Origin of the sequence: Vreelandella massiliensis, from assembly GCF_900155385.1 — a bacterium.
Classification (GTDB): domain Bacteria; phylum Pseudomonadota; class Gammaproteobacteria; order Pseudomonadales; family Halomonadaceae; genus Vreelandella; species Vreelandella massiliensis.
Window position 1 is genome coordinate 1,099,956 of record NZ_LT699745.1, and the last position, 57,671, is coordinate 1,157,626.

The window sequence follows — 57,671 nt, forward strand, 5'->3', positions numbered from 1 at the left end:
CCTCAGGTTGGGTGAGCGGATAATGCGGCCAGCAGACGGTTTGATAGCACCTATCAGCGTCTTGACCAGGGTGGACTTGCCGGAGCCGTTGGGGCCAATCAGGGTCATAATCCGCCCAGGCCACAGCACCAGGTTGATATTGTCCAGAACAGGCTGTTGGCCAAACCGAACGGCCAGCTGCTCGGTTGCCAGCAAGGCAGGACCTGTTGCGGATAGACGCGAAAACATAACAGACTCCGAGTTGATTTATTGTTATGTTATAACATATTTTTTGTGGGTGCCAAGCGTTAACCGACACAGCCAAACGAAACAGTCAAACGAAACAGCTTTAAAGGATACATTTAATGAATAAACCGCTTACCCGTATGGCATTGCCGTTCATTTTGGGGTTTCCATTGGCTGCTTTGGCCGATGTGCCGAATGTTGCCGTGGATATTCCGCCGGTGCATTCGCTGGTCAGCAAGGTGATGGGGGAGTTGGGAGAGCCTGAGCTGTTCATGCAGCAGGGGGCGTCGCCCCATGGGTACTCGCTGCGCCCTTCGGAAGCAAAAACGCTGGATGACGCTGAGCTTGTTATCTGGGTCAGCAATGATCTGACGCCATGGCTTTCAGGCCCGTTGGCATCCCTGGCGTCAGATGCCGAGCATCTGGAGCTGATGACCCTGGACGAGACCCAGGTGCTGAACTACCGCGACCGGTCGGTAGCGCTTATGGAAGCGCACGACGACCACGATCATCATAATCATCACGACCACGGTGATCACGACCACCACGACCATCATCATGAGGAGGCAGATCCCCACGGCTGGTTGGACCCGGGAAATGCGCGCCTCTGGCTGGACGCCATTGCCCGTCGTTTAAGCGTAATGGATCCGGAAAATGCCGAGGCCTACCAGAGTAACGCCACCCAGGCTAAAGCCGAGTTGCTGGAATTGCAGATGACGCTGGAAGAGCAGTTTGCTGAGCAGCCAGCGCCGCGTTTTGTGGTCTTTCACGATGCCTACCAGTACTTTGAACAGCGTTTTGATGTGCCGTCGGAAGGCGCGATTTCGCTGGGCGATGCCTCTGACCCCAGCCCGGCGCGTATTGAAGCCCTTCAGCAGCATGTGCGCGAAAATGCTATCCAGTGCGTGTTCAGTGAGCCGCAGTTCAACTCCGCGATGGTGGACAATGTTTTCGGTGATACGCCTGCCGTGATGGGGGTGATTGACCCTCTGGGCGTTGAGTTGCCGCTTGGCCCAACCTTGTACGATCAGTTACTGCGCCAACTGGCTGACGCGCTTGAGCAATGCAGCGCTCAGCAAGAGTAAAATCATCGTTGCCACCAAGCAGTAAGAACGAAACAGAGCGGCACTTAACGGTGCCGCTCTGTGGCTTTGTTGCATCCAGGCATCAAGCGCAGGAGTGATCAGTGATCATGCCCGGCGTGGCCGCCAAAGGTGGCGTTGAACTGCAGCATGCCTACCCAGCTTTCCTCTTCACTGGCGTAGTCTTCCTGGGTGACCTGGGCGCGCAGGAACATAGTGTCGCGCAGGCGCCAGGTGACCTGGCCGCTGTGGCGCCAGCTAACGTCCTCCGAGACGATGGCGGTGGGGTGGGTGCCCATCACGCGATTGCTCATCCCCAGCGCTTCTGTGCGCAGACCCATTTCCCAGCGTGGCGCGATGCCATAGGTGGTTTCCAGGTAAGCGCCGTCCTGCTGCTCGGTATAGGCGTCCCGTGAATGAAAGTGGTGGTCATGCTCAACGTGTTCGCGCAGGTTCCGCTGGGTATAAAAATACTCACCGCCCAGCTGCCAATCGCCCTGTATGCCCGGCTGGCCGCCATCGCGCTGATAGCGTGCATCCAGCCCGGCGAACCAATTGTCGCCTTCGGCGCTGTGAGCATGGTGGCCGTGATCATCCACGCGCACAAACTGGCGGTTATAACCTGCCGATGCGCCCAAGTTCAGCGTCTTTCCTGAGCCGATATCAGGTTGGAACTTGGCAAATAGCGTGCTGACGCGCGGGCCGCTTTCGCGCGCTTCGTAACCGCCTTCACTGAACTGGCTAAACCCTTCACCTTCGCCCTGGAATAGCTCGGTACCGACCTGAAGGTTAGCGACTGGCGCCCAGGTAAGTTGCATACCGGTATCCAGCAGGCCATGTTCGCCGAGAATATGCTGGTTGACCAACGGGCGTTCGACAAAGTCCCAGGTATGTGGGTGGCGGCTGTTGATATCACCCACGTCGGACAGGAATTTACCGGCTTTAAGCATCAGGTTGGCAGGTAGCTGCTGGGTGCTCAAGTAGGCTTCTTCCAGGGTGACGTCGTCTTCGCTTAGAGAAATCACGGCGGTACCGTTCAAGTAGGGGGTACTCCCTTGCACAACCACTTCCGAGTGGCCCAGGTTAAAGCCATCATCCAGCGCGTGGGCGTGGCCTTCATGGCCATGATCATCGTGTCCGTGATCAGCGTGCCCACCGTGACCAAAACCGGCAGGGGCGTGCTGTTCACCGGAAAAGCGGTTGTGGTAAATCCCTTCCAGCGTCAGTGAAATATCCAAGTTGAACGCCTGTGCTTTGGGGCCGTTTTCAGCATGCTCAGGTGCAGGGTCGTGGCTGCTGTGATCATGTTGGCCATGATCATGACCTGTGTGGTCATGTTGGTGCTCAGCGGCCCAGGCAGGGGTAGCCATCAGTACGGCAGCAGCGATGGGAGCGAGCGTTAACAAACGGCGAGACATGTAAGAACTCCTGAAGGTGCGTTTTAAAGAAATAGCTAATGAATGAGAGCGCAATAAGTTATGTGATAACATAACAATTATCAAGAGGATCGCTGTACGTGAGTAAACCCCGGTAAGTAAGCCGATAGTTATACCAGGTGCATGCGGTGCAACATCCACTCCACTATTCTTCCGTCTGAAAGACTGGGAGCGATGCATACTGGCATTATCGAGCACCACGACGGCGAAGGTATTGGGGCTTTTGGGCCCACAAACTGGTCAAATGCTTCGATGACCGTCCCGGACGTTACCGGTTCTGTGGTGTGGTAGGCCTGCCCCCACTACCTCGAAAAGCTCCCCATAGGGGTGCAGCTTGGGGCGATGACGAGGCCAGTGACGCGCCAAGCGGGCACGGTAGCCCGCCAAGCTGGCATCGTAGCCCTTGATGGGGGCAGCCGTGTGGCGAGCGAGCTCCTGCGACACGGTACTTGGTACTTGGCCCAGATGAGTGGCAATGGCGCGGATCGAGTGTGTGGCTCGCATCATCATGATGGCGGCTCGGTCTTCAGCGGAGAGGTGGCGATAGCTGTGAGTCATGGCAACACCGTACCTGATGGGTCAGGTGTTGCACTTGGTCATTGCGACCGCCAGGTTAAAAGCTCTCGTTTTATTGTAACAATTGTTGACATTGGTCGGCATTCGAGTGTCTTCGCTTGCGCTATCATAAAGTTCAAATGTTCATTAACGAAGGCGGTGTTAGGCCTCACGTTGCAGGAAAATGTTTACTGATACAGGTGATTGAGCACGATTAATAACACAGCAATAGCGTTCGGCTGATTTTTTCAACATGCACGGGCTTTACACTAAGCTCGAGATGAACCGTACCGGCTTTCTCGGAGACCCGTTTGTTTGAGTCAGGCAGCTTTATTAGCCTGACCCTGGTGCTCATAATACAGGGCTTCTCTCTCTGCCGGTGGCATGTTGCCAATCGGCTCCAATATCCGCCGATGATTGAACCAGTCAACCCACTCTAACGTAGCAAACTCAACCGCTTCTAGATGCCGCCATGGTCCGCGTCGGCGAATCACTTCGGTCTTAAAAAGGCCGATGACTGTTTCAGCCATTGCGTTATCGTACGAATCGCCCACGCTTCCGACTGAAGGCTCAATGCCGGCATCTAACAAGCGCTCTGTGTACCGAATCGACACATATTGCACTCCCCTATCGCTATGGTGAACAAGGTCACTTTCAGGCCGTTGAGGACGCTCATGGAGTGCCTGTTCAAGCGCATCCAACACCATATCAGTTCGGGGTGTACTGGATACTCGCCAACCAATGATTCGGCGAGCAAAAGCATCAATGACGAAGGCAACATAAACAAAGCCCTGCCATGTCGCCACGTACGTAAAATCGGATACCCACAGGGCGTTTGGCTGAGCCGGCTGAAACTGCCGCTTGACCAAATCCGCCGGACAGGCTTTGTGGGGATCGGAAACGGTCGTACGGATCGGCTTACCCCGTATCACGCCGCGCAGCCCCAACTGGCGCATCAGGCGAGCGATAGTGCAGCGAGCTGCCGAAATACCTTCTCGGTGCAGTTGACGCCAGACTTTGCGGATGCCGTAGACGCCAAAGTTCTCGTCCCACACGCGCTGGATTTCGGCCCGTAGCCAGCGTTCACGTTGGTGACGGGGAGGCGCTCGGTCGGGCTCACGTAGGCGAGCTTGGTGTTCATAGTACGTTGACGGGGCGATCGGCAGGACACGGCAGATCGGCTCGACCCCGTATAGCGCTCGATGATCATCGATAAAGTTGATCATCACTTGCTTCGGCGGTCGAGCTCCGCCTGGGCAAAATACGCAGACGCCTTTCGCAGTATCTCGTTGGCCTGCTTCAACTCTCGATTTTCGCGTTCTAGCGCCTTAATTCGATCACGCTCAGAGGTCGTAGTGCCTTCTCGACGACCGGCGTCACGCTCCGCCTGGCGGACCCAGCTGCGCAGTGTTTCAGGATTACAGCCGATTTTAGGCGCAATGGCACCGATAGCGGCCCACTGGGAGGGATAATCAGCTTCATGGTCGAAGACCATGCGTACCGCCCGCTGGCGGACTTCAGGGGAATATCGATTTGATTTACTCATAGCTCCATCCTCTCAAGGTTTGGAGCCTCCGGGAATCCCGGAACGGTTCACCGCTTACCGCTGAAGCATTTCAGCACTGGTACGCTCAACGTATGCAAAAGACCCACAAGCATTCAAGCCATACAGTGCCACATGTGGTATCAGTATTACGTCGAGGCTTTCATCATCGAGAGCACAGCGTACGCATGCTGATGACACTGATGGCGGGTATGGCGCATGAGTCCAACAACTTACTTAGTACCATTATTGGGCTATCGGAGCTAAATCAGGCGCTGCTCACACCACCCCATCCAGTGCTGGATAACTGCCAACAGATTTATCAAGCCGGCACTCGTTTTGCGAATTTAATCGACGACATGACGCAAAGCGTGGGATATTTTTCTGTCACATTGGAGCCCACCGACCCAGCCCGTCTCGCACAACTGGTGTTAGACATGAAGCGTCCTCATTGGCCAGAGGGTATCGTACCAAAGTTGGATATTGAGCAAGCGCCGATAAAGGCGTTGCTTGACCCGGTATTTGTTCAACGTGCACTGGTTCACATGATTGATAATGCCTTATATGCCATGGCTAATGTTTTACAACCAGAGCTAATCGTCCGCGTAACAAAAGGGTTTAACAAAAAGGGGCTTTCCTGTGTATTGCTAAGCGTTCAAGACAACGGGAGCGGTATTGATGCCAATAGTTTACCGCATGTTTTTGACGCGTTCTTTACTACTAAACCGCCTGGGAGTGGCCGTGGGATTGGTATGACGGCCATCGATGTATGTGCCTTTCAGCATGGCGGGGATGTGTTGTTATCCAGCGAGCCTGGCCATGGTACTTATATCGCGTTACGCCTACCGCTTGTCAGTAGTTCGGTTAACTTAGCAAATGAGGTTGCATTGCCTATAGTGGCACCAGATTACTTTTCTACTGCTGATACTAGCCGATAGCCGTATTGATATACGCTTTTCAATCGTAGCTCAAAGGTGCCGTCTAAGGTTAACTTCTTGCGTAGGCGGCTAACATGCGTATCCACAGTGCGCGTGGTGAGGCTAGCATTAACCCCCCAGACTGTCTCAAGCAAATGTTCGCGGGAAAATAGCCGGCCGATATGGGTAAAAAATAGCGCAGCAAGTTGGTACTCGCGTGGTGTCAAAGTGATGGCCTTACCATTTAGCGTAATGCTTTGTATTGTTTGGTCGATAGCATAAGCCCCCAAAGTGACTGTGTCTGGCTGTGCTGCACGGGTAATACCGGCACGCCGAGCGAGTGCTGTTAGTCGGGCGCGCAGTTCAGCGGGGTAGATGGGTTTGGTAAGAAAGTCATCGGCACCACTCTCCAATGCCATGACGACGTCATTCTCACCTTGACTTGCGGTAATAAATAAAATGGGCCCTGACCATCCGTAATCGTAGCGTAACTGCTGCACTAACTGCATGCCGTCCGCGTCGGGTAGGTACCAGTCAATGATCAACAGGTCGAAGCTGTGTTTTTGCAAGGCTTTGAGTAGTCCGCTAGCACGCTCAAACGTATCAAGTGTCACCGAGCGCGCGAGACTCTCGTTAAGCGAGTGGGCAAGAAAACGCTGCTGAATTGGGTCATCTTCGAGTACGCCGATGTGCATAAGCTGAACCACCATCCTTGAGATGCAGGCATGTTAGCGAAACTTTCCAGCCTCGACAAAGCTTCGCTCAAGGATAATGTTCACAATCTATGACATTTGCCCACTGCGGGGTGCGCTAGCATGGAGCGAAACATCTCTCAGGTTGCAGGAGGGTAGCTTGTGATGCCTATATCGCTCAGCAATGTTCGTCACAGCCACGCTTGGATTAATGCCATCGTGCTAAAGAAACTAACACAGCGATACGGCCGCGATGGTCTAGAGCTTTGTTGGGGGAGTTACTTGGCGCGTCTCAGCGCTCGACAGCTCAAGTTGTCGAACTATGCCATCATTGAAAACCGAGCTCTGCTGCTGCGAGAGGCGCAAGCGCTTCAGGAGGAATCAATACACCTCGGTTGTTATGGGTTGGCGCACTACGCCGAGCAATTGATTGAGGAGGCCGCGTATGCCTCTTTTGTGATACTTGAGCGGCGCATCGCACAGATGCCAGCGCTTATTGCGCGTACTCGCTGTGAGTTCCGGCAATCTAATGCGAGGCTTTATTCAGCGGTTGCGACGACAGGCGCTAGCTGTGCTGCTCCAGCCTTAATGGCATCATCAAGCGCTTGAGCTTGCTCTGAAGTGACGGAATTGCCTTTTTTTAACGTATTGTCCACTTCTGCAGCGGTTTGTTCGATTCGATGGGCGCCAACAGAGCTGGCTGAACCCTTCAGGGTATGCACTTGGCGCGCAACCTTGTCGTCAGGTGCTGCCAGTAAAGCGGCAAGCTCAGAGAACTCGCCGGATAACTGTTCGTGAAACATAGCTAACACTTCGATGTAGAGTTCTTTATCGTTGTCGGCGTAAGCAAGGCCGGTGGAGATATCGAAGTCAGTCAGGTTGTTCAGTAGTGATTCCATTAGTGTATTCCTGCCGAGCGTTTTGGCTGTCATAACATTCAATAATGACGGACGAATAGGAAGCGTGTCTAGAGCCCGTTGATGATTCCAGCTGTGCGCATAGTGCTGTGTATGTCGACAGTTACTTGTTTTGAGTCGTTGACCTTTTATTTCCAGCCACGAATTTTTCATAGCTTTGAAAGCTGCCGCTTTTTTTCGCCAAGAGGTACCAATGACGTTTATGTGTCGACTGCTGATTGTTGATGATGATCCGACGATTCGCTTACTCGTTTCTTCCGGCCTTAAGCGTAAAGGTTATGAAGTATTTCAAGCTGCTGATGCCGAACAGGCGCTGGTAGTTTTTCGGGATCATTCCCCGGACCTCGCGTTGATCGATGTCACCATGCCGGGGCGCAACGGCTTTGAGTTGGTGCAGTCAATCCGTCGAGGCGAGGCAGGCCTTGCATGTCAACAGGTTCCGCTTTTGATGCTAACAGGCTCGGATGACGTAACCTCGATTAATCAGGCGTTTGAGTCAGGCGCAACGGATTTTATTACCAAACCCATCAACCTGCCGCTGCTGGCTGAGCGCATCAAGTATGCGCTGCGTGGGGCACAGCGCGAAAAGGCGCTGCGCGACACACAGCTAGAACAAGCGAGTGCCTGTAAATTAGCCCGTTTGGGCTTTTGGCAGCTCAACTTTACCGATGACCACCTTAGCTGGTCAGCCGGTGCTCACGATGTCCTGCAGTGGCCGGCTTTACCTGAAAGCGGTGAGCAACTGCTTACGCTACTGTCTCCCAAAGACCGGCTACGGTTACAAGCCTCACTTAGTGATGCCGAAGCTTCTGGTGAGGGGATCAATTTAGAGGTGACAGTCGGTAGTGGAGTGCTGGCGCGTAAACTGCGGCTGCAAAGCGGCGGAAAAAGTGAAGATAATCATTTGATCGGCGCTTTTCAGGATGTAACAGCACTGCGTGCCTTTGAAGATAAAGCCATTTATCTTGCCGAATATGATGAGCTTACCAATCTGCCCAAGCGACGCCTGTTTTTAAACTTACTTGATGAACAGATAAATAGTGCCCCCGAATCGCCGTGGATGATGCTGACACTTGATGTCAGTCGGCTACACCGCATTAACGATGTGCTTGGCATCCAGGCGGGCGACCAGGTGTTAACGCTATTTGCTCAGCGACTGAAGCAGAGTACTCCTGAGAGTGCGCTAGTGTGCCGTTTGGAAGCGGATACGTTCGGTGTTGCCGTACCACAGACGAGTGCAAAAGAGATTGGAGTGCACTACGAGGACTGGATAAGGCCTTTAGCACGCCATTATGTTGTCAGCAACTCAGAGGTTTTTGTTGACTTCACTGCAGGGGGAAGCCTCTATCCGCAGGATGGGCACAATGGTGAAGAGCTTTTGCGTACGGCATTGTTAGCGCAGCGTTTTTCACGTTACCAAGCAGTCGCACAGCGGTTAGTGTTGTTTGATGAGGTGGATGTTTATGCCGACGAAGAGGTGCTAAGTCTTGAAACTGATCTGCGCAAAGCGTTAGCACGCGATGAATTCTTTTTGGTCTATCAGCCGCAGCAACGGCTTAGCAGTGGTGGGTTTGATGGCGTAGAAGCGTTGCTTCGCTGGCGTCATCCAGAGCGAGGTGTCGTATCACCAGCTCAATTCATCCCTTTGCTCGAAGAGAGCGGCATGATCGTTGAAGTCGGTGACTGGGTGATTAAAGAAGCGTGCCGCCAGCTTGCCGAGTGGCAACATGAAGGGCTTGATTTGTGCATGGGGGTAAATCTTTCGGCCCTGCAGTTTGAGCAGCCAGGATTAGCCAAGCAAATTGCTGAGCATGTCGCTGATCACAAACTAAAACCGTACCACCTAGAGCTGGAAATTACAGAAAGCACAGCGATGAGCAATCCTTCAGCAACACTTGCCATTCTGCACGAACTAAAAGGATTGGGTTTCCGCTTAGCTATTGACGACTTTGGCACAGGACACTCTTCCTATGAGTACTTGTTGCGCTTTCCGTTGAATACACTGAAGATTGATCGAAGCTTTATTACTGGTGTTGCTGATTCTCGCCCCAGCCGCGCGATCGTTCGTTCACTCACCGCGCTTAGTCAAGGCTTAGGTTTAAAGACCATCGCTGAAGGTGTGGAAACTCAGCGGCAGCGTGATTACCTTGATGCGCTGGATGTCGATGAAATACAAGGCTTCTTGCTAGCCAGGCCAATGGAGCCATCCGCATGTTTGGCATTTTTATGTACAACGGCCAATGCAGCGCTCCATGAGGGCATGTGTTAGTCAGAGGGCGCTATATATCAAAGCTACCATGGCAGCGGGGGCATCATGCAGTTTGAATTTGAGCCAACTGGGACTCCTGAAGCGTTCGGCACCGCCTTACATTCGCTTGCCGCGCAGGAAACAATAAAAACAGTGCTGGTCTTTGCGTGCGACGAGAATGGTTGGAAGTCAGGGGATATTGATGTTTGGATAACAGACGCTAAGGTGCCCGTTGTGGGTGGGCTTTTCCCTCAGATTGCTTTCCAGGGTAAAAACTATGCGCATGGTACATTGCTGATCGGTTTGTACTGTTCCGCTGATGTAGGCGTCGTGAGGGAATTGAGCGATGCAGACACTGATTTTGAGTCAATACTGGAAACATGGGCAGATCATTGGCCGCTGGAGGACCATCAGCGCACACACTGTGTACTGGTTGATGGGTTAGCTTCGCGCATCAGCGCGCTGGTGGAGAGCTTATTTTTCACCTTTGGCCTTGAGCATAACTTTATTGGCGGTGGCGCTGGATCGCTTAGCTTTGAGCAGCGTCCTTGCCTCATCACGCCGCAAGGGCTTTTGCAGGATGCTGCACTGGTGATTTCGTTACCTATTGCCAGCTATATCGGTGTGACTCATGGCTGGTCGCCGATAAGTGATAGCGCCATCATTACCCAAAGCGAACGCAACGTTATCAAGAGCATCGATTGGCAGCCGGCAGCGCAGGTATATCGTGAGTGGATTCACGCCTATAGTGGCGACATCATTACTCCTGATAATTTTTTTTCCATTGCCAAGTCTTATCCGCTGGGTATTGTCAAACTCGGTACCGAGGTGGTTGTGCGCGACCCGTTAGCCATCACTCCAGAAGGAGAACTCGTGTGTGTTGGAGAAGTGCCCGAGGGGTGTGCAATGAGGCTTTTACACGGCAATCCGCAAGCGCTGATTGAAGCGGCAATCAGTGCTCGAGAGCAAGCGCTGGAAGCGGCGCCTTCGGCAAAAGCCGGCTGTCAACGGCTGCTGATTGACTGTATATCCCGTGTCTTATTTTTAGGTGATGACTTGTCTCACGAGCTTGAGGCTGTCAGCGATGGCATGCCGGTTTTCGGCGCTTTCACGCTAGGCGAAATCGCCAACAGCGGCAGTGATTACCTGGAGTTTTATAACAAAACAACGGTGCTCGGCATTCTGGATAGCTGATTCAAACCGCATTTCACTCAAGACTTCAAAGAAGCGATACGTACGTGGAAAAACGGTCGGAAACTGACACCCTCTACGAAATCTCGCTGTCGATAGGACAGAGCCTGAGCCTGGAGTCCATGCTGACTCAGAGCATTGCGACTATGGTGCGTACGCTCAACTGCATCAGTGCCTGTGTGTTACAGCAGTTCGAGAGCGATGATGGACATGCAGGCATCGCCACCAAGGTACGTTGGGAGCGCTCACTGTGCATGCCGCGGAGGCTTTTCAAGCAGCCAGACCATGTGGCTTTTGTTGAATCGCTTGAGCTGCCCGATAACTCTCAGGCGCTTGCATCGCTACATGCCCGTCTTCCGCGACGCGTGTTATGTGATGACGGTGAACGCTACGTTTTTTCACTGCCTCGTTTTGGCATTTTGTTGTTGCGCAGGAAAGGCGAAGGATTTTCTCACAGTTTGATGATGTCCTTGGCTAAACTGATGGAAAAGTTGGCCAATGCGGCGCGTGCCTGTCTGTACGAAGACGAATTAAAAGAGAAAGTGCAACAAGCTGAGTCGGCCAACTTAGCTAAGAGCCGGTTTTTGGCCAATATGAGCCACGAAATCCGCACGCCGATGAACGGCGTGATGGGAATGCTAGATTTAGTCCTTGAGACACCATTAAGTAAGGAGCAGGAAGAGTACTTGAATTTAGCGCGTGTAAGCGCCGACAGCTTATTAGAAATTATTAATTTATTGCTAGACATCTCCAAGATCGAAGCCAATAAACTTGACCTCCGCCTGGAGGGTATCGATTTTTATCAGTTTATTGGTCAAGTACTCAAAGCACAGGCGCCACGAGCACTCACTAAAGAAATACGCCTTAGTTATCGGCTAGATGAAAACTTGCCACGCTATATCGCTATTGATCCGCTTAGGTTGCAACAAGTGTTGACCAATTTAATTGGCAACGCGTTGAAGTTTACGGAAATGGGTAGAGTGCACCTTGAGGTATCCCAGCTAGAACCGCCCATGTATGAACCTTACCATGAGAAGGTGTGGCTCTCGTTCAAAGTGACCGATACCGGAATCGGCATCCCCGAAGCACAAATAGATCGTATCTTTGAGGCGTTTGAGCAGGTCGACAGCACCACTAATCGCCGGTTTGAAGGCACCGGCTTAGGGCTCGCCATTACGCGCCAGTTGGTGGAACTCATGGGAGGCCGGATTTGGGCAAGCAGCCGCCTGGATCATGGGACTTGCATGACATTTCACATTCCAGTGCCGCTAGCTGAACCTGTTCAGGCTATCGAAGCGCAACGTCTAAAGCCAAGCCAGCACCGCGTGCTTTTGGTCGAGGACGAGCAAGTTGATCGTGACGTCTTCCGTGCAATGATGAAGGTGCTTGACGTACCTTTTGAATTAAGCACCAGTGGACCAGAGACGCTGTTCCGTCTGCGTTATCCGCGTGATACTCAAGACAGCTTTGACCTGGTGTTGATCGACGTACGCATGCCAGGTATGAGCGGGTATGAATTGGCGGAAAAGCTGATCAATGAGCAACTGATAGCGCCAAAGAATATTCGTATCGTCACGTCGTCAGCACTGTCAGGTGATACCCAGCGCTGCCAAGCGCTTGGCATTCCAGGCTATATCACTAAGCCGCTAGCCCTTGGAGACCTACAGCAGCTCTTACTTGAACAGCAGGCACCGTTATCCGCGCTAAATTCAGTGCAAGACGAGACCAAGCTTGATGCGCCGCAAAATTCACTTTCGATCTTATTGGCAGAAGATAATAAGATCAATCAAAAGCTAACGCTACAAATGCTCAATAAAATAGGTGCCCACTGTGAGGTAGCCCCTAACGGTGAAGAGGCGGTGGCTAAGTTTCAGCAGCAACGCTTTGATATTGTCTTAATGGACATGATGATGCCCTTGATGGACGGCATTCAGGCCACACACGCGATTCGCCGCTATGAAGCTGATCAAGGCCTACTGCCAACACCTATTATTGCCTTAACTGCCAATGCGATGAAAGGTGATCGTGAACGGTATCTCAGCGAGGGGATGCAAGGTTACGTCGCTAAACCCGTTAAGGCAAAAAAGCTGACCGGTGAAATTGCACGTGTTTATGAGCATGTTGCCACGCAACGTTCCACGCAGTTTAAGAGAGAGGGGGGATTAGAATATGTCAGCGTGCATACCTCTTTACAGCCTAAGGCTGACATGATGACGCTGGATGACTTTCTTGCCATGGCCGATATGCCCACTGCCAACATGAAGGAAGCCCCTTCGAGCCCTGCGGAGACTGTGGTGTCTACTGAAACCGGTGCTGCTTTTGACTGGCAGGCCACTGTATTGCGGCTTGGTGGTGACGCGCAGCGTGTAGTACCGCTGCTGCAGCTTTTAGCCGACGAGCTTTCCTTTCATCGTCAGCGCCTGCACCATGCTTTGCTTAATCCCCACGCGCCGGACGATATTATCGAGCACATGCGCAAACTTGAACCATTAATCGGTACCCTTCAGGCCGAGAGCGCCCGGCAAGGCGTGATTGAGCTGCAACAAGCAGCAGAGCGTGCGGTTCCGCTGATGCAATTACAGCGGCTGATGCGCACGCTGCTGGAAGTGTTGACAACACTGGAGCAAGAGCTGCGTCTGGAACTTGAGGAGCATTAATACGGATAGCTTAATCCCAGCTTTTGCAATTGTTTGCATTTCATGTTTCTGGTCTGCGTTATCTTTGCAGAGCTTATAAAAGACCTCTTCTAATCTTTAGACACCCATAAATGAGTGTCTAAACCCAATGTAGGACAATATTTCATGTCGATGATGGCGACCCCTTTTCGCTCTTGGTTATCCTTTAGCCAGTCGGTGTTATTTATAGTCAGCCTTACTGGCGCTTCCGCGAGTTTTGCCCTAGAGCCCCCCAAAGACCGCGTTATACTGACGGTTAGTGGTGATATTGGCGAAACCAATGCGGAAGATAAAGCCGCTTTTGACTATCCCATGTTAGAGGCTCTCGGTAGCCATACCATTGTGACGAGTACTCCATGGCATGATCAGCAGATGACCTTTGAAGGTCCCCTGGCACGTGACCTTTTGGAAGCACTGGATGCTGAAGGCGAGAGTGTGCGAGCTGTTGCCTTAAATGATTATGAGGTAACAATCCCAACGGAAGACTTTTACACCTATGACGTGATACTGGCGACACATGCCAATGGAAGCCGAATGAGCGTGCGAGAGCACGGGCCTATCTTTGTCATCTATCCCTACGATCAGCACACCGAACTGAATCAGGAAACGATTTATGCCCGCTCGGCCTGGCAAGTCAATCGTCTGATTGTCGACTGAACGAGGCGAGTTACCTGTAGGAAGTGGTGTTGCCCATGGCGCTTCATTTTACGTTACCGGCTTTTGTCCGCAGAAACCCACTGTCGGTAATTGGTATCAGCGTACTTTTTTGTGCGTCGCTTGCGTTGGGTAGCATCGCCCTTTTTAAGCATCAGTCCGTAGATAAACGGCTTTTTGAGGATGCTGTTTGGGCTACCTATCAACTCGACCGTGAAGTGCGCGATGTACGTATTGCGTTGCTAGAAGCGTCTCCCGAAGCGCTTGAATCACTGAAAATGGCCTATGACATTCTCTACAGTCGCCTGAGAGTGGTTGAGCGCGGTCAAGTCGCGCAACTAATACACCGCGTTCAAGTGCGTGAGTACGATGTTGATCAAGTGTTGGCAGACATTCGCGCACTGGATGAGCCGCTTATGTCACTTGATGCAGCATCGCTACCGGAGCAGCGCCCCAGCTTGAACAGCAAGCTAAAAGAGATCCAGCACGCGACCGGGCAGATTGCCACTGAGGTAAACCACTTCTTCTCGCGGCAGCGTCAAGCGGATAGAGAAAGCCTGGATACGTTGATCCGGGCGACGCTATTTTTGGTCACTCTCACCATGTTGGCAGGTGTGTTGCTGTTACTTCAGCTCAGGCGTCAGCGTAAGGCGCTAGAACACCGGCAGGAGAAGCTAAGAGACACAAACGAAAAGTTGGACGCTGCTCGACGTGAAGCAGAAAGTGCAAGCCAGGCGAAATCTGACTTTATGGCGGTTATGAGTCATGAAATTCGCACACCCCTTAACGGCATCGTAGGGATTACGGATTTACTAGAAAATGAAGTGATATCCAGTGTTACGGGTCGTGAGTACTTAAGTGCTCTGCGCGATAGCACTCATGCCCTGTCAACCGTGATTAACGATATTCTCGATTACTCGCGCATTGCAGCAGGCAAACTTTCGCTTGCTCCTCAGCCATTTGACCTGGGGTTGTTACTTGATTCGCTATGCCGTAATTATTCTCTGCGCGCCAAGGGAACCGCCATTGCGTTTGCCTGTCATCGCCCCCCATTAGGCGTTGTGTTTGCCGACCCGAACCGCTTGCGCCAAGTGCTGATGAATTTGCTCAATAATGCATTCAAATTTACCGATAGTGGAAGCATAACGCTTGAAGTCACGCAAAACCACGCGGATGAAACGTCAATCAGCCTGCTCTTTAGCGTTGAAGATACTGGCTGCGGCATGAGTCAATCGCAACAGAAAAAATTATTTCAGCCATTTTCACAAGTGGATACATCGCTGTCGCGTCAACGAGAAGGTACTGGTCTGGGCCTTGTGATTTGTCAGCAATTGATCGAGGCAATGGGGGGAACTATCCAGCTAGAAAGTACGCTTGATTGCGGCAGTCGTTTCTATTTTTCCCTTTCGCTACTACGCTCCCAACTGCCTGAAGGTGAGCAAGATTTACCGGAAGTGTCAGTGGTGAGTGCCCGCGTGTTAGTAGTGGAAGATAACGCCATTAACCAAATGCTGATACGCAAGCAGCTTAGTAAGCTCGGGCACCAAGTCGATATTGTTGAAAATGGCCAGCAAGCGTTAGACAAAGTGGATCAGTCATCTTTTGATGTGATCTTAATGGATATGCAAATGCCCGTCATGGATGGCTTGGCGGCTACTAAAGCGTTGCGTAGACGAGGGGATTCCACTCCTATCCTCGCCTTAACGGCTAATGCAATGCCAGAGGATCGCCAACGCTGTCTAGATGCCGGTATGCAAGAGGTGATTACAAAGCCTGTGCATGCTTCCACATTGGAGCGCCAGCTTAATCATTATGTTGTCTTGGGAGCCAATGGATGAGCTGTAAAAATTCCATGAAAGCTGAGCACTTCATGGAGGCAGTGCCGCATGCGTTGGTGGGTCTGACGCGACAAGGAGAGTGCTGTTTTATTAATGCTAAGGCGCGTTCGCTTTTAGGTGAAGCCGCATCGCCGCAATGCCTCTCAGGTTTGTTAGAAGTGCTCCCTGGTGCATTATCTTCGGCATTAGGCTCGTTGTGGCAAACTTATTTGATGGACCTCACATCCGAGCAGTCGAGCAATTGTTCCATAGTGGCGGCAGTACAAGGCAAGCATTATCAGCTGCACCTGATACCGGTCGACGATAATGCCCTCGTTGGCGGTGTGCTTTTAACCATCGAAGACATTACTCAAGAAGTTCATAAAGAGATACAGCTAGATGTGTTTCGCCAGGGAGTAGGGAACTATCGTGAGTTACACCAAAATGATGCGCGCTGGGACTTTATGTTGGAGGCGTTAAAACGCCTAACCAATAGCCAGTATGCGCTTATCGGCGAGACGGTGACCCAAAAAAACAGCGCGCTATACAGCTTGCGCGTCCACGCGGTTTCTGATTTGTCTTGGAATGAATCCTCACGCCAGCTGATGCAACGTTTGCGTTCCGGTGAAATGACATTGTCGAATCCAGATAGCATTCTTGGACGGGTGTTTGCGTATGGCGAAACGGTTTTGACTGATGACCTTGCGGGACATCCTCATAAAACGGGATTTCCACCGGGACATCCCGAGATATTTAATTTTCTCGGGGTGCCTATCTATGATGGGGAGCGTCTAGTGGGAATGTTTGGCGTCGCTAATGCGCCACAGGGTTATCATATAGGAATGGCACGCGAACTTGCCCCTTTTACCACGACGTGCGCGCTATTGATCAACCTTTACCGCGATAGCAAAACTCGTGAAAAAGTGCTGAAACGTTATGCCGTTGCTAAGGATAAGGCGCAAGCGGCTAATCGCGCCAAAAATGATTTTCTTTCCTCTATGAGCCATGAGTTGCGTACGCCATTAAACGCGATTTTAGGCTATGTTCAGCTGTTGAATGATGTTTCTGATTTACCATTGGAAACCCAATTATATATTAAACATATCGATGATAGCGGTAACCATCTTTTAGCGTTAATCGGTGATCTGCTCGACTTTGCCAATATTGAAGCGGAGTTGTTACCCGCGGATCTCAAGCCTGTGGCTTTGCAGCCCATACTGGATAGGTTGTGTCATCAGGTTCAAGGCTTGGCGTCCAAACACGCTATTACGTTAAAGCCCTGGGATAGTCGGGGGTATTATGTAATGGCCGATGCTGAGCGTGTTCAGAGAGTGCTCTTTCAGTTGGTAAGCAATGCCATTAAGTATCAGCCTCAGGGGGGGAGCGTCGACATCATTATTGAAAAAGTGGCGCAACAAGTTGCTATTCATGTGATGGATGAAGGTATTGGCATAGATCCCGCCTACCATGCGGACGTATTTACGCCGTTTAATCGGCTGGAGGCGAGCAAGGGTACAATAGAGGGTACAGGAGTAGGGCTGAGCCTAGCGCTGAAACTGGCGAAAAGCCTCGGTGGCACCGTGACACTTAAGAGTGAACCCAGTCAAAGCAGTACAAGACATCATGCTGGAAAGCACGTTGGCGCCGATTTCACGCTTTGGCTGCAATACGCAAAAAGGCCTATTAAAAGTCACGCAGACCATTCTGGTACACAAGAAATACCGCTTAAAAAAGAAGCTGAGTACAACGGTGCTAGAGTGCTTTATATCGAAGATAACAGGATCAACCAGCGTTTAATGGAGCGCGCCTTTTCTAAATGGCATTTGCTCTCATTGGATATTGCCGAAAGCGCCGAACAAGGGCTCGAGAAGCTTAGTCAGTCTTCCTACGATTTGGTGTTAATGGACATTAGCCTCCCCGGTATGGACGGCTATGCCGCACTGAAGAAAATACGTGCTACTCCAACGTTAGCCTCTTTGCCTGTTATTGCCGTGACGGCACACGCTAGCGATACGGAGATACACCGTGGCAGAGAAGCTGGGTTCGACGACTATGTAACAAAGCCGGTGAAACTGAATCTGCTCAAGCAGATGATACATACCTATTTAAATTAGTCGAATTGGAGTTGGCTGTACGCTTTGTGTGGCTAACCGTGTGTAATAAGAGGTAAGTGTGCCCGAAAAAATGGCTTTATCCACTAGTTACGGCATTGCGTTGCAACCGATTTGCAATGCTCAGTTTGTGCATGTTGCTGATGAACTCCTATATCGCGCGCGTTCTGGGGCTGACTCTGTTCAAATTGATGACCCTCTTTTAGCCACAGCGCGGGCATGCACTACCGCTTTTTATGAAGTGGGGCTTAGGTCGCTGGTAGGGGAGCGGCGGCTTTTTTTTAATGCCACCGCTGAGTGGGTAAAAAACCCCAATATTATGCCGTTGCCTAATGCTCAGCTGGTCGCTGAAGTGCCAGCAACGCTTTTAGCCGAGCCAGATATTCGCCAACAGCTCGCCGAGCTGCGCGAGCAGGGGTATCGAATCTGTGTGGACGATGCCACGCTAGATGCACATGCCGACGACATACTTGAAATGGCCGATTTTTTAAAGGTGGATGTCCGGCGTCGCGACGCGTGGTCTTGGCCTATGCGGTATCAGCATCAGGCGCTAACCCTCATTGCCACCTTTGTTGAAAATCGCGACCAGTTAGCGCATGCGAAAGAGTCTGGGTACGCGTTATTTCAAGGGTTTGTCTTTGCACCACCCAACCATATTCAGTCGCCAAATAAACACCGTTCAAGTAATTCGGCAGTAGAGATGCAACTGCTTGCCGAGTTAGCCCTTAATGACCTGTCTCCCGAGCGACTGGAAAGTTTGCTAGTCCAGCACCCTCATTTGTGCCAGCTCATATTTAAACAACTTAACTCAGCCGCTCACGCCAACCTGGTACGCACGGTTAGTAGTTTACGCGAGGCCGTTCAACTGCTTGGCACGCGCCGGTTAACAGCCCTTGCAGCAGCGCTTTCGCTATCGCGCAACGATCCAGTACAAGCAGTTCAGTTACGTGCGGTAGTGATCAGGGCGGCGCTGTGTCGCAACATCGCAAGCCATCTCAAAGATGTGAATGAAAGTACGGCCTTCACGTTGGGGTTGCTTTCCTTGATTGGCCAGATTGAGGGTGAGCCCATGGAGTCGCTGCTCGCCTCGGTGCCCCTTGAAGATGGTGTAAAAAAGGCACTGCTTCATCGAGAAGGCGGTTTAGGGCGATTACTTAACCTAGTGGAGCGGTTTGAGAACGGGGTGCTTACCCAGGTCAGTGCAGGTGTGCTCGGTTTTCTCAATGATGATTATTTAAAAGCCGTCGCCTGGGCGGATGCGTTAATCAATGCGGCACCTACCACGAATAAACCCCATGGCAACAATGCCAATAGATAGAAACTCTCATCGCCCTGCAAGCCTCTTGTGACGTTGCTGGAAATCGTCACAAAGGTTTGCAATCTCATTTTAATTGCCACGCTACACTGCCTTGTAAATACCAAATGTCACCCATTGGACGGTGGCGTATCCACTGATTCAAGGTCAGCTTTAAGCAAGAGGTAGCACGTTAATGGCATTAAAAAAGAGCACTTCTCGTACTTCTTATACACAGCCTGCCAGCGAAGAGGGCGCATCACGCTCAGTGGAGCAGCAGCGTCGTCGTGCGCGCACGTTGGCAAAACAGCAGCAAGCATCCGAGCGTGTGGCCAGTGCGGCGCAACAGCTCGCTGCAGGTATCACTGAGTCGGGGCGTGCGCGTGATCAGCTCAACGATGCTGTGCAGGAAATTGCTTCAGGTGCCGAGGAGGCTTCATCGGCAAGTCAGGAGAGTTTGTTTGCTGTTAAAAGCATTGCTGAGCAGGTGAATGCACAAGCCGCAGCGGCTACCGAAGTGCGGAAACTTGCTGAGCAAGCCAACGATCGCGCCGATGGCGCTAGTGACAAAATTCGTGCCCTTGTTGAGAGTCTGCGTGCAACGGCTACCCGCCAGGATAACTCCCTGAAGTTAATGCAGCGCTTAGAAGAGCAGGCAGGAGAGATCAACGAAGCGGCACGGCAAGTGATGCGTATTGCTGACCAGACCAATTTGCTGGCCTTGAATGCCGCTATCGAAGCGGGACGTGCCGGGCGTCACGGCAAGGGGTTTGCAGTGGTGGCGGACACAGTGCGCACGCTGGCGGAAGGCGCAGAACGCAGCGCCACTGAAATAACTGAGCTGGTCGACAGTATTCGCCACAAGAGCGATGAGGCAGGTGGTGCTGTTAAACGCTCCGCTGAGGCAGCGCTTGAGCAGATCAAAAACGGTGAAGCCATTGAGCAGGGCTTCGACGCCATCCTCAATGAGGTGCGTAACGTAACGCGCGGTGCACGTGATGTCAGTAACAGCGTCGATGAGATTAAAAAAGCCGTAGACGATTTGCAGCAAGGGTCGGAAAACGTCGCTTCGGCGGCTGACCAGCAAGCCGCTGCCGCAGAAGAGGTCGTCAACTCACTTGGCGAGCAGGGGAGAGCCTTGCGTGGTGCTGAAGATGCGGCCAATGAGCTTGAAGAGGTCTCCGACGAACTTCGTAGTAGTACGGATATTGCCAAAAGTGCCGAAAGCGTGGCCTCTTCTGCCGAAGAACTCGCAGCGTCAGTTGAAGAGCTTAACCGCGGCGCACGCGAAGTAGATACCGCATTAAAAGAAATTTTGAGCGGCGCCGAACAGGGGGCATCAGCCGCAGAGCAAGGGTTGGCCGCTATCAGTCAAGTCGAAACCGCGGTGCATCAGAGTGATAAACGCGCAACGCAAGCCACCACTAGCATCAAAGAGATTGGCGAGAAGCTCAATGAGAACCATGCCAATGTCCATACCATGGTGGCCACGATTCGCGAGGATCTCCATGCCTCGCGAAATAACCTGAAAAATGTGCGTGATGTGCAGCGGTTAAATCGTCAGATCGACAAAATTGCCAACGCCATTGCCAATATCGCTATTAAGACGGGCATGTTGGCCGTAAATGGCGCTGTCGAAGCCGCACGGGCTGGTGAGTATGGCAAGGGCTTTGCCGTTGTATCGGGTGACATTCAGAATCTTGCCGATGATGCCTCCACTAACGTTGAGCAAGTGCAAGATCTCGTTCGGCGTATTCAGGATCAGGCGGACGCCGTTGCCGGCGATTTGGACACTTCGTTGGTTACAGTAGAAGCGGATGTCGCGCGTACTGAGCAGGTGCTGACGGATATCGATGAATTGACAAAGCTGCGTAATCAGCTCAACGACGGTGCCGAGCGCGTGCAGGAGTCTGCCGGCGAAATCAGCGTAGCCGTGACGCAAAGCAAGAAAGGGATGGAGCAGATTGCGACCGCTGCCGAGCAGTCCGCTTCGAGTGTTCGGGAGGCTTCAACTGCTGCCGATCAGCAGGCGCAAGGGATAGAAGAGCTTGCTGCTGCCGTAGAAGAGATCGCCTCGATCGCCGATGAAATGCAAAGTAGCTGATGCATAACGAGCCAGGAGGCGATATGAACGCAACGCTTCAAACGGATACCGACAGTGATGATGGCGGGTTGCTGCAAGTAGTGAGTTTTGCCCTCGGTCAGGAAACGTTTGCTCTGCCGATGACCCAAGTACTGGAAATCATGCGCTATCCAGAGCCGGTAAAAGTGCCCATGACGCCGCCCTCTCTGCTTGGTTTGGCGGGGCTGCGCGGCAGTGTGTCACCTATCGTGGATTTGCGAGCTCTAATAGGAATAGGTCAGAGCACGATTAATGATGCGAGCCGCGTACTGTTACTGGATATGGGACAAAGCGTGGGTATGGTGGTTGACCATGTCGACCGTGTCATGACCCTGGACAGTGCATGCATTGAACCAGCAGTCGAGATCAGTAGCGTTGATACCGAACTGCTCAGAGGTGTTTATCGGCTAGAGGATAACCAGCAGCGCCTGCTTCAGCTCCTCGACCTTAATGCTTTGATGGCACGCGAATTTGCCGGCGACTCCGAAGATGGCAGTGCTGGGATGCTGGCTAGCATTGGTACGGCCGCTAATCAGTCCGTCGTGGAAGATCAAGAAAATGACGAACTAACGCAACTGGTGAGTCTTGAAGTAGATCATCAGGAGTACGCGTTTCGTCTTGGCGACGTGCAAGAAATTTTGCGCTATCCCGATCGCATTAGTCGCACGCCTAAGGCTCCGGCACACGTGATTGGGTTGATGACCCGGCGAGGAAAAACCTTTCCACTTTTCTCCATGCGTGCTTGGTTGGCGTTGCCTCCTTCGCCGGCGGATAGCGAACAAGTGGTCGTCGTATTACGCCGTGGTCAAGTGCGTTTAGCGTTAGCGGTAGATCAGGTCAAAGAAGTCGTGCGGCTCGACGAAAAACATCTTGAGCCGGTACCCGATGTACTGGCTCGAGACCCCAGCATGCAGGATGTGGCGGCTATTTGCCGTTTAGACGAGGGACGCCGTCTGCTCAGTTTGTTGGCTACTGATCCTCTTTTTGTCACCGCTAATACGTTAGCGCTTGTCGACCCCCAGGCTGAGAAAAGCCCGCAAGAGCAAGATGCTGCCATGACCGATGCAACCAATGAAGAGCAAAATGACGAATGCCAGCTAGTGGTCTTCACGCTTGATGAGCAGCAATACGGCATTTCTATCGAGCAGGTGCAAGAGATCACCCGGCTGCCTGAGCGCTTTTATCATGTTCCCAAAAGTCCTGATTTCATCGAAGGCATGATGAATTTGCGCGGCACGGTGTTGCCGGTGGTGGATATGCGAACCCGCTTCGGTGTGGCCGGTATTGAGCACAATGAACGGCAACGTATCTTGGTGCTTAACCTAGCCGGTATCACAACCGGATTTGTCGTGGATACCGTCAGTGAGGTACGTCGTCTGCAACGTCACACGATTGAACCGGCGCCGCGCTTGTCGGCTGCGCAGCAAAAATTGCTCGGCGAAGTGGTTCGCACACCTGACAACCAGCTGATTCAGCTGCTTGATGTTAATGCGCTGATGAGCCACGACGAGCAGCAAGCGCTAGTCGAAAGCGCAGATGTAAATGAAAGCACGTTGTCAACGGCAAATCAGTGACCTTTTAGGAATAGCGCCATGTCATTAAAGGTTTTGATTGTCGATGACTCGGCACTGATGCGCCGTCAGCTTAAGCAGATGCTGGAAAGAGCAGGCGACATCGTGAGCGAAGTTGCGCGTGATGGGCAGGATGCCCTTGTGCGTTTGGAAGCTTTCGATCCAGACGTCATCACACTCGACATCAATATGCCGGTAATGGATGGCCTGGCTTGCTTAAGCCATATTATGGCCGAGTCTCCACGTCCGGTCATTATGGTTTCTTCGCTCACTGAAAAAGGCGCTTTGGCGACCTTTGAGGCGTTGGAGCTTGGCGCGTTCGATTATGTCAATAAACCTGGCGGCACCGTCTCGCTTAATTTGCGTGATGTCGAGCAGGAGTTGCAGCAAAAAGTGCGTGCTGCGGCTAATCAGCGTCAGTCAATGGCGACCAAGGTACAAAAGCGCCGTTTACACGACGCCAAGGTAACACGCCAGCCGCGTCAGTCGCTAAGAAGCCGAGTTGGAAGCCGCTATAAATTGGTTGTGGTGGGCGTCTCAACCGGCGGCCCAAGCACGTTAGAAAGTATTCTGCGTGAGTTGCCGGCGGGCTTTCCCGTGCCGATTGTGGTCGCGCAGCACATGCCCGCCCACTTCACAAAACCTTTTGCTGAACGGCTTGACCGTCAGTGTGCGCTAAAAGTGACAGAAGTGCGTGGACCGGCACTGCTGGAACCTGGCCACGTTTATATTGCACGTGGCGACGCTGATGCCCGGATCGTAAAGCGCGCCGGCAATATACGCATGATCAGTATTCCTGCCTCAGATACCCACCTTTGGCACCCGAGTATTAGCCGATTGGTGACGTCAGCCCGTGAAGTCTATCAAGACCGCGAACTTATCTGTGTGCAACTCACTGGCATGGGGGATGACGGTGCCGCTGAGATGGCCAGTGCACACCAGCACGGTGCATTAACCATTGCCGAAAGCGAAGCGAGTGCCGTGGTCTTTGGTATGCCGCGAGCACTTATCGAACAGCAAGGAGCAGGCATGGTGCTTGAAAGCGAAAAAATTGCCGCGCAGCTGGTGGAGTGGGCAAGCCGCTAGTCAGGTACCAAAAGTGGCGCGTTATGCTTATAAATTTACCCAAAATTGCTACTGACATAAGCGATCGATTAATGCCGGGAGGCTAACCATGGCACTTAAACGTCCTGATACCGATCATGCCTTGCCGGCACAAGAAAGGCGCCAGCAGGAGCGCGACAGTGCCACTCTTTTGGCAGAACTAAAGATAGAGCAGGCGCCCATTCGGCGCTGGGCAGCACGCGATCTAGGGCGCCATCCCGAAGCTGCAGAGGCTTTGCTGGTAGCGTTGAATGACGAGCCTGATGCAAGCGTACGTGAAGCGCTGTTCTGCAGCCTAGAGGAAATTGCTCATCACGATCCGAGCAGTGAAGTAAGCATGATGATCACGCGTGGACTGCTTACGTTTTTGCGCTCTGACAGTGCGTTATTGCGCAATGAGGCAATCGATGTGTTGCAGACGCTACCTGAGTCGGTAGCGCCACATTTAGATGCCTTATTAAACGACGAGGATGCGGATGTGCGTATCTTGGCGCTAGATATTCTTCGCGCGCTGCCTCATCCCAATTCGCCAGTGTGGGTGACTCAGGTCTTGGCCCGTGAAACGCACCCTAACGTGCTCGGGGCGGCGGTAGACCGAGCTACTGAACTGGGTACTAGCGACATGTTGCCAGCGCTCAAGGTGCTGCAAGCACAGCCAGATTTACCCAGCTATCTGCGTTTTGCGATCAAGATCGCGCTAGAGCGCATTGAGGACGATGAGCCACAAGGAAGCCAAGCATGGTAGGTGCTGAAAGCCAAGTCGGAGAGACGTTGATTACAAGTGCTGAGTTTGCCCGCTTTCGCGACTACTTCTATCGTCGCACGGGGCTCTACTTTGAGGACAGCAAGCGCTATTTCGTCGATAAACGCTTACTAGAACGCATGCGTGTCACCGGCCACGACAGCTTTCGTAGCTACTTTACCTTCGTTCGCTTTGAGGCCAAGGGAGAGGAGTTTCAGCACCTCGTCAACGCCATGACGGTGAACGAAACCTACTTTATGCGCGAGAAGTATCAATTCGACTGCTTGGTTAGCGAGGTGCTTAACGAGCGGCTTGCCGCACGGCGCTCAGGGGAAACGCTAAAGATTTGGTCAATCCCCTCAAGCACCGGTGAAGAGCCTTATTCTATTGCCCTTATGTTGCTTGAACACTGGCCGGCTATTGCCGATGTCGATGTCGAGATTGTGGCATCTGATATTGATACGCGTGTGCTGACCAAAGCCCAGGCAGGTATTTATAACCAACGCTCGCTCATGCATGTGAGCGAGCGTGTGCGCAGGCGTTATTTTACATCTTTGGAAGGGCAGCGTTGGCAGCTTAACGCCGACATTCGCGATGCCATTGCCTTTAGTCAGGTTAATCTCTCGGACTTGGAACAGACCCGCAGCTATCGCGATTTTGATGTGATTTTTTGCCGTAATTTGTTGATTTACTTTAATGATGCGGCCCGTCGGCGTGCTGCTGAAGTGTTCTTCGATGCCTTAGCGCCGGGCGGCTTCATCTTTTTGGGGCATTCGGAGTCAATGAGCCGTATCTCATCGCTGTTTACCGTGCGCAAGTTTACGCAGGCGCTGGCCTATCAAAAGCCCGACAACAGCCATTCCCTGACCCCGCAGGGTGTTTCGACATCTCAAGGTCTGTTTAAACGTTAAGGAGAGCCGGGTGAAAACCGTATTGATTGTTGATGACGCCGTCACGGTACGCCTGTATCACCGTGAGTTAATGGAGGCGCTGGGGCATCGCGTGATAGAAGCCGAAAATGGCGTGGAAGGATTGGAGCGTATGGCGGATGCGGCGGTCGACCTCATGCTAGTGGATATCAACATGCCCAAAATGGATGGTTACCGCTTTGTGCAAGCGGTGCGCAGTGATGCTCGTCTCGGTAGCGTGCCGATTATCATGATCAGCACCGAAGCGCAGTACCACGACCGTGCGCGAGCCTTTAGCGCGGGAGCTAATCTGTATGTCATCAAACCCACCGAGCCCGAATATCTACAGCAGTTGGTAACACTTTTGTTAGGTACGCCCGACGCTGTGGTGAGCGTAGGAGACCATGCATGAACCCGCTGCTCCAATCATTTATCAACGAGGCGCGCGATAATCTCGAAGTCGCTAGCCGCTGCTTGCTGGCGCTGGAACAGTCGCCCAACGAGGATGCTCTGCTCGACGAGCTATTTCGCGCCATGCATACCATCAAAGGGGCGTCTGGGCTGTTCGATAACCTGACAGAATTTAGCCGTCTATTGCATGTGATTGAGGATGGCCTGGATCAAGTGCGCAGTCATACATTGCCGCTTACGCCCGAGCTCACCGATGTCATCTTTGATGCGCTTGATGTGATCACCCAGTGGCTCGATAGCGTGGAAGCCACCGAATCCCTTCCGGAAAGTGCCCCCGCGCAGCTTAACGAGCAACTTGCGGCGTTAAACCAAGCCATGCAGCAGACAACGGTGACAGCGGTTGAAGAGGCAATGCCCAGCGACGTGGTGTCTAACGACATGTCGATAGACGCCAATACCTCCGTCACCGAGGCACCAGAATGGGTGCAAGCCCTACCCGATAACACACGTCGCTCGCTGGTTAAGGCAAGTCTTGAGGCCCCAGATGCTACCTTGATGGCTGTGGTGTTCACGCCACCCGAGGAGTGTTTTTTCCAGGGCCACGATCCGCTACAAAATGTTAAAACACTGCCAGGTCTGCAGGTGATGCAAATTGCTCCCCGCCAGCAGTGGCCCATGCTGGAAATACTTGACCCCTACCAGTGCGTGCTCAATTTCTCACTGGTGGCACTCGCGCAAGAAGATGAAGTTCATCACCACTTTCGTTACCTAACCGAGTCGGTGAGCGTGGAACCCTTAGCGGTTGAAGCATTGATTCGGCCCTCAGGGGAGTGGGAAGAGGATGCGCTCATCGCACCGTTTATCGATGAGGCGCTACCGCTTGCCGAAGCAGGTGATTGGGCGTCGCTGCGAAAGCGATTGACACCGCTAGAGCAGCTCAGTGGTGAAACCCTTTATGCGCATAGTGTGGTGCACTGGTTAGCGTTGGCGCTACGTTTCGATTCACCTCCCCAAACAGTTATTTTAGGATTAATCGATGCGTTACGAGAAGGCCACTATCAACCTCGTGCGCCCCTGCTTGCATCGGCTGACGCGCTATCGACTAACTCTCTACAGCCAGTGGAGGCCCCTCTTCCAAACGTGGCGAAGCCCGAGAATGGGCAAGGGCTGATTCATGAGGTATTAGCGCAGCAAATAGAAGTACTGGACGCGCCCATCAGTGCCGAGCTTTTTGCGCCTCGTTTTGATGCGGTGGCCCATGTGGTGCGCCAGTTAGTGGCCCAGCTTGGCGATGCCAACGAAGGATTAGAAGAAGCGATTACGCGGTCGCGTGAACAACAAAATGGTGCGCTTTTACAGCAGTGGCTGACTGCATATCTCGCAAGGCAGGCGCCCGAAGCTGCTCCCTCTCCCACGCCGGCTTCGCTTGCGCCATCTGACGTGACCGATATAGCAACACCGGCGGAACATGCCAAGCGAGTGGAAAAAAACGACAAAGCGCCGGCAAGCGGCCAAACCATCCGTGTGGAACAGCAACGTATCGATGAACTGATGACGCTGGCAGGCGAACTCGTCGTGGCTAAAAATGCGTTGCCATTTTTAGCCAAAAGCGCCAACGAAGGCATGTCCAGTGCAAACATTGCCAAAGAGCTCACTAGCCACTACGCCAACATCGATCGCATTGCTGATCGTATGCAGCAGGCGGTGATGGGGGCTCGCATGGTGCCACTTTCGGTGGTATTCCAGCGCTTTCCACGCCTTGTGCGAGACATGACCCGCAAGCTTGATAAGCAAGCTGAATTGGTGCTAGAGGGTGAAGAAACGGAGGCTGACAAGCACGTAGTGGATCATCTCGCTGATCCGTTAGTGCATTTAGTGCGCAATAGCCTAGATCATGCCCTGGAAGGACCAGCCGAGCGACAGGCGGCCGGCAAGCCGGCAAATGGAATGATTAAACTGCGTGCGCAGGCGCTTGATGATCAAGTGCTGATTGAAGTCATTGATGACGGTCGTGGTATTGATGCGGAAAAGCTCAAACAAAAAGCGTATCAGCGCGGCTTAATCGATGAGCAGAAGCTTGACACCATCACGCACCAAGAGGCACTTCAGCTAATTTTTGCCGCAGGTCTTTCCACCGCCGAGAAGGTCTCGGATATCTCTGGACGCGGCGTAGGGATGGATGCTGTACGCACTGCGGTTGCTGCCTCTGGCGGGCAAATTAGCGTGGCGAGCGAAGCGGGAAAAGGAACTACGATTCGCATCTTACTGCCGCTATCGATGGCCGTGGCGCGGGTGATGATGGTGCGTATCGGTGAGCAGGATTACGGTATCGCCATGGCCAATATTCGTGAAACGGTACGTGTGCCGGTGTCATCGATTCACCGTATCAAGCGCAGTGAAAACATTGTGTTGCGCGATAAGCTGATTCCACTTAAGCGGATGAGTACCTTGCTGAATCTAGCCCCCTCTCCTCCCCGCGACGAGGAGGCCATACTCATCGTCGAGGTTGAGGGGCAGTTGGTCGGGTTGGTGATTGATGATTTCCGTCAAGGCATTGATATTGTGCAAAAACCCATGGAAGGCATCATGGCCAATTACGGTATTTACGCCGGAAGTGCGCTCATGGGCGATGGACGCGTGCTGCTCGTTCTCAATCTATCAGCGCTATTAGAGAGTGCTGCCCAGACAGAGGCTAACCAAGCCCAAAAAACGCTAGGAGAGAGCCATGCCGATTGAGTTTAAGCGCCGCAGCGCCATTTTTACAGGCGCTTGCGAGGTCGAAGAGGCTGAAACCCTGCACAGCTGGTTACTAGAACAGCCTAAAGCGAGCCTCAATTTGCGCCATTGTGAACACCTGCACACGGCTATGTTACAAGTTATCCTCGCAGCCAAGTTGCACGCATCGGTTAAGATTGACCCTCCCCCCAATGATCCTTGGCTTGCGCAAGTATTGCGCCAAGCTAGTGCTTCGCAGCTTGACGCAAAAATGGGAGAAGCGTGGGCGTGATTCTTACTCTGGCCAATCGTAAGGGCGGTACCGGTAAGACCACCACCGTCGTCAACCTAGCGGCGCTTTGGGGCAGCCAAGGTCAGCGCGTGCTGGTTATCGACCTCGATAGCCAAGGTCATGCGGCGATTGGCTTGGGGCTTACGTATGAACCCGCTGCCAATGCGACCATCCACCACTTGTTGCGGCATCCCGATACGCCGGTTAACGCGTTATGGCAGGCGACTGCTTGCGAAGGTGTGAGTTTGATACCGGCAGATACTCGCTTCAGCGGTCACGGTGAGCAGTGGCCATTGACGGGGCTTCAACGGGCGCTTGCCAAAGGCGATATCCTTCACTATTTCGACGTTGTGATCATTGATACGCCACCCACTCAAGATGGTTTGTTAATCAGCGCCATGTGTGCTGCCAGCGCCGTTCTGGTGCCGTTTGTCCCACATCATCTTGGGGAGGTGGGGGCAAAGCAGCTCGCGCGACTTTTCTACCGTGTTGCCACCGAGCAAAACCCCTCGCTTGGCATGCTAGGGCTGCTGCCGGTGATGTTTGATGCACGCTTGCAACTGCACCGCCAGACGGTTGACCGCTTAGCGCGTCAGTTTGGCCAGGCGCGGATGCTGGCGGGCGTGCGAAACAACATTAAGCTGGCTGAGGCTTTTGCTCACGGACTTCCTATCCATTGCTACGCGCCTAGAAGTGCGGGCGCTCAAGATTACCGCGCGCTGATCCAGTCGCTCGGTGCCAAAAATTCTCACTAAACCGCGCTACAGGAGTTTCTCATGGCGAAACGCATTTTTTTGGTTGATGACTCAAGCACTATCTTGATGAGTTTGAGCAATATTTTAAAGCAAGCGGGCTACGCGGTGGGAACCGCCCCTGATGGCGAAGCAGCGCTAGAAAAGCTAAAGGGACTAAGCCAAAAGCCGGATCTGATTATTACCGATATCAATATGCCCAAAATGAACGGCTTGGAGCTGATTCAGGCAGCTAAAGCGTTACCGGGCTATCGTTTTGTCCCGATTTTGGTGCTGACCACCGAGTCACAGCAGGCGCGGCGAGAAGAAGCGAAAAAAGCGGGTGCGACAGGCTGGTTAGTCAAGCCGGTGCAAGGTACTGAACTTATCAATGTGGTCAAGCAAGTGGTGCCAGGAGCGTAGCCATGAAAGGCTCGATTATTCAGCGCTGTAGTGTCTATGGGCAGCGTCTTTTGATACCCACTGCGCTAGTGGTGTTGTCACTGGTGGCATCTTCGTCTGGATGGCTTGCACAGCACACAGGCTTAGCCACGCTAGGGTGGGGCGTTTTGTGGGCTGCACTGGCGGTGGCTGCCTGGGCGCTTGTTGAGCGTCAGCGCCAAATGAAGCTTCAAGCGAGTGGTAGCCAGTACCGGGTGCCGGCTGATGGTGCATCAGGTGAAACGGCGAGTGTTATCCATGGGGTTCAAGCAATGGCTGAACACGATCAGCTCGCAATGAACCGTCTTGAAGAAACTATTGACTTTACTGAAGATGCGGCCAATACCCTGATTAATAGCCTTGTGGGGGTTAACGGGCTAGCCGATGAGTTAATGGAATATTTAAAGGAAGCTGGCGAACAAAGCGAGCAGATGCAGCGTTCCTTTGAAGATAGCAGCCATGTGATCCAGGAGTTAGCGCAGTTTATCCACACGCTACCTGAGCATATCGAAGAGCAGCGCCAAGATTTCCGCATGTTAGGAGAACGCATAGGAGAGCTGAATAAACGGGTGGAGGCGATCCAAGAAATCAGCCAGCGCACGACGCTGCTGTCATTGAATGCTGCGATTGAAGCTGCCCATGCGGGGGAGGCCGGGCGTGGTTTTGCCGTGGTGGCGAAAGAAGTTCGCGCGCTTGCCGCGAGTTCATCGGAAGCGGCGATGACAATTACCCAGAGTATTCATGGCGTACAAGCCTCGGTCGATAGCTATTTCGGACCCGAGATGGAGGCACGGATCCAAAACGATATTAGTGAAGTGAAGCGGCTAATAAAACAAACCCAGGAGTTAGATGATGGTTATACCGATATGCGGCTTTTCTACCGCATGCTACTGAGCGCTATAACTCATCACCATCAGGGCCTAGCTAAGGAAGTCAACGATGCGCTGGGAAATATCCAGTTTCAGGATGTTACGCGTCAGATAACCGAACGGATTCGCGAAAGTATCTTAAGTCGCAATGACGCCTTAAATGATATTTCTCAAGCGCTTGAAACTCAGGCGTCGCCACCGTGGCATTTGCTGACTGAGCTCAGCGCTGAATATGCCGAGAAAGATGCTTATCACCATTCCCATGCGTCACTGAACGTTAATGAAGGTGCATCCAGTTTTTACAGTGATCATGAACAAAATCGCGGTGCCAAGATAGAGCTATTTTGAGCTTTGAAGTCAGTGTCGGTCACCGCGATAAGATAAACAGTTACAGTACGATGAGCAGGTAATGTTATGGCCACTATATTATTAATCGATGATGACGATCAGTTTCGCTATACCGCCAAGCAAATGCTGGAAATCGATAAGCATCGTGTTATTGAAGCCACTGAGGGGCATGAGGCATTAAACATGCTTGAGCAAAATGCACGCAATATCGACATGGTGGTGACCGATATTTGTATGCCGGGCATGGATGGTACCGAATTGATTTTGACACTGCGTAAGCGTTATCCGTCACTTCCCGTGCTGGCTATCTCTGGCGGGCAGCGCACGCTAAACAGTCGCTTTACGCTAGGGTCAGCGCGCATGGCCGGTGCTGAACAAACACTGGCTAAACCGGTGAGTTTGGCCGACTTCCGTTCGGCAATACGCACCGGGCTTCAAGCCGGCGCTTCTTAGCGCGCTTCCAACAGTATGTAAACGTGAGCAGTGAAAATGAATTGCCCCGCCCCTAACGCCCTGAGTTTAGAAAAGCAGTTTTCTCTTCGGGATCTTTTTGACCTCTCTGATGCGCTTGTGGTTACTACCGACACAAATTATAGAGTGGTGTACGTCAATCCTGCCTTTTGCGAAATGTCGGGCTATAGCGCATCGGAAGTGATACATAAAACGCCACGATACTGGAGTAGCGAGTACACCTCGCAAGCAACGCGTCAACGCTTGAACGTAGCGTTACAGCAAAATCGCGCATGGGCAGGTATCTTTGTCAATCAAAGTAAGGATGGCACGCTATGGCGGGAGCAGCGCACGGTTCAGCCACTTTTTGATAGAGAGCGTAGGGTAACGGGGTATCTTTCAGTGGGCTTTCCGGTTAATGAGTATGAGCGCCATGTCATGCGTCTCTCGACACTGGAAAGTCAATACACTCTGATCGCGGCGGCTGCGCATGAGCTTAACAACATGCTGGGTGTCGTAACGGGGTTGACCGAAGTCAATCAGCTTTTGTTGGCAGAGAGTACCGAAGATTCAGCACTGGCGACTAACCTACAGGCCGTATTGCGTGCTGGTCAGCAGGCTAAAACCCTAGTCAAGCGTCTGCGTCGGGGAGGCGCAAAAACACAGCCGGTTTACCGAACGCTCGATTTGACGTCACTGTTGAGCGATATGCGCCCGCTTCTCAACAAAACACTCCCGCAACGGGTTGATCTTCAGTTTCAGTTGCCCGGCCAAGCATTAAGCGTCACGTTGGACGAGTCGTATCTACTTCTGGCTCTTACTAACCTTTTAAAAAATGCGGGGGAAGCCACTAGTGAAGTCTCATGGCCGAAAGTGAGGGTGGCCCTTCGGTCAAGCGAGGATGGTAAAGAAGCTGTGTTAAGTGTCCAGGACAATGGCTGTGGGATGAGCGATGAAGCTAAAGAGCACTTTATGGAACCTTTCGTGAGCACCAAAAAAGCCTCGGGTGGTACCGGGCTTGGCATGTTGCAAGTCAAAGAGTTGCTTAGTACGCACGGTGGTGAGTTCGATGTGGAAAGCGCATTGGGAGCAGGCACCACGATCACGCTGAGACTGCCGCTAACGACTGCCATAGTGGGCAAGGACGGGAGCACTGCATGAATCAAGTTGTAGTGCCTACTGATCAGTCAGTGACCGCAGCGCCCTTAGCACCAGATGTCTTATTGGGCTTGGTAGAACAGCTTTTTGGCCACTCTCCATTGCGGGTGATGGTAACCGATGCTGAATTTCATGTTATCTATGCCAATCTCACCAGCTGTGAACACTTCGGTTATTCACAGGAAGAGTTGAAGGCGCTGGCGCCGAATCAGTGGCGAATAGAGCCTAAGCCTTGCCAACTTTTTGCTTCTTTAAAAGGAGCACTATCCAAGGGGCAGTATGCAGTCAAGCGTCTTAATCACTGCCGTCCCGATGGTCGCTTTTGGCAAGAGGAGCGACTGTGGCTCCCGCTTATGGCGGTACCTGATAACAAGAAGCGAGGCCCCAGTTGGGTACTCAGCATTGGCTGGGATATTGATCAGCGTTTGGCTGCCGAAACTCGGGCTATGCGCAGCGAAAGCATGCGTTCCATGCTCCACCTAATGGCGGGCTTGTCGCATGAGTTTAATAACTTGTTGGGCAGTATTAATGGTTTGGCGGAGTTGAATCTAATGCTGCTTAACAAAGAGCACCCGGCGCATACAAACTCACGACAAATGCAACTAGCGGGCGAGCGAGCGGCGGCACTAATCGACGATATGGCCTTATGTGCTGGTAGTGTCACGCTCGATTACCAGCGCTGCGACCCTAAAGCGTTAATGCTGAAAGCGCTGCAGCGTGCTCTTTCCAGTGTCACCATGCATCCTGAAACACGGTTGTCATTTGAAGCGTCACCGAGCTGCGTCACCGTAGATATCGCCTTGGTGAAAAAATCCTTGGTAGAGTTAATCGAAAACGCTTTGCATGCCATGGAGTCAAGCCCCTCGCCGTGCCTCTGGCTGGAAGTGGGGCGCGCTCAACTATCGGAAGGTACAACGGCCTTGAAGCTACGCGTGGGAGATAACGGCGTGGGGATGAACCAGCACACGCAGACGCGCGTATTCGACTCCTTCTTTACCACGAAACCGCCAGGAAAGGGGCGCGGGTTAGGCTTAGTAATGGTGAATGCCTGCGCGGTTCAGCACGGTGGGGAGGTGCGTATGACCAGTGTGCCAGGTGAGGGAACTGAGGTGGCGCTGCTATTGCCCTTAACGCTTACCTCGGGCGATATTGATCAATGAGGACTGAAGCGCCTTTAACCCTGTTAAGTGTCGAAGATGACTCCATACAGCAACAACTGATCTGTCGTATGCTGGAGCGCCAAGGTTATTGTGTTGTCACCGCTGGAAGTGCAGAGCAAGGATTGGAAATGCTGGTGCGACAGCCAGTTGACCTTATCCTCATGGATGTCAATTTGCCGGGAATGGATGGTTACACTGCCACCCAGTGGCTCAGAGCACGCGAAAAGGCACAAGGTAAAGCGCAGTGGCATCCGGTGATTATCATTACCGCCAGCGATACGCCAGATGATTGGCGGCGCGCTAGTGAGTGTGGTGCAGATGACTACTTGACCAAACCACTCAAGCCGCACCAGCTGGCCGCTAAGGTGGCTATTATGATGCGCCTTTACTCTAGCTATCAGGAGCTTAAGCACACACGCAAAATGCGTGCTCTGGGCCAAATGGCAGCAGGAGTCGCGCATGACTTCAATAATATTCTGCAAACGATCGATGGTAATGCCGAGATGTTGGCGGAAGACGCCGCTGGGAATTCCCTGCTACAAGAAAGTATCGAGGAAATTCAGCGAGCTGGGCGCCGAGGAAAGCGTCTTATTGATGAAATGCTACTCTACGTCAGCGAAGCTCCCCCTATTCTGGAGCCACTGGACTTGGCTTCATGGCTAGCGGAATATGCCGACGAACTGCAGCATCAGCTACCATCTGCTGTGTCGCTGCACGTATCGCTGCCTGCCCATCCTTGGGTGCGTGGAAATGCCGGACAGCTTGAGCGAGTGCTCGACAACCTTTGCGGCAATGCGATCAAGGCCATAAAAGCTACCGGTCATTTGACACTTGAGACATGGCAAGGGCGTAAGTACGGCGGTATTTGCGTGACAGACAGCGGTGAGGGTATTGCGCCTGATGACTTGGAGACCATTTTTGATCCCTTTTTTACTACCCGTGATGTGAATGAAGGTACTGGGCTCGGATTGGCCGTGGTTGAGAGTATTATTCAACGCCATGGTGGACGCATAAGCGTTGAGAGCCAACTAGGAGAGGGCACAACATTCACTTTGAGTTTTCCCCTAACCACCTATTGAATAGGGTTGTTTTCTACCCGGACAGCACAAGGTTATGTCTTACTAGAGGAATAAAAGAGCGATGACAACCATTTTGGTCATTGACGATGATAGCTCGGTACGCAGCATGCTTTCACGAATGCTTGAGCGCCAGAATTACCGCGTGCTGACAGCAGAGAGTGTCGATGAGGGGCTGGAAATGCTCCAGCAGTATCGCGATATTGCACTGGTGATTACCGATATTGTGATGCCCGGTCGTACCGGCGTAGAAGGAGTAGTGGCGTTTCACCAACGCTATCCTGACCTTCCCGTATTAGCCATTTCTGGCGGTAGCCGAACCCTTTCAAAAGAGTTTTCGCTAGATTCCGCTAAGCTTGCTGGTGCGAACGCCCTTCTACCAAAACCTTTTACGCAAGAAAATTTGTTGGAGGCTATATCACGGTTAGTTACTGAAAGTTGACGGCTGATGGGGAAGCAAGTCGATCAGCTTATAATCACTGGCCTGTGAAAATAAAAAGTGTTTGTGCCGTCGGTTCGTCGTGCCTTTTTATTTCGGTTGGTAACAGGCACGACAATAAGATAGCACCACCGAAAGGTTATGCTGTTAAGCGCGATGCTTATTTGCGTGTTGGCAATGCTTTAAGTAACTAAAGGTTATAAATAGTGATGTTGCGTCACTCCGGCGATAAAGGTATTTTAGTTCTCTGGTGGCCCGCATTGTCCCAAGCACTTGGTATACAAGCACTTAATATAAGGGAGCTTTATCATGGAAGCAGTGCGATTTGGTAGCGATGACATCGAGAATATGCTGGCCTCGTTGGGTGACGATAGATTAGATGAACTCGCCTTTGGTGCTATTAAGCTCGACAAAAATGGCAAGATTTTGAAGTATAACGCTGTTGAAGGCTGTATTACTGGACGAGATCCTCAAAGCGTAATTGGAAAAAACTTCTTTAAGGAGGTAGCGCCATGCACTCAAGGGGGAATGTTTGAAGGGAGTTTTAAAGAAGGAGTTGAGCGAGGCGATCTCAACACAATACTTGAGTATGTATTTGATTATCAAATGCAACCGACTAAAGTGAAAGTGCATATGAAAAAAGCGATTTCTGGCGAAAGTTATTGGATATTTGTCAAGCGGGTTTGATGAAGCAGTAAAGCTGGCTTTAATGTTAAGAAACGGATTTTTCTTAATATTTTTAAAGGTTAGCGTATTCTTGTGGCTAGCTTGAGAACGGGGCTCACCTGTCAAGAAACGCTTCATCGATACCTCCCACGACCTGTCATGAGTAGAGTATAGCGACAGCTACGTTTTCATACAGCCTCGGCCGTAACGGTAATCTGAAGAATACGGAAATGACATTTGAGAAGACCGAGGCCTCAACTTCTCTCGTACGCTAAAGGCGCGTATTCTTTTTAATTCCAATACCTGAATTCAAGCAATAAGCGCAGCACCTGCGGTATCCAGGGTTACTGAGCACTCCCCTAGGAACACTTGTGCAGTATCCGGTGCCCTAGGGCTTCCGCCGTCGCAATTAGAGCTGATTCAATAATTATTGTTTGAATTCAGGGCACGCAATGGCGCTATGGTCGGAAACAACCTCTTCCAACGCTTGGCAAAATGCTTGAAACGCTTCACTGGAATGCCCGGGGCGTTGGTGAAGCTCTATTTCCACATGGCCTAAATCAGGCAAACCATCAGCTTCTGTCACGATGCGACAGCCTGGCGGTAAACTTCGTGGGGTTTTAACAGTTAGTGCAAGCCCATTTTGTACTGGAATATTAATGCCTGTTGGTGATTGGCTGACGTAACGAAGCTTCCAGCGTTTCTCTTCGCGTCCAAGCGCTGAAAGAGCATGCGCTCTAAAAATGCACCCTTCAGGGTTTAAGGCAAGAGGGAGCGTTGGCCATTGTGCCAGCGACGCGTGTTCTGCGATGACCCAGACCATGGGCTCCCAACCGAGTAACTGCCCTGATTGGGTAGGCTTATGTCTCACTGATAGCACAACATCCAGCAACCCTTCTTGGAAGCGCTTCACTAGCGTATCGCTGATATCGCACTGAACCTCAAGCTGAATATGGGGAAACTGTGCTGAAAAACGTGGCAGTAGATCCGGCAAGTAGGTAGCTGCTTGTTCTTCGGAAGTGCCTAGCCGAATGATTTCGCCATGTGCTTCCCCCTTTAGTAAGCCTTTGGCTTCATCTTCCAACTTGAGCATGTGGCGTGCGTAGGGTAGCAAACGCTCTCCAGCGGCGGTCAGCAACACACTGCGACTGGTGCGCTCAAAGAGGGGCTGTCGCATCTGATCTTCAAGGCGTTTTATTTGTAGGCTCATCGCGGACTGGGTGCGATGCAGCACCTTGCCAGCGGCGCTAAACCCCTGGCATTCCGACACGGTGACAAAGGCGCGAAGTAAATCTGTATCCATAAAGTATGAGCCTTTTAAATGGGTCGTATCTTAACTATTCATTTCTATTATGAAGTGCCTGTCACTACCCTGTCCAAAACGTAATTCAACGTGACCCGGTTCAACACAATATTCGTTAACGCGACAGGAGTACTTTCATGCAAGTGAGCGCGGTTTCTTCATCGGCGAATGCATTAGATGGCCTTATCGATCTCGAAGCGTATCCCCTCAATGCATTGGATAGCGAAACTGGGACGGCGTTAATCGCACAATGCCGCCGTCAGTTAGAGGAAGACGGTTGCGTCGTACTTAAAAACTTTGTGCCCAAGGCAGCGTTAGCACGACTTGAGCGTGAAACAGAGCGGCTGTCGCCCGATGCGCACTACAACCAAACCGAGACGAACCCTTATAACAGCGAAGGAGACCCTTCACTGCCCGCTACGCATCCCAAAAATCGCTTTGATGATCGCACAAATGGTTTTGTTGCCGGGGATCGTATCGGTCGAGACACGATTATCCGCCAGGTATACGAGAACCCCGAATTTCAGCGCTTTATCGGAGCGGTGGTCGGTATGGAGGAAATTCACCAGTACGCTGATCCGCTGGCAGACCTAGTGGTCAACGTGTTGCGCGAAGGTTGTCAGCACCCTTGGCACTACGACACCAACGAGTTCATTGTCACGATGATGACGCGGCAATCGCATGGGGGAGGGCGTTTCGAGTACGCCCCGGGTATTCGTAGCCCCGAAGGTGAAAACTTCGACAATGTTGAAAAAGTGATCGACGGGGATCGCTCTCAGCTTAAAGCTCTAGATCTTCAACCTGGGGATTTGCAGGTATTTTTTGGGCGGTATTCTCTCCACCGCGTCACGCCGGTTGAGGGTGATAAAGAACGCCATACTGTGATCTTTGCCTACGCCAAAGAGCCTGGCTTTGTGGGCCGGCCAGAACGAGCTGAACGTATTTTTGGCCGCATGGCGCCGGTTCATGAACAAATCCTTAAAGACGGTATGCAACGTAGTGACCGACTCGCGGACTAAGCGTCGTTTGAACGTTCTTCGCAATTTAAATCCAACCCTGACGCGAGAGACATCATGAGTATTGTCGAAAGCGAAAACCTGACCGATAACGAACCTGAGCTGATTCCTGTGGTGCCCTCGGCGCCGATGGCGAACGGCGATAGCATTCCCACGGCCTTTGATCCTAAGCAGCTGCGTGCCGGGCGGCTCTCACGCCTGCGTGCCATGATGGCGGAAGAAGGATATGCGGCTCTGGTGCTGTTTGACCCTAATAATCAACGTTACGCGACAGGATCGCGCAATATGTTCGGTTACTTTTTGCGAAATTCCACGCGTTACGTTTATGTGCCGCTGGATGGGCCAATCATTCTGTTCGAATATCCTGGCAGCGCACACGTTTCCACTTGGCTTGAGACTATTGACGAGGCGCGGACCTCAAAGGTTGTTTGGTCGGCGGTGAATCAGCGCGATGGTATGTCGTCTGATCCCTTCGGCATTGAAATTGCCGAATTGGTGAAGGAGCACGGGAAAGGTAATAAGAAAGTCGGTCTAGATCGCTGTGCGCTGAACCTTGCTAGGGCGTTAGAAGCGCAGGGGCTTGATGTCTACGACTGTATGCAGGATACGTTACATTGCCGCCGTATCAAAACCCCTGAAGAAGTGGCCTGCTTGGCCCAATCGATGGCTGCCAGCGAAGCAGCCGTCGCTGAAGTTGAAGCCGCCATCAAGCCCGGCATTACTGAAAACGAGCTGTTTGCGATCATGTATGGTGAGGTGATCAAAGGTGGGGGCGAGTTCATTGAAACCCGTCTTCTCTCTTCCGGGCCGCGTACCAACCCGTGGTTTAACGAGGCCAGCGATCGCAAACTTCGTCCGGGAGAACTGGTGGCGCTGGACACCGATACCATTGGCTGCCACGGCTACTACTCGGATTTCTCGCGCACGTTCCACGTTGGCCCAGGAAAACCCTCGGCCTATCAGCGCGAAATATACCGCATGGCATACGATCAAGTGCACCACAATATGGGGTTGCTGAAACCGGGTATCAGTTACCGCGAGATCGCCGAGCAGGCATGGAAAATCCCAGAGCGCTTTATCGACCGCCGCTATCCGTCAATCATTCATGGTGTGGGTATGCATGGCGAAACACCGTTGGTCGCCCACCACATGGATTTCGATAAATTTTCCAAAGACGGGATCCTAGAGCCGGGCATGGTAGTGTCGGTCGAAAGCTATATAGGTGAAGTCGGCGCGGCAGATGGCGTCAAGCTCGAAGAAGAGGTGTTGATTACTGATACGGGTATCGAAAAACTTTCACGCTACCCCTTCAATGACGCGCTGCTGAATAAGGAAGTGTGATCCCGTGATTGATTCATCGCTGACGACAGTTCCCCATTGGATAGGCGGGGATCCCGTAGAAGCAACACGTTACTTACCCGTAGTAGATCCGGCGTGAGTTAAGCTCGATTCTGGTGTATGGGAGGAAGTAGGAAGGGTGGCGTATCCTGTTGATTGATCACGACCAAGATCTCAACCAACAAAAGTGGATACGCCATGACTGATTCTACCCTCCAAGCCGTGACACAGCCAGACAACGACATCACGGACCCGCTGCATGAGCTGCTACGCCAGGGAGCCCGAGACTTAATCGCCAAGGCCGTGGAGGCGGAGCTAACGACGTTTCTGGAGCAATACGCCGACAAGACGCTGGAGGATGGGCGTCGTGCCGTGGTCCGCAACGGCCACTTGCCCGAGCGCACGATCCAGACAGGCATCGGTGATGTTAGCGTGCAAGTACCCAAGGTACGGGACCGCAGCGGCCATGGCGCTTGCTTTAACAGCAGCCTGCTACCGCCCTATTTGAAGCGAACCCGCAGTATCGAGGAGTTGATCCCCTGGCTCTACCTGAAGGGAATCTCCACCGGCGACTACCAAGAGGCACTGGCCGCGCTGCTGGGTGATCAGGCCAAAGGCCTTTCGGCGAACACCGTGTCCCGGCTTAAGAAGCAGTGGGAGGACGAGCATGCTGACTGGCAGAAACGCGACCTATCAGAGCAGCGCTATGTCTATTGGTGGGTCGACGGTATCTACAGCAAGGTGCGCATGGATGACAGCCTGTGCCTGCTGGTGATCATCGGTGTGACCGAGCATGGCCGTAAAGAGCTGGTTGCCGTCGAAGATGGACGACGGGAGTCGGAAGCCAGCTGGGTAGAGCTGCTCACGGGACTACGGGAACGCGGACTCACCCATGCCCCCAAGCTTGCGATCGGCGACGGTGCCATGGGGTTCTGGGCGGCGTTGAGCAAGCTCTACCCGGAAACGGATCACCAGCGTTGCTGGGTACATAAGACGGCTAACGTACTGAACAAACTGCCGAAATCCGTGCAGCGCAAGGTCAAGGCTGACCTGCACGAGATATGGATGGCCGAGACACGCGACAAAGCACACAAGGCGTTTGATCGCACCGTGAAACGCTTTGACACCAAGTACCCCAACGCCATGGCGTGCTTGGTGAAGGATCGGGAGGCGCTGCTGGCGTTCTACGACTATCCGGCAGAGCACTGGTTGCATATTCGTACAACCAATCCGATCGAATCGACCTTCGCTACGGTTCGCCTGCGGAGCAAACGCAGCCGGAATTGCGGTTCTAGGGCAACGACCTTGGCGATGGTGTTTAAGCTGCTTCAGAGCGCTCAGAAGCGCTGGAAGCGGATAGCCGGGTTCAACAAACTGGAACTCGTCGTGAATAACGTGAAGTTCCAGGATGGTGAGCCTTTAACCGATCAATCAGACAGCAACGCCGCTTGACCGCTGTACACCAGACTTGACCATAACTCATCCGGCGTTTGAAAAAGTGGTTCGCCAAGTGGCAATGGCGGATGCACGTACGGTTAATTCTGCCGTCAACAAAGCATTAACGGCGTACCCCACTTGGCGTGATATGCCACCTAGCAAACGCGTTCAGGTCATGTATCGCTTCAAAATGCTCTTAGAACGTGATGCTGAGGCGCTATGTGAACTGATTAGCGAAGAACAGGGCAAAGTCCTGGAAGATGCCATGGGAGAGCTTAAGCGTGGCATTGAAAATGTCGAATACGCTTGTGGTATACCTGAGCTGTTAAAGGGCGAGTATTCCCACAACGCCGGACCTGGCATTGATACATGGTCAAACCATCAGCCAGTGGGGATTGTTGCTGGCATCACACCGTTCAACTTTCCCACTATGGTGCCGCTATGGATGTTTCCCATGGCGATTGCGTGTGGCAACTGCTTTATTTTGAAACCGTCAGAGCAAGTGCCCTCCGTGGCGATCAAAATGGCGGAACTCCTTGAAGAAGCCGGCCTGCCAGCCGGCGTGTTTAGCGTTGTGCAGGGAGACCGTGAAGCCGCCGATGCGCTCATTGAGCACCCTCAAGTTAAAGCACTTTCATTTGTAGGCTCGACACCGGTAGCCAAGGCGATCTATCAGCGCGGTGGCGCGCTGGGTAAGCGCGTGCAAGCATTGGGAGGGGCGAAAAATCATGCGGTCGTACTGCCTGATGCTGACCTTGAAAATGCGGCCAATACCTTGATTGGCGCTGCTTACGGTAGTGCCGGTGAGCGCTGCATGGCGATTTCAGTAGTTGTGTGTGTGGGGCAACAAACCGCAGATGTGCTGGTAGACAAAATTGCTGAAAAAGCCAAACATCTCAATATTGGACCCGGAACAGAGCCCGGGTTGGATATGGGCGCGTTGGTAAACGAAGCCCATCGCGATCGTGTGGCAGGCTATATCGCCCAAGGAGAAGTGTCCGGCGCGGTATTAAAAGTTGATGGTCGCCAACATCCTCTGGTGGACAACGCCCCAGGATACTTTCTTGGCGCAACGCTGTTTGATCATGTCACTTCAGCGATGTCTATTTACCAAGATGAGATTTTTGGCCCTGTATTATGTGTCGTTCGCGTGGATGACTTTGACCAAGCCGTTGCGCTTATTAATACTCATCAGTATGGCAATGGGACCTGCTTGTTTACCCGAGAGGGGGAGGCTGCACGCCGCTTCGCCGATGAGATTGAAGTCGGCATGGTGGGTATCAACGTTCCACTTCCTGTTCCGGTAGCCTTTCATAGCTTCGGGGGGTGGAAAGAGTCGCTGTTTGGCGACTTGCACGCTTATGGACCAGATGCCGTTCGTTTTTACACTCGGCGAAAGTCAATTTCGCAGCGTTGGCCGAAGGACAGTGTGCAAGAGTCGGCACAGTTTAACTTTCCCTCCCACTGAACATTATCCCTGCCCGCCGGATATTTCTTCCGGCGGGTAAGCAGGTTTTTGCTAGCGATAACCTGCCATAAGTTCTCTGACCAGAGGTGTATCCGCGTCGCGATGCGTGGGTAATTCAAAGCGCGCCTTGGCAATAGCGGTGCGGGAAAGGTCTGCAACAATCAGAGCCTCTTCATCGTCAGCCTGCGCGAGCGTTTCACCTCCTGGCCCAAGAATGCGTGAGCCGCCCCAGAAGTGGCTCTCGCCCTCTGGTCCAAAGCGGTTCGCCATAATGACCGGCGTGCCGTAGGTCATGGCGTAAAACCGCGTATTCAATGCCCAATTTTCTTCGTTGGAAAAGTCGTCGCTGACGATGCCGCTAGCCGAGTTAATCGGAGCGCAAAGCACTGTCGGGCGGGCGAGCAGGGCAGCGTGTACGAGAGCCGGATTCCATAAGTCCGCACAAATCAGTTGGGTGGCTGACCAACCAGGGCGAATATCGGTGTGGGTCAGTTCGCTGCCATGAGTAAACCACTTGCCCTCTTCCAATCCGCCATAGGTGGGAAGGTTAAGCTTACGATGCACGGCCATAAGTTGGCCGTGCTGAAAGATAGCCAGTGCGTTGTAGTACTCACCAGGGCTTGCCTCTTCTACAAAGCCCACTATCACTTGCATAGATCCGCATGCGTCAGACAACATTTTAAGGCGTGGATCTTCCAAAGGCATCGCCACCTGCATCACTCGGCTCCCCAATCGATAGCCTGTCAATGAAAGTTCCGGGAATACCAATAATGCCACTCCGTCTTGCTGCGCTTTGGCAATTAGCGACAAATGGCGATCTAGATTGTGGTTTAACTCACCTAGTGTACTGTTGATCTGCGCGGCACCGACGCGAAGCTTGTCTTGGTAATGCAATGGGCTTCCTCCCAATGAAAAAGCCGCTCCAGTGGAGCGGCTTGTGATATGTGGCAAGGTATTATGCCAATGCTATTCACGAGCGCCTAGCCGTGTTACAGCAGATCATTCTCTTCGAGGAAGCCCCTTGCTACGTCTTCAATTGACTCGCGCTCGACATCCACGCTGGCATTGAGTTCGGCCATGGTTTCATCATCTAGCAGTGCCGAAAGGCGATTCATCTGTTTGGCAAGTTCAGGGTTGGCTTCCAGCGTCTCGGTGCGAACTACCGGGGCGAGGGCGTAAGCAGGGAAAAAGCCTTGGTCGTCTTCGAGCACGTAAAAGTTGAAAGCGGGAATGCGACCATCGGTGGCAAACACAAGGCCGACATCGACTTCTTCATCGCGCAGCGCTTGGTACACCAACCCCGTGTCCATACGGCTTACCGCGCTGCGATTCACGCGGAAATCGTAGGCTTGCATCAGCGGACGCCAGCCATCTTCACGGGCGTAGAATTCGGCATTAAGTGCAAAGGTTAAGTCCTTGCCATCATTGACCGCTTCGGCCAGATCAGAGAGTGTGCTAATGCCGCGTGCTTCGGCATCGTCTTCGCGCATAGCCAGCGCATAGGTGTTGTTGGCATCCGACGGCTCGAGCCAGGTAAGGCCTTTCTCGGCGTCGAGTTCCTTGACCCGCTGGTAGGTTTCTTCGGGGCTTAAGCTTTCACTGATGTCGTTGTAGTTGATAAGGGACGTACCGGTGTACTCCCAATAAAGGTCAATCTGACCGTTTTCCTGCGCTTGGCGCAGAATGGCAGAGCCCATGCCTGAGCGGTTATCGACGTCGTACCCCAAGCCATCCAGGTACTGGGTGGTCATGGTGGAGAGGAGCTGCTGCTCGGTAAAGTTCTTACCGCCAACGCTGATTTCGTTAGCGCTAGCGAAAGAGACACCGCTTGCGAGGGCAATACCGGTCAGTGCTGTGATTAATGTTTTCATCATTGCATCCTTCTTTTGTCAGTGAAGCTTATGTCAGTGAAGCCTAGGGGGTGGCGATACCTAAGCGCGGCTGGGGTTGACCCCACGGGGGACAACGAGAAACGCAATAAGCGCGATCAGTGCATCGACCACGATTGCCAGCATCGCGGTGGGAATGGCGCCTGAAAGCATCATGATCGGGTCGTAAAGGTCGATGCCGGTAAAAATCAGTTCACCGAGGCCGCCAGCGCCGATCAAAAAGGCCAGGGGAACCGTGCCGACATTGATGGTTAGCGCTGTGCGCATGCCGGCAAAAATCACATAGAGGGCATTGGGTAGTTCGACTTTGAAAAGCCGTTGCATGGGCGACATGCCAATGCCAGCGGCGGCCTCCATCAGCGCCGGGTTAACCCCCTTCAATCCCGTATAGGTGTTACGGGTAATGGGCAGCAGGGTGGCCACAAAGAGGCCAAAAACGGCCGGTACCGTACCAATGCCTAAAAAGCTCATCGACAGCGCGAGCACGGCAAGAGTGGGGATGGTGGTGCCGACGTTAAGCACTTGCATGAGTGACTCAGCGACGCCCCCCATCTTGGGGCGCGACAACACGATACCCAGCGGGATGGCGACCAAAATCGCCAAGCTACCTGACATAACCGTGAGCGAAATATGCTGCACCATCAAATACTGAACGTCAGGTAGATACCACACAAACTCATCGATAATGCCGCTGGACTGGCTCCACACACCGGCGAAAAAAATAGCTACCAGCACCAGTGCCTTAAGCGCCCCTTTTATGGATCGAATAGGCATGGTTACTCCTTAATGGCCGCCGATGGCGTACGATCATCCCCCTGGCGAGCGCGGTAACGTGCCCCTAGATGGCTCGTCATGGCACGCTGAGTGATTTGCCCGCACACTATCCCCGCTTCATTCACACAGGGAAGCCAGGTCTGGTCGTGCGCAAACATTAGGGAGGCGGCTTTACGCAGGTCATCGTCAAGACCCACCACGGCAGGCACGGCCTGGAAATGATCGCGGCAGTAACCTTTGGTGGTGCGGGCAACGGAGCGGTTAATAATACCGGCAGGCTGCTTTCGCTCATTCACCATCAAAATGGCGTTTTGATAACCGTAGTCATCGATCTTTGCCAATGCGGTCTCAAGTGTATCGCTTGGCACTACCGTGCCGATTTCGTCAGTGACAATTTCGCGCACTTTCACCAGGTTTAAGCGCTTAAGCGCACGGTCCTCGCCGAGAAAGGACTCCACGAAAGCGTTCTGAGGCGCGGCCAACAAGTCATCAGGCGTTGAGTACTGAACCAGTTTGCCTTCGCGGAAGACGGCGACACGATCGCCCATCTTAATGGCCTCATCAATATCGTGACTTACGAACATGATGGTTTTATTGAGTTCCTGCTGCATTTTGAGGAACTCATCCTGAATGACAGCACGGTTGATCGGGTCGATGGCACCAAAAGGTTCATCCATCAGCATCACGGGAGGGTCGGCGGCGAGCGCGCGGGCGACGCCGATGCGCTGCTGTTGCCCCCCAGAGAGCTCGTTGGGGAAGCGTTTAAGAAATGCATCGGGTTCCAGGGCGATCATTGCCATCATCTCGCGCGCCCGTGCCTTATACTTAGCTTTGTCCCAACCCAAAAGCTGCGGCACGATGGTGATGTTCTCCTCGATCGTCATATTGGGAAATAGGCCGATTTGCTGAATGACATAACCGATATTACGGCGCAATGTTTGGGTATCGAGCCCGGTTGTATCATCCCCATTGATAAAAACTTTACCCGCGGTGGGCTTGATGATGCGGTTGATCATCTTGAGAGTGGTGGTCTTGCCACAGCCTGAAGGACCTAAAAGGATGCAAATTTCCCCTTCCGGCACTTCCATATTGATATGGTCAGCGGCGACCACCGCGCCTTTGGGCGTATCGAACACCTTCGTCAGGTTATCTAGTCGAATCATTGTGGTGTCTCTTACGATTAAGATGTACGTCAGGAAAGAAGCGTCATGGCGTTTTTGCCGCGAGGCTCATGCCTTTTGGTGTTAAACGCTTTTGTAGATATAAAAGTGCGTAATCAACAATGACGGCCAGCAGGCTGACGGCGATCGCCCCGACAATCAGCTGACGCGGATCGGATTGCGAAATGCCACGGCTGATGAAGGTGCCTAGACCCCCTGCTCCGATATAAGCGGCAATGGCCATGACTCCAATATTGAGCACGACCGCCGTGCGAACTCCCGCCATAATGACAGGCACGGCGAGCGGGATTTCGACCAGCCTCAGGCGCTGATTGGGACTCATACCAATGCCTCGCGCCGCCTCGCGTAGCGCTGGACTGACGTTATTAATAGCGGTGTAGGTGTTACGGATGATAGGGAGCTGTGAGTACAGCAACACCGCGATAACCGCGGGTACATACCCTATGCCATGCCCAATGAGCGATAGCACGGGAATCATGATCCCAAACAGTGCTATGGAAGGAATGGTGACGATAATAGACGCTAGGTAAAGGACACCCTGCGCGACACGCTCATTTTTGGTAATAGCGATGCCAATCGGCACACCCGTCAAGGTAGCAATGCCAACAGCAACGCCTACAAGAGCAATATGCTCGATCGTGCGTGACAGCAGTAAGCCTGCATTATCTAAGGCGTAATGAAGTAGCTCCAAACGCTGCCTCCTGACTATAGATAGTTATTTAGGGCCGTTATACAAAAGTGCTCATACACACACGAACGGTGTCATAGCGTACTCCGTCCAAGCACGGCTCCTATGTGTTAGAAGATAAGCAGCTTACCAAAAGGGTAGCGGGATTATCGGGAATTGGGATGACGATGAGTAATAGACACAATCAGAGAGCACAATAGTTAATTTTTATGGCGGTAATGTGGTGAGCTTTTAATCTTGGTTTTTGTACAGAAAAAACGTCAGGTAGTGATTTATTTAGGCGGAATCATGTACAAAGTGAGGCGTCATAAACGAAACCCATTTAGTGTTTAGCCCTGGCGATTAATGTATATGGGAACGTTATGGAAGGCCGCTCTTGGCCGAAATTTGACGCGTAAAAAAGCCGCCAAACGAACTCGCCGGCGGCATTAGGAGGGTTTCATACCTATTACTATTGTGGCTGTAACGTTGGTCCTTCCGGTCGCCAGAAGAGATTTTGACCCAGACGGCTAAAGCCCCAGCCACCGGTGCGGCTAAACGCCCGTTGTTGGTTATCGGCCATCGCACTCTGCCCATCGGCATCACGAACATAGCGGGCTAATGTCATCGCGGCCGGCTGGCCATATCGCGCCCCAGGTGAAGCGCATGTCCATACATGGCGCAGCATGATCGCCAGGTCTGGCGCGTGATGATCCAAATACGCCAGCCCGTAGGCGCAGGCTTCCAAGGTAAACGCATCGTGACTGCAAAGCTTCCAGGCGGCATTCGGCTTCCCTTTCGAGTCGTACGTGTAGGTTTTGCCAATATCGTGCAATAACCCCGCGACGAAGCACGTTTCCTGCATGAGGCGTGAGGTGTCGGGCTCGTTAAGGCGCAGCATCGCCACGGCATTGTTGGCCACCGCCAGCGAATGCTGCAGCAAGCCACCCGGATAGGCGTGGTGATACGACACGCTCGCCGGGGCGTTTAAAAAGGCCTCCATGCGATCTTGGCGTTCCAATACCCGTGTCAAAAACTCACGCAGATGCGCTGAGTGCAATGACTGAGCAGTCGATACGAGCTGGTCAAAGGTCTCCCGCACCGGGCAGTAAACCCGGGGTAACGATTGCAACGTTGCTAGCGCGTCTACTTCATCTTGCGTCGCTGGGCGAAATTCATGGAGCATGAACGGGCCCGATAAGCACTTCACGCCGGTGGCCGTCACCGTGTCCAAGTGACCGATGCGCTCGGGTACCGACGTTTTATCCAAATTCAGCAGCGCCACGTGATCCCCCTCGCAATCACTTAACCGCAGTTTCAAGAAAGGCGTTTTCACATCATCAAAAAACGCCACACGTCCCGTGAGCCGGTAGGTGCCCGTGAAAGAACGGGCAAGATGGGCAGGGCGGTGAGCCTCAAGCGGTTTCATGGGAACCCTCCTTACGAGAAGTGACAGGACTCGTGTTACCGAGTAAACGCTCAAAGGCCGAGCCATCCATGCGCGTGGCATTGGGGACGTAGCGAGAGTAGACCTTGAACAGCATCTCGGTGGAGCTATGGCCCAGTACCCGCGCGACCCATTCCGGGTTTTCCCCCGAGGCCAGGAAGAGCGTCGCGGCGGTATGGCGGGTCTGGTAAGGGCGCCGTTTGTTCAGCCCGAGGGCTTTCAGCAGCGGGTACCACACCCGCTTGGTCACGTTGTTGTGGTCCAGTGGCTGCCCCAGCTGATTACAGAACACGTACTCGCTCTTATGCCCGGTCGCCGCGTACTGCGTTTTGAGGGCGTCATATACCTGACCGAACATGGGAATTTCACGTTGGGAACCGTCCGTTTTGGTGTACTCCGTTTCCCCGTTGATCAGCGTTTCACGCACCAGAATTTCCCGCTTGGCAAAATCGACGTTTTTCCATTTCAGGCCGTCAATCTCGCCGGTACGCATCCCGGTAAAAAAGCGCACGGTGTAATAGTTGCGATAATCCGGCCGGACGTTATCGATGATGCGCTGCACCTCTTGCAGTGAAAACGGCTCGATATGGGTTTTCTGCAGCTTTAACGGCTTGATGTTCTTGTAGGGCGTCTCGAAATCAAAGCGCTCTGCCGCCTCATCCAACACCATCCGCAAAATGGTCATGTGGCTGTTGATCGTCTTGGGCGATACCACACCCGTCGCACTGCGGCCTTTGCGTTTGGCCAGCTTGGCCCGAAACCCCAGGATGTCGGCTTTGGTGATCTCTCCAACCGTCTTTTTGCCAAACGCTGGTATCAGCGAGCTGTCTAGAATCGAGCTGACGTTGCGCACATGCGAGGCACGCCACTGGATCTTGTTTTCTTCAAACCACTGCGCAGCAAAGTCGCTGAACAGGGGAGTGTCGGCAGGTGCTTGATGGCTCCCAGTATGAGGTTCTGGGACGGTGTGACTTTTAGCGGCTCCGTCTAAACCCAGCTTGCGAAGGTTTTTACTACCAGGAAAGAACTCGGCGTAGTCAAAGTCACCCAATAAAATCTTTGCCTCTACGCGGGCAAGTAGCTGTTCCACCTTTTTTCTATTCGCTGGGGTGTCTTTCAGCGCGGTTTGTTCACGAAGGCGCAGCCCTTGGTAGAAAAAATCCAAATAAAGCTTACCCGTCTCTTTGCGCTTGCGAACCTTACCCATGGCTAACACCTCCGTTAGCCATAGGAATGGCGATATTGCTGGCAGCATTTTTTAACATTTCTTTCTCTACGGCTTCCCAGAGAAAGAGGATTTTCCGGCGTCCAAAAGGCTTAATGTAGTGAGTGCCTTCGATCAGGACGCTATCTTTGAGTTGTTGCCGAATAGTGCGGCAGTCGTACTTGATGCGTTTAGCAAGCTCTTCAGTCGTTAGGTAGGTGTATGACGCTTCCATCGAAAACCTCCAAGGGGAGTGGTATTCTGCGTGGCTAAAAGGCATTCAAAACATCAGAATGCCATCCTGAATGTCATTTTAGGCAGCATTAGACCATTTGCAAGGTTTTTTTGCTATCCAAGATGACAAAAATACTTTTGGGGAGGTTTAGATGGTCCGTTGTCACCTTGCTCGCTTGATGGGGGAGCACAAAATGAAAATTGTCGATGTGGCGCGTGAGACGGGACTTAATCGGAACACGGTGACGTTGCTTTATAAGGAAACGGCTCAACGAGTCGAGCTGGATGCACTGGATAAGCTATGCAAATTATTCAAGTGTGAAGTAGGAGACTTGTTGGAATTTCAAGATGAGCGTGGGCAGACACAAAAAGATTAAACGGTTAGCGCTGGTTGCCTGAAGGTCATAAGAAAAAAATTTTGGAGGAGGGCGTAGAGCCAATGTGGCACATATACGTCACATATGTGTCACAAGAAGTTAGTATGCTAAAGACAACAAAAAAGGCAGACCAGTAAGTGACTGATCTGCCTTTAAAAATATTGGTAGCGGGGACCGGATTTGAACCGATGACCTTCGGGTTATGAGCCCGACGAGCTACCAGACTGCTCCACCCCGCATCAACGTGTTGCGTATACTACGCTTTTTTATTGCTACGTCAAGGGGTAATTCCAAACCTTCGCCTGATAGCCGTTGGTGCCATCCTGCTGCAACATTGGTGTATTAAAGCTATGCTGGTATTAACAAATGCAAAGCTATCACGTTAGTTTACAACAACATGGTTTGTTAGCGGCATGTGCGAATAAGTGTAATAAGCATGCCGTTGATTTTCGGCGCAATCGCGCCTGTTCGTAAATGGCTTGCGATACATACAGTCCAAGTCATGCGTCATATCAGGGAGGTAGTCTATGGCCAATCAAGCCCCCGTCGCCTGGGTAACTGGTGGAACTGGTGGTATCGGCACTGCAATTTGCCGCTCGTTGGCGGATGCGGGTTATCAAGTCGTGGCGGGTTACCATAACCCCGACAAAGCCAAAACTTGGTTGGAAACGCAAAAAGCTGACGGCTATGACAATATTGCGCTTTCCGGCGTTAATCTATCCGACTTCAATGCGTGCCTTGACGGTGCGCGCGAAATTGAAAGTCAGCACGGCCCGATCAGCGTGCTGGTGAACTGCGCGGGTATTACGCGAGATGGCACGCTGAAAAAGATGTCGCACGAGCAGTGGAGCGAGGTAATCGATACCAACCTCAACAGCGTCTTCAACACCTGTCGTGGTGTTATCGAGAGCATGTTGGAGCAGGGCTACGGCCGCATTATCAATATCTCTTCCATCAACGGTCGCAAGGGGCAGTTCGGGCAGGTGAACTACGCCGCGGCTAAGGCCGGCATGCACGGTCTTACTATGTCGTTGGCGCAAGAGACGGCGACCAAGGGTATTACCGTTAACACGGTCTCGCCCGGCTATATCGCCACCGATATGATCATGAATATTCCGGAGAAGGTCCGTGAAGCCATTCGCGAAACCATTCCGGTGAAGCGCTACGGCACGCCAGAGGAAATCGGCCGCTTGGTAACATTCTTGGCAGATAAAGAGTCAGGCTTTATTACCGGCGCCAACATCGATATCAACGGTGGCCAATTTATGGGGTAATCCCTCTTAAGTAGCGACTGCTTGATAACGATGATACGCAAAGCGGGAGGCCAAAAGCCTCCCGCTTTGTTGTTTGCGTGATTGTGTTAGCTGTATGCAAGCCGCCTGTTATGGCGGCGGTAGGCGAGCGAGCCGTGAAAGTAACTCATCGAGTTCGTTCACCTCGGCGTTCCATAGTGATTGTGGCATTGGCCCGAGGGCGAGCAGAGCCGTGAGGATCGCTTCAAGCTCTTCGGCGCGGCTACGCGACTGCTGTAGGCCGTCGTTTAAGCGCTCGACCTGAATGGCTAAGCGCAGCGGTTCGTCACTGAGTTTTACGCGGCCGAGCGCGAGCAGCGAGAGGTGAACGCGCAGTCGCGCTAGCTCTTCGCCTATGGCGTCTTGCTGCGCGGTATCGAACGTGGCGGCTTTGGCGCGTTGGGCGTTGCGAGCTTCGTGGGCGGGCAAAAACGCGGCCGGTAAGGGAGTGTCGAGGATGGCTTCGGCATCGATGGCAGTGATGGTCTCAGGCGCGGCTAATGCTTGTTGATCGGCGGCCAAATGCGCATTGACCAGGGGCAGAATGTCTTGCCACTGGGCCACTTGCGCGGCGATCTCTAAGCGGTTTAAGCGTTCACGGCGAGCGCGAACAATACCACTCAAGCGCTTTAGCATGCCGTCGCTACGCCGGCCTCGGGGAAGCGGCTCAAGCGCTTCGGCTTCGCGCAGAAATGCCTCGAGTGTATCAGCATCGGCCGAGCTATTGGGCTGCCAGGCATCCATCCGCTCGATCAGTGCCTGCATGGCATCAAGCGTTTGCTGCTGATGAGCGGCGCGTTCTGATTGCTCGGCGTCACGCTGGGCAAACACCTGGTCGCAGGCGTGGCGGAAGGCTTTCCACAGCGCTTGTTCTTCCCCTTTGGGTGCGCGGCCGAGTTGGCGCCACTGCTGCTGCAGCTTTTTGGCGTGTTGGGTGCGCGCGTTGATGGGCATTTCGCTCTCTTGCGCGAGGGCGTGCGCTTGCTTGGTGAGCTCGCGCTTTTGCTCGGCGATGGCGTGAGCACGCTCATCGATCAGTGCCTGCAGGCGATGGCGTACACGGCCAAAGCGCCGGCCAATGCTCTCGGCTTGCTCGCGCGGCACCGGAGAGTGATGGCGCCATTGATGGCGCGCTTTATCGCGAATTTCACGCAGCACGTCGGGGTCGGCATCGGCGGCGGGCTGCTCCAGCAGCGCCTCTAGCTGCTCACACAGCGCCTCGCGGGCAGCGAGGTTCTCCTGGCGCTGTTGGTTTAGGCGCTCGCGCCACGGCGCTAGGCGCTCATGAATGCGGTCGGAGGCGGCGCGAAAGCGAGCGGAGAGTTCACGGCTGGCGGCGGCGTCACCTAACGACTTCCACTCTTTCACTAACTGCCGGTGTCGGCGGTCTAGCTCGGCCTCGGTGAGCTGTGACTCGTCTGCAAGCGCTTCAATGCTTGCGCAGAGTTGCTCGCGCTTGGGGCCAGCGACAAAGCCGCGCCAATCGCGTAGCTCCGCAAGCCTGGCGCCAAGATGTTTGAGCCGTGAGGTGAGCGGTTTGGTTTGTTTGCCGTTGAGCGCCTCGATTTGCGGTTTTATGCGTTGGTGAAGGCGGCTGGCGCTTTTGAAAGCGCCGCGCTCAAGTAACTGCTCAAAGCTGTCGAGTTCGCGGTTGAGCGCTTCCAGCATGGTCGAGGAGGGCGCGGCGGCGCTGTCCTCTTCTTGTTGGGCGCTGAGGCGCGCTTGCGCCTGCTGAAGGAGCGCTGGCGCCACGAGATCGTGGGGCCAATGGCAGGCGCGGACATGTTCGGCGAGGGCTGCGTCATCGGCATTTTGCAGCGCTTCCTTAATGGCCGGCTGCTCGGTGAGCCAACGCTCCCATGCCGCGCTGATTTGCTCATAGCGCTGCATGGCGAGGTGGTAGCGCTCACTGCTGGAATCGCTTGGCAGATGGGTATCTGAAAGTGCCTGCCAGCGCTGGGCCAGTAGCCGATGCTGGGCGCGCAAACTGTCGATATCCTGATGGCTTAGGTGCTCGCCATGCTGCAAGCCGTTTAAGCTCTCTTCTAACCCCTCAAGGAGGTGCTCTCGGGTGACATCGGCGGCTTCTTGATGGCGTTGACGCTGCTGGCGCGCATGCTCTTGGGCTTCATGGTCATGAAGGATTTTTCGGCACTTCAGCACGGCTTGCTGATAGCGAGCATCTTGCTCGGCGCTAGGGGGCTTTTCGAGCTGCTCCCATTCGCGTTGCAGATGACGGAAGCGGCCGGCGTAGAGCGGCTCCCAAGGCGATTTCGCATGCTGTTCGAGGGCGTGGAGCAGTGCCTCACGCCGCTCGTGCTGCGTTTTTTCCCACTCGGCATCCGCCTTTAAGCGGTTGAGACGCTCACGCGCAAGGCGTATTACCTGACGATCGCGGCGTGACTCCTTGAGCAGGCGCTTAAGGCCGGCTTCGCTCTCCACTTGCTCTGCGGCGCGGTGGCGCACCGCGACCACGGCGTTATGGCACGCTTGATGAATAAAATCGTCTTCGGCTTTCAGCCGCTCAAGCGCGCTTAGGCGTAAGTCTAGGTTGTCACCGCCAAGGGCTACCGCGTTGAACACGCGCGGATCATTGAGCTCGCTTAGCTTGGCTTGGCGCTTGGCTAAATCATGCTGGCCGGCTTGGCCACATAAGCGCTCAACGAGGGCGTTGAACCACGCCGCATTATCGCTCTGTTGAGGATAGGCATTTATTAGCCCATCGAGATCGTCTAGGGCAGTGAGCGCCGCCAAGCGAATATCCGCCTGGTCATCGTTGGCCAGTGTCTTTAGCGCTTGGTGCTGCTCGTGCTGTGCGGGGTCGAGCCGCGAAAGGGCCTGGCGACGTACCTCGGGGTCGGGATGTTGCCACCGAGGTGCGAACAGGCGTCGTAACAGTCCGTGCATGGGTCATCCTGCTGTGCGGTGCCTAGCGAAAAATATACGTAAAAAAAACGATCAGCGCCTTTTGGCGGTTGCAGTTGCTCGCGCTGTCGCTTAGCTTTGGCTGACATATCGTCGCTGATGCGTCCTTAATAGTGGTGCTTCCTTTTAAAGCAGAGGGCGTAAGCTCCACCGCCGCCGCGCATGGGAATGCGCTACTTCTATTCTACCTGATCACGACATGGAGTTTCGGCCATGAATCTAAAAGCGGATAGTGCCGACGTGGCCTTCACTTTTAAAGGCGGCATGTTGCCCATGACGGTTATGGAGCTTAATAGCGCCGATCCTGAACAGATCCGCCAGCAACTCGAGGGCAAGCTCGCGCAATCGCCCGCGTTCTTTCAGCATACACCGGTTGTCCTGAGTGTGGAAAAGCTCGATGCGCCACACTTGGCGCTAGAGCGGATTTGCGCGGTCTGCCGAGACCATAAACTGTTACCCGTGGCGGTGCGCGGCGGTGCCGATCCGGTGAAACAGTCGGCGTGGGCGCTAGGGCTTGGCTGGTTTGCGCCGGTGGAAGAGGCACGTGGGCAGCGTTTGGCCAGTATTGCCGCCGAGAACGACAGCGCGGAGGAGGAGGCGCAACAAGACGCGCCGGAGGAGAGCGCGGAATCGAACGCCACGCGGGTATACCGCGGCACGGTGCGCTCGGGTCAGCAAGTGAGTGCGGCAACGGGCGACTTGGTGGTGATCGGCGCGGTGAATGCCGGCGCTGAAGTGCTGGCGGCGGGGAGTATTCATGTTTATGGCGCCCTACGGGGCCGCGCGCTCGCCGGGATTCATGGCAATTTAGACGCCGGGATTTACTGCCGTGAGCTGCACGCCGAGCTGTTGTCGGTGGCCGGTAACTATAAGCGCTTGGAAGATATCGACGCGCGCCGGCTCGGCTCTCCCGCCGAAGTGCATTTTGCGCAGGAGCAGTTAGAGATAAAACCGCTTGCCTAGTGGTGGAGCACCATGGTGGTGGACGGGCACCATGAGCACACAATAGCCATATATAAAAAAATTAGGAAAACTTAATCTCACGCCGTTGATCCCGTAAGCTTACGTCAAAGCGAAAGCGTCAGCCATTTGCGGGATGCCACGGTACATAGCGGTGGCGTATGATACGAGCAGATTCGTGACCCATGACTTAAGCGTGCGAGATGCACGAAGGTAGAGCGTGCACAATGTCAAAAAGGAAGAAGACCTTGGCCAACATCATTGTAGTAACCTCAGGTAAGGGTGGAGTCGGCAAAACCACCAGCGCCGCTGCGATTTCTACGGGCCTAGCGCTGCGCGGTAAAAAAACCGTGGTGATCGACTTCGACGTGGGTTTGCGCAACCTGGATTTGATCATGGGGTGCGAGCGCCGCGTGGTGTACGACCTGGTCAACGTGATTCAAGGCGAAGCCGGGCTGAATCAAGCGCTGATTCGCGATAAGCGGGTCGAGAATTTATTTATTCTCCCCGCCTCGCAAACCCGAGATAAAGACGCGTTGACCCAGGAAGGGGTGGAAGACGTCCTCAATAAGCTCAAAGAAGATTTTGACTATATTCTCTGTGATTCACCGGCGGGTATTGAGCGCGGGGCGCAGTTGGCGATGTATTTTGCCGACGAAGCCATCGTGGTGACCAATCCTGAGGTGTCGTCGGTGCGTGACTCCGACCGCATTCTGGGGCTTCTGGCATCGAAAACCCTGCGCGCCGAGCGCAGCGATGCGCCGATCAAAGAGCACCTGCTGGTCACACGCTACAATCCGGAGCGTGTGACCAGCGGCGATATGCTGACCTTGGATGATATCCGCGAAATTCTGGCCATTGACCTGTTGGGCTTGATTCCGGAATCCGAAGCGGTGCTGCGCGCTTCCAACCAGGGGGTGCCGGTGACCCACGATGCGGGGAGTGACGCCGGGCAGGCTTATACCGATACGGTGTCGCGCCTGCTGGGTGAAGACGTACCGCTACGCTTTCATCAAGTCCAGAAAAAAGGCCTGCTGACGCGCATGTTTGGGGGAAGTCGTCGATGAAACTTATGGAGTTCTTGAAACGCGAGCGCAAAAAGTCGGCCTCGGTGGCGAAAGAGCGCCTGCAGATTATTGTGGCACACCAGCGTAGTCAGCGTGGGCAGCCGGATTACATGCCGATGCTGGAGCGTGAGCTGTTGGAGGTTATCCGTCGCTACGTCCACGTTGACGACGATGCGATCCAGATCTCGCTGGATAGCGAAGACAACTGCTCGGTGCTGGAGCTTAATGTCACGCTACCCAAGGCCTGATTTGCGTTAACAAACGCTCAGCACGCATAACCCATAGCGGAAGTCCCGTTAGCTAAAAACCAACGTGGAGCACGTGTTTTCATGGCGCCCCCCAACGCGGCCCCGGCCAACTTTCTCTGGCACGATTATGAAACCTTTGGCGCCGACCCGCGCCGTGATCGTCCGGCACAGTTTGCCGCTATACGCACCGATGCCGACCTCAATGAAATCGGCGAGCCGATAGAGCTCTACTGCAAGCCCGCCGATGACGATATTCCGCACCCTATGGCGTGCTTGATCACCGG

General features: G+C 53.2%; 51 protein-coding genes, 1 tRNA gene, 2 pseudogenes and 1 other annotated feature (2 of these 55 cut by a window edge). Of the genes and pseudogenes, 36 read left to right on the plus strand and 18 right to left on the minus strand.

Annotated elements, in window-relative coordinates; genetic code table 11:
* Positions 1 to 228, minus strand: partial view of an ATP-binding cassette domain-containing protein gene (locus tag BQ9846_RS09800; RefSeq protein ID WP_075880789.1) — the 5' end (the start) only. The gene continues 534 nt to the left of window position 1, outside the view; only the first 228 of its 762 coding nucleotides appear in the window; it begins with the start codon at positions 226 to 228; its stop codon lies off the left edge, out of view.
* A gap of 116 nt (positions 229 to 344) precedes the next feature.
* Here BQ9846_RS09800 and BQ9846_RS09805 point away from each other — a divergent pair, with 116 nt between their 5' ends.
* Positions 345 to 1,310: a zinc ABC transporter substrate-binding protein gene (locus tag BQ9846_RS09805; protein WP_075880790.1), complete on the plus strand. Its 966-nt coding sequence runs from the start codon at positions 345 to 347 to the stop codon at positions 1,308 to 1,310.
* Positions 1,311 to 1,408: 98 nt separating this feature from the next.
* Here BQ9846_RS09805 and BQ9846_RS09810 read toward each other — a convergent pair whose 3' ends face one another.
* From BQ9846_RS09810 to BQ9846_RS09825, 4 genes and pseudogenes are all read right to left on the minus strand, one after another.
* Positions 1,409 to 2,725 (minus strand): TonB-dependent receptor, encoded by a 1,317-nt coding sequence (locus tag BQ9846_RS09810; RefSeq protein WP_075880791.1) that lies wholly within the window; start codon positions 2,723 to 2,725, stop codon positions 1,409 to 1,411.
* Between the two features lie 131 nt (positions 2,726 to 2,856).
* Positions 2,857 to 3,033 (minus strand): annotated as a pseudogene (locus BQ9846_RS16565) (IS630-like element ISHsp2 family transposase); the annotation flags it as partial.
* 10 nt (positions 3,034 to 3,043) lie between these two features.
* A pseudogene (locus BQ9846_RS09820) lies at positions 3,044 to 3,301 on the minus strand (helix-turn-helix domain-containing protein); the annotation flags it as partial.
* 317 nt (positions 3,302 to 3,618) lie between these two features.
* Positions 3,619 to 4,844 (minus strand): IS3 family transposase gene (locus BQ9846_RS09825; RefSeq protein ID WP_144049355.1). Its coding sequence is split into 2 segments (ribosomal slippage): positions 3,619 to 4,559 and positions 4,559 to 4,844, totalling 1,227 coding nucleotides; the frame shifts between segments, so codons are not numbered across the junction.
* Positions 4,450 to 4,566: a sequence feature (AL1L pseudoknot), on the minus strand. It overlaps the preceding gene by 117 nt.
* A 185-nt stretch (positions 4,845 to 5,029) precedes the next feature.
* Between BQ9846_RS09825 and BQ9846_RS09835 the strand changes: the two genes are divergently transcribed.
* Positions 5,030 to 5,779, plus strand: coding sequence for a sensor histidine kinase (locus tag BQ9846_RS09835; protein WP_075880792.1), 750 nt, complete (start codon positions 5,030 to 5,032; stop codon positions 5,777 to 5,779).
* On the opposite strand, the gene BQ9846_RS09840 is transcribed toward BQ9846_RS09835, so the two are convergent.
* Both BQ9846_RS09840 and BQ9846_RS09845 read right to left on the minus strand, forming a co-directional pair.
* Positions 5,749 to 6,453, minus strand: coding sequence for a response regulator transcription factor (locus tag BQ9846_RS09840; RefSeq protein ID WP_083651551.1), 705 nt, complete (start codon positions 6,451 to 6,453; stop codon positions 5,749 to 5,751). The genes BQ9846_RS09835 and BQ9846_RS09840 overlap by 31 nt on opposite strands.
* A gap of 536 nt (positions 6,454 to 6,989) precedes the next feature.
* On the minus strand, positions 6,990 to 7,349 hold the full coding sequence (locus BQ9846_RS09845; RefSeq protein WP_075880793.1) for an Hpt domain-containing protein: 360 nt from the start codon (positions 7,347 to 7,349) through the stop codon (positions 6,990 to 6,992).
* A 211-nt stretch (positions 7,350 to 7,560) separates the two neighbouring features.
* Between BQ9846_RS09845 and BQ9846_RS09850 the strand changes: the two genes are divergently transcribed.
* From BQ9846_RS09850 to pyp, 24 genes are all read left to right on the plus strand, one after another.
* Positions 7,561 to 9,636, plus strand: coding sequence for a putative bifunctional diguanylate cyclase/phosphodiesterase (locus BQ9846_RS09850; protein WP_075880794.1), 2,076 nt, complete (start codon positions 7,561 to 7,563; stop codon positions 9,634 to 9,636).
* 45 nt (positions 9,637 to 9,681) lie between these two features.
* A complete protein-coding gene (locus BQ9846_RS09855; protein WP_075880795.1) occupies positions 9,682 to 10,809 on the plus strand; it encodes an FIST signal transduction protein in 1,128 nt (375 codons plus the stop codon).
* A gap of 44 nt (positions 10,810 to 10,853) precedes the next feature.
* Positions 10,854 to 13,463 (plus strand): response regulator, encoded by a 2,610-nt coding sequence (locus BQ9846_RS09860; protein ID WP_144049409.1) that lies wholly within the window; start codon positions 10,854 to 10,856, stop codon positions 13,461 to 13,463.
* Between the two features lie 144 nt (positions 13,464 to 13,607).
* Entirely contained in the window at positions 13,608 to 14,138 is a 531-nt protein-coding gene (locus BQ9846_RS09865) for a putative pterin-binding protein (protein WP_235818950.1), read from the plus strand.
* 35 nt (positions 14,139 to 14,173) lie between these two features.
* Positions 14,174 to 15,973 carry a response regulator gene (locus BQ9846_RS09870; protein ID WP_075880797.1) on the plus strand — a complete coding sequence of 600 codons (1,800 nt, stop codon included), beginning with the start codon at positions 14,174 to 14,176 and terminating at the stop codon, positions 15,971 to 15,973.
* Complete coding sequence (locus BQ9846_RS09875; RefSeq protein WP_075880798.1) at positions 15,970 to 18,066, plus strand: response regulator; 2,097 nt, start codon at positions 15,970 to 15,972, stop codon at positions 18,064 to 18,066. The genes BQ9846_RS09870 and BQ9846_RS09875 overlap by 4 nt, the downstream gene beginning before the upstream one ends.
* Before the next feature lie 427 nt (positions 18,067 to 18,493).
* Positions 18,494 to 19,381, plus strand: a complete 888-nt coding sequence (locus tag BQ9846_RS09880; protein WP_159437924.1) for an EAL and HDOD domain-containing protein — start codon at positions 18,494 to 18,496, stop codon at positions 19,379 to 19,381.
* 172 nt (positions 19,382 to 19,553) lie between these two features.
* Entirely contained in the window at positions 19,554 to 21,461 is a 1,908-nt protein-coding gene (locus tag BQ9846_RS09885) for a methyl-accepting chemotaxis protein (RefSeq protein WP_075880799.1), read from the plus strand.
* 23 nt (positions 21,462 to 21,484) lie between these two features.
* Positions 21,485 to 23,053 carry a chemotaxis protein CheW gene (locus BQ9846_RS09890; RefSeq protein WP_159437925.1) on the plus strand — a complete coding sequence of 523 codons (1,569 nt, stop codon included), beginning with the start codon at positions 21,485 to 21,487 and terminating at the stop codon, positions 23,051 to 23,053.
* A gap of 18 nt (positions 23,054 to 23,071) precedes the next feature.
* On the plus strand, positions 23,072 to 24,136 hold the full coding sequence (gene cheB / locus BQ9846_RS09895; RefSeq protein ID WP_075880801.1) for a chemotaxis-specific protein-glutamate methyltransferase CheB: 1,065 nt from the start codon (positions 23,072 to 23,074) through the stop codon (positions 24,134 to 24,136).
* An 88-nt stretch (positions 24,137 to 24,224) separates the two neighbouring features.
* Positions 24,225 to 24,899 (plus strand): HEAT repeat domain-containing protein, encoded by a 675-nt coding sequence (locus BQ9846_RS09900; protein ID WP_075880802.1) that lies wholly within the window; start codon positions 24,225 to 24,227, stop codon positions 24,897 to 24,899.
* A complete protein-coding gene (locus tag BQ9846_RS09905; protein WP_075880803.1) occupies positions 24,893 to 25,807 on the plus strand; it encodes a CheR family methyltransferase in 915 nt (304 codons plus the stop codon). The genes BQ9846_RS09900 and BQ9846_RS09905 overlap by 7 nt, the downstream gene beginning before the upstream one ends.
* Before the next feature lie 10 nt (positions 25,808 to 25,817).
* A complete protein-coding gene (locus BQ9846_RS09910; RefSeq protein WP_075880804.1) occupies positions 25,818 to 26,216 on the plus strand; it encodes a response regulator in 399 nt (132 codons plus the stop codon).
* Positions 26,213 to 28,951 (plus strand): chemotaxis protein CheA, encoded by a 2,739-nt coding sequence (locus BQ9846_RS09915; protein WP_075880805.1) that lies wholly within the window; start codon positions 26,213 to 26,215, stop codon positions 28,949 to 28,951. The genes BQ9846_RS09910 and BQ9846_RS09915 overlap by 4 nt, the downstream gene beginning before the upstream one ends.
* Positions 28,941 to 29,222, plus strand: coding sequence for a hypothetical protein (locus BQ9846_RS09920; RefSeq protein ID WP_075880806.1), 282 nt, complete (start codon positions 28,941 to 28,943; stop codon positions 29,220 to 29,222). Before BQ9846_RS09915 ends, BQ9846_RS09920 begins: the two co-directional genes overlap by 11 nt.
* Positions 29,219 to 29,977 (plus strand): ParA family protein, encoded by a 759-nt coding sequence (locus tag BQ9846_RS09925; RefSeq protein ID WP_202403266.1) that lies wholly within the window; start codon positions 29,219 to 29,221, stop codon positions 29,975 to 29,977. Before BQ9846_RS09920 ends, BQ9846_RS09925 begins: the two co-directional genes overlap by 4 nt.
* 21 nt (positions 29,978 to 29,998) lie before the next feature.
* The gene (locus tag BQ9846_RS09930) at positions 29,999 to 30,376 is read left to right on the plus strand and encodes a response regulator (protein ID WP_075880808.1); all 378 of its coding nucleotides are present in this window, start codon (positions 29,999 to 30,001) and stop codon (positions 30,374 to 30,376) included.
* A gap of 2 nt (positions 30,377 to 30,378) precedes the next feature.
* A complete protein-coding gene (locus BQ9846_RS17150) occupies positions 30,379 to 31,611 on the plus strand; it encodes a methyl-accepting chemotaxis protein (RefSeq protein WP_075880809.1) in 1,233 nt (410 codons plus the stop codon).
* A 66-nt stretch (positions 31,612 to 31,677) separates the two neighbouring features.
* Positions 31,678 to 32,064, plus strand: a complete 387-nt coding sequence (locus tag BQ9846_RS09940; protein ID WP_075880810.1) for a response regulator — start codon at positions 31,678 to 31,680, stop codon at positions 32,062 to 32,064.
* A gap of 36 nt (positions 32,065 to 32,100) precedes the next feature.
* Positions 32,101 to 33,222: a two-component system sensor histidine kinase NtrB gene (locus tag BQ9846_RS09945; protein ID WP_075880811.1), complete on the plus strand. Its 1,122-nt coding sequence runs from the start codon at positions 32,101 to 32,103 to the stop codon at positions 33,220 to 33,222.
* Entirely contained in the window at positions 33,219 to 34,379 is a 1,161-nt protein-coding gene (locus BQ9846_RS09950; RefSeq protein ID WP_075880812.1) for a two-component system sensor histidine kinase NtrB, read from the plus strand. Before BQ9846_RS09945 ends, BQ9846_RS09950 begins: the two co-directional genes overlap by 4 nt.
* Positions 34,376 to 35,458 carry an ATP-binding protein gene (locus tag BQ9846_RS09955; protein ID WP_075880813.1) on the plus strand — a complete coding sequence of 361 codons (1,083 nt, stop codon included), beginning with the start codon at positions 34,376 to 34,378 and terminating at the stop codon, positions 35,456 to 35,458. The genes BQ9846_RS09950 and BQ9846_RS09955 overlap by 4 nt, the downstream gene beginning before the upstream one ends.
* Positions 35,459 to 35,519: 61 nt before the next feature.
* Positions 35,520 to 35,897: a response regulator gene (locus tag BQ9846_RS09960; protein ID WP_075880814.1), complete on the plus strand. Its 378-nt coding sequence runs from the start codon at positions 35,520 to 35,522 to the stop codon at positions 35,895 to 35,897.
* Between the two features lie 306 nt (positions 35,898 to 36,203).
* Positions 36,204 to 36,581: a photoactive yellow protein gene (gene pyp / locus BQ9846_RS09965; RefSeq protein ID WP_075880815.1), complete on the plus strand. Its 378-nt coding sequence runs from the start codon at positions 36,204 to 36,206 to the stop codon at positions 36,579 to 36,581.
* A gap of 406 nt (positions 36,582 to 36,987) precedes the next feature.
* Here the strand turns inward: pyp and BQ9846_RS09970 are convergent, their stop codons facing one another.
* A complete protein-coding gene (locus tag BQ9846_RS09970; protein WP_075880816.1) occupies positions 36,988 to 37,863 on the minus strand; it encodes a LysR family transcriptional regulator in 876 nt (291 codons plus the stop codon).
* A gap of 137 nt (positions 37,864 to 38,000) precedes the next feature.
* On the opposite strand from BQ9846_RS09970, the gene BQ9846_RS09975 reads away from it, so the two are divergent.
* From BQ9846_RS09975 to BQ9846_RS09990, 4 genes are all read left to right on the plus strand, one after another.
* Positions 38,001 to 38,882: a HalD/BesD family halogenase gene (locus BQ9846_RS09975; RefSeq protein ID WP_075880817.1), complete on the plus strand. Its 882-nt coding sequence runs from the start codon at positions 38,001 to 38,003 to the stop codon at positions 38,880 to 38,882.
* Positions 38,883 to 38,936: 54 nt separating this feature from the next.
* Positions 38,937 to 40,220, plus strand: a complete 1,284-nt coding sequence (locus BQ9846_RS09980; protein ID WP_075880818.1) for a M24 family metallopeptidase — start codon at positions 38,937 to 38,939, stop codon at positions 40,218 to 40,220.
* Between the two features lie 195 nt (positions 40,221 to 40,415).
* Positions 40,416 to 41,669, plus strand: a complete 1,254-nt coding sequence (locus BQ9846_RS09985) for an IS256 family transposase (RefSeq protein WP_075878825.1) — start codon at positions 40,416 to 40,418, stop codon at positions 41,667 to 41,669.
* A 16-nt stretch (positions 41,670 to 41,685) separates the two neighbouring features.
* Positions 41,686 to 43,122: a CoA-acylating methylmalonate-semialdehyde dehydrogenase gene (locus BQ9846_RS09990; protein WP_235818952.1), complete on the plus strand. Its 1,437-nt coding sequence runs from the start codon at positions 41,686 to 41,688 to the stop codon at positions 43,120 to 43,122.
* 51 nt (positions 43,123 to 43,173) lie between these two features.
* Here the strand turns inward: BQ9846_RS09990 and BQ9846_RS09995 are convergent, their stop codons facing one another.
* The 8 genes from BQ9846_RS09995 to BQ9846_RS10030 form a co-directional block, all read right to left on the minus strand.
* Positions 43,174 to 44,016, minus strand: a complete 843-nt coding sequence (locus BQ9846_RS09995) for a nitrilase-related carbon-nitrogen hydrolase (RefSeq protein ID WP_075880820.1) — start codon at positions 44,014 to 44,016, stop codon at positions 43,174 to 43,176.
* A gap of 95 nt (positions 44,017 to 44,111) precedes the next feature.
* Positions 44,112 to 44,993, minus strand: a complete 882-nt coding sequence (locus BQ9846_RS10000) for a glycine betaine ABC transporter substrate-binding protein (RefSeq protein ID WP_075880821.1) — start codon at positions 44,991 to 44,993, stop codon at positions 44,112 to 44,114.
* A gap of 60 nt (positions 44,994 to 45,053) precedes the next feature.
* Entirely contained in the window at positions 45,054 to 45,785 is a 732-nt protein-coding gene (locus BQ9846_RS10005; RefSeq protein WP_075880822.1) for an ABC transporter permease, read from the minus strand.
* 2 nt (positions 45,786 to 45,787) lie between these two features.
* A complete protein-coding gene (locus BQ9846_RS10010) occupies positions 45,788 to 46,948 on the minus strand; it encodes an ABC transporter ATP-binding protein (RefSeq protein ID WP_075880823.1) in 1,161 nt (386 codons plus the stop codon).
* 43 nt (positions 46,949 to 46,991) lie between these two features.
* Positions 46,992 to 47,657 carry an ABC transporter permease gene (locus BQ9846_RS10015; protein ID WP_075880824.1) on the minus strand — a complete coding sequence of 222 codons (666 nt, stop codon included), beginning with the start codon at positions 47,655 to 47,657 and terminating at the stop codon, positions 46,992 to 46,994.
* Between the two features lie 448 nt (positions 47,658 to 48,105).
* Positions 48,106 to 49,062 carry a TraI domain-containing protein gene (locus tag BQ9846_RS10020; protein ID WP_075880825.1) on the minus strand — a complete coding sequence of 319 codons (957 nt, stop codon included), beginning with the start codon at positions 49,060 to 49,062 and terminating at the stop codon, positions 48,106 to 48,108.
* Positions 49,049 to 50,287, minus strand: coding sequence for a site-specific integrase (locus BQ9846_RS10025; RefSeq protein ID WP_075880826.1), 1,239 nt, complete (start codon positions 50,285 to 50,287; stop codon positions 49,049 to 49,051). The genes BQ9846_RS10020 and BQ9846_RS10025 overlap by 14 nt, the downstream gene beginning before the upstream one ends.
* Positions 50,280 to 50,519 (minus strand): hypothetical protein, encoded by a 240-nt coding sequence (locus tag BQ9846_RS10030; RefSeq protein WP_075880827.1) that lies wholly within the window; start codon positions 50,517 to 50,519, stop codon positions 50,280 to 50,282. The genes BQ9846_RS10025 and BQ9846_RS10030 overlap by 8 nt, the downstream gene beginning before the upstream one ends.
* A 151-nt stretch (positions 50,520 to 50,670) precedes the next feature.
* Between BQ9846_RS10030 and BQ9846_RS10035 the strand changes: the two genes are divergently transcribed.
* Entirely contained in the window at positions 50,671 to 50,895 is a 225-nt protein-coding gene (locus BQ9846_RS10035) for a helix-turn-helix domain-containing protein (RefSeq protein ID WP_075880828.1), read from the plus strand.
* Between the two features lie 162 nt (positions 50,896 to 51,057).
* Here BQ9846_RS10035 and BQ9846_RS10040 read toward each other — a convergent pair.
* Positions 51,058 to 51,134: transfer RNA gene (locus BQ9846_RS10040), tRNA-Met, on the minus strand.
* 288 nt (positions 51,135 to 51,422) lie between these two features.
* On the opposite strand from BQ9846_RS10040, the gene phbB reads away from it, so the two are divergent.
* Entirely contained in the window at positions 51,423 to 52,169 is a 747-nt protein-coding gene (gene phbB / locus BQ9846_RS10045) for an acetoacetyl-CoA reductase (RefSeq protein WP_075880829.1), read from the plus strand.
* A 108-nt stretch (positions 52,170 to 52,277) separates the two neighbouring features.
* Here phbB and BQ9846_RS10050 read toward each other — a convergent pair whose 3' ends face one another.
* Positions 52,278 to 55,094: a DUF349 domain-containing protein gene (locus tag BQ9846_RS10050; RefSeq protein WP_075880830.1), complete on the minus strand. Its 2,817-nt coding sequence runs from the start codon at positions 55,092 to 55,094 to the stop codon at positions 52,278 to 52,280.
* A gap of 231 nt (positions 55,095 to 55,325) precedes the next feature.
* Between BQ9846_RS10050 and minC the strand changes: the two genes are divergently transcribed.
* From minC to sbcB, 4 genes are all read left to right on the plus strand, one after another.
* Positions 55,326 to 56,075, plus strand: a complete 750-nt coding sequence (gene minC / locus BQ9846_RS10055) for a septum site-determining protein MinC (protein ID WP_075880831.1) — start codon at positions 55,326 to 55,328, stop codon at positions 56,073 to 56,075.
* A gap of 245 nt (positions 56,076 to 56,320) precedes the next feature.
* Positions 56,321 to 57,139, plus strand: coding sequence for a septum site-determining protein MinD (gene minD / locus BQ9846_RS10060; protein WP_075880832.1), 819 nt, complete (start codon positions 56,321 to 56,323; stop codon positions 57,137 to 57,139).
* Positions 57,136 to 57,387 carry a cell division topological specificity factor MinE gene (minE, locus tag BQ9846_RS10065; protein ID WP_075880833.1) on the plus strand — a complete coding sequence of 84 codons (252 nt, stop codon included), beginning with the start codon at positions 57,136 to 57,138 and terminating at the stop codon, positions 57,385 to 57,387. Before minD ends, minE begins: the two co-directional genes overlap by 4 nt.
* 81 nt (positions 57,388 to 57,468) lie before the next feature.
* On the plus strand, positions 57,469 to 57,671 hold the 5' end (the start) of the coding sequence (gene sbcB, locus BQ9846_RS10070) for an exodeoxyribonuclease I (RefSeq protein ID WP_075880834.1). 1,297 nt of this gene lie beyond the right edge of the window; only the first 203 of its 1,500 coding nucleotides appear in the window; it begins with the start codon at positions 57,469 to 57,471; its stop codon lies beyond the right edge, outside the window.

What these genes read in the sequence shown, in the direction of transcription:
- BQ9846_RS09805 (WP_075880790.1), top strand. Translation starts at nt 345, where the DNA reads ATGAATAAACCGCTTACCCGTATGGCATTGCCGTTCATTTTGGGGTTT.
- BQ9846_RS09810 (WP_075880791.1), bottom strand. Translation starts at nt 2,725, where the DNA reads ATGTCTCGCCGTTTGTTAACGCTCGCTCCCATCGCTGCTGCCGTACTG.
- BQ9846_RS09835 (WP_075880792.1), top strand. Translation starts at nt 5,030, where the DNA reads ATGCTGATGACACTGATGGCGGGTATGGCGCATGAGTCCAACAACTTA.
- BQ9846_RS09840 (WP_083651551.1), bottom strand. Translation starts at nt 6,453, where the DNA reads ATGCACATCGGCGTACTCGAAGATGACCCAATTCAGCAGCGTTTTCTT.
- BQ9846_RS09845 (WP_075880793.1), bottom strand. Translation starts at nt 7,349, where the DNA reads ATGGAATCACTACTGAACAACCTGACTGACTTCGATATCTCCACCGGC.
- BQ9846_RS09850 (WP_075880794.1), top strand. Translation starts at nt 7,561, where the DNA reads ATGACGTTTATGTGTCGACTGCTGATTGTTGATGATGATCCGACGATT.
- BQ9846_RS09855 (WP_075880795.1), top strand. Translation starts at nt 9,682, where the DNA reads ATGCAGTTTGAATTTGAGCCAACTGGGACTCCTGAAGCGTTCGGCACC.
- BQ9846_RS09865 (WP_235818950.1), top strand. Translation starts at nt 13,608, where the DNA reads ATGTCGATGATGGCGACCCCTTTTCGCTCTTGGTTATCCTTTAGCCAG.
- BQ9846_RS09870 (WP_075880797.1), top strand. Translation starts at nt 14,174, where the DNA reads ATGGCGCTTCATTTTACGTTACCGGCTTTTGTCCGCAGAAACCCACTG.
- BQ9846_RS09875 (WP_075880798.1), top strand. Translation starts at nt 15,970, where the DNA reads ATGAGCTGTAAAAATTCCATGAAAGCTGAGCACTTCATGGAGGCAGTG.
- BQ9846_RS09885 (WP_075880799.1), top strand. Translation starts at nt 19,554, where the DNA reads ATGGCATTAAAAAAGAGCACTTCTCGTACTTCTTATACACAGCCTGCC.
- BQ9846_RS09890 (WP_159437925.1), top strand. Translation starts at nt 21,485, where the DNA reads ATGAACGCAACGCTTCAAACGGATACCGACAGTGATGATGGCGGGTTG.
- cheB (WP_075880801.1), top strand. Translation starts at nt 23,072, where the DNA reads ATGTCATTAAAGGTTTTGATTGTCGATGACTCGGCACTGATGCGCCGT.
- BQ9846_RS09900 (WP_075880802.1), top strand. Translation starts at nt 24,225, where the DNA reads ATGGCACTTAAACGTCCTGATACCGATCATGCCTTGCCGGCACAAGAA.
- BQ9846_RS09905 (WP_075880803.1), top strand. Translation starts at nt 24,893, where the DNA reads ATGGTAGGTGCTGAAAGCCAAGTCGGAGAGACGTTGATTACAAGTGCT.
- BQ9846_RS09915 (WP_075880805.1), top strand. Translation starts at nt 26,213, where the DNA reads ATGAACCCGCTGCTCCAATCATTTATCAACGAGGCGCGCGATAATCTC.
- BQ9846_RS09920 (WP_075880806.1), top strand. Translation starts at nt 28,941, where the DNA reads ATGCCGATTGAGTTTAAGCGCCGCAGCGCCATTTTTACAGGCGCTTGC.
- BQ9846_RS09930 (WP_075880808.1), top strand. Translation starts at nt 29,999, where the DNA reads ATGGCGAAACGCATTTTTTTGGTTGATGACTCAAGCACTATCTTGATG.
- BQ9846_RS17150 (WP_075880809.1), top strand. Translation starts at nt 30,379, where the DNA reads ATGAAAGGCTCGATTATTCAGCGCTGTAGTGTCTATGGGCAGCGTCTT.
- BQ9846_RS09940 (WP_075880810.1), top strand. Translation starts at nt 31,678, where the DNA reads ATGGCCACTATATTATTAATCGATGATGACGATCAGTTTCGCTATACC.
- BQ9846_RS09945 (WP_075880811.1), top strand. Translation starts at nt 32,101, where the DNA reads ATGAATTGCCCCGCCCCTAACGCCCTGAGTTTAGAAAAGCAGTTTTCT.
- BQ9846_RS09950 (WP_075880812.1), top strand. Translation starts at nt 33,219, where the DNA reads ATGAATCAAGTTGTAGTGCCTACTGATCAGTCAGTGACCGCAGCGCCC.
- BQ9846_RS09955 (WP_075880813.1), top strand. Translation starts at nt 34,376, where the DNA reads ATGAGGACTGAAGCGCCTTTAACCCTGTTAAGTGTCGAAGATGACTCC.
- BQ9846_RS09960 (WP_075880814.1), top strand. Translation starts at nt 35,520, where the DNA reads ATGACAACCATTTTGGTCATTGACGATGATAGCTCGGTACGCAGCATG.
- pyp (WP_075880815.1), top strand. Translation starts at nt 36,204, where the DNA reads ATGGAAGCAGTGCGATTTGGTAGCGATGACATCGAGAATATGCTGGCC.
- BQ9846_RS09970 (WP_075880816.1), bottom strand. Translation starts at nt 37,863, where the DNA reads ATGGATACAGATTTACTTCGCGCCTTTGTCACCGTGTCGGAATGCCAG.
- BQ9846_RS09975 (WP_075880817.1), top strand. Translation starts at nt 38,001, where the DNA reads ATGCAAGTGAGCGCGGTTTCTTCATCGGCGAATGCATTAGATGGCCTT.
- BQ9846_RS09980 (WP_075880818.1), top strand. Translation starts at nt 38,937, where the DNA reads ATGAGTATTGTCGAAAGCGAAAACCTGACCGATAACGAACCTGAGCTG.
- BQ9846_RS09985 (WP_075878825.1), top strand. Translation starts at nt 40,416, where the DNA reads ATGACTGATTCTACCCTCCAAGCCGTGACACAGCCAGACAACGACATC.
- BQ9846_RS10000 (WP_075880821.1), bottom strand. Translation starts at nt 44,993, where the DNA reads ATGAAAACATTAATCACAGCACTGACCGGTATTGCCCTCGCAAGCGGT.
- BQ9846_RS10005 (WP_075880822.1), bottom strand. Translation starts at nt 45,785, where the DNA reads ATGCCTATTCGATCCATAAAAGGGGCGCTTAAGGCACTGGTGCTGGTA.
- BQ9846_RS10010 (WP_075880823.1), bottom strand. Translation starts at nt 46,948, where the DNA reads ATGATTCGACTAGATAACCTGACGAAGGTGTTCGATACGCCCAAAGGC.
- BQ9846_RS10020 (WP_075880825.1), bottom strand. Translation starts at nt 49,062, where the DNA reads ATGAAACCGCTTGAGGCTCACCGCCCTGCCCATCTTGCCCGTTCTTTC.
- BQ9846_RS10025 (WP_075880826.1), bottom strand. Translation starts at nt 50,287, where the DNA reads ATGGGTAAGGTTCGCAAGCGCAAAGAGACGGGTAAGCTTTATTTGGAT.
- BQ9846_RS10030 (WP_075880827.1), bottom strand. Translation starts at nt 50,519, where the DNA reads ATGGAAGCGTCATACACCTACCTAACGACTGAAGAGCTTGCTAAACGC.
- BQ9846_RS10035 (WP_075880828.1), top strand. Translation starts at nt 50,671, where the DNA reads ATGGTCCGTTGTCACCTTGCTCGCTTGATGGGGGAGCACAAAATGAAA.
- phbB (WP_075880829.1), top strand. Translation starts at nt 51,423, where the DNA reads ATGGCCAATCAAGCCCCCGTCGCCTGGGTAACTGGTGGAACTGGTGGT.
- BQ9846_RS10050 (WP_075880830.1), bottom strand. Translation starts at nt 55,094, where the DNA reads ATGCACGGACTGTTACGACGCCTGTTCGCACCTCGGTGGCAACATCCC.
- minC (WP_075880831.1), top strand. Translation starts at nt 55,326, where the DNA reads ATGAATCTAAAAGCGGATAGTGCCGACGTGGCCTTCACTTTTAAAGGC.
- minE (WP_075880833.1), top strand. Translation starts at nt 57,136, where the DNA reads ATGAAACTTATGGAGTTCTTGAAACGCGAGCGCAAAAAGTCGGCCTCG.